43 protein-coding genes and 2 pseudogenes (1 of these 45 running past the window's edge) are annotated in these 57,671 nt (G+C 40.5%); 22 read left to right on the forward strand and 23 right to left on the reverse strand.

Annotation, left to right across the window (positions count from 1 at the left end):
• Positions 1-285: 285 nt before the first annotated feature.
• A complete protein-coding gene (locus QL998_RS05470; protein ID WP_010554604.1) occupies positions 286-870 on the reverse strand; it encodes a VTT domain-containing protein in 585 nt (194 codons plus the stop codon).
• Positions 871-1,065: 195 nt separating this feature from the next.
• Between QL998_RS05470 and QL998_RS05475 the strand changes: the two genes are divergently transcribed.
• Positions 1,066-2,301 (forward strand): TMEM143 family protein, encoded by a 1,236-nt coding sequence (locus tag QL998_RS05475; RefSeq protein WP_010554605.1) that lies wholly within the window; start codon positions 1,066-1,068, stop codon positions 2,299-2,301.
• 86 nt (positions 2,302-2,387) lie between these two features.
• Here QL998_RS05475 and QL998_RS05480 read toward each other — a convergent pair whose 3' ends face one another.
• The 5 genes from QL998_RS05480 to QL998_RS05500 all read right to left on the reverse strand — a co-directional run bounded on the left by QL998_RS05480 (position 2,388) and on the right by QL998_RS05500 (position 9,410).
• Positions 2,388-5,534, reverse strand: coding sequence for a CusA/CzcA family heavy metal efflux RND transporter (locus tag QL998_RS05480; protein ID WP_165743280.1), 3,147 nt, complete (start codon positions 5,532-5,534; stop codon positions 2,388-2,390).
• A gap of 8 nt (positions 5,535-5,542) precedes the next feature.
• The gene (locus QL998_RS05485; protein WP_165743281.1) at positions 5,543-6,790 is read right to left on the reverse strand and encodes an efflux RND transporter periplasmic adaptor subunit; all 1,248 of its coding nucleotides are present in this window, start codon (positions 6,788-6,790) and stop codon (positions 5,543-5,545) included.
• Positions 6,787-8,040 (reverse strand): TolC family protein, encoded by a 1,254-nt coding sequence (locus QL998_RS05490; protein WP_165743282.1) that lies wholly within the window; start codon positions 8,038-8,040, stop codon positions 6,787-6,789. Before QL998_RS05490 ends, QL998_RS05485 begins: the two co-directional genes overlap by 4 nt.
• 150 nt (positions 8,041-8,190) lie before the next feature.
• A complete protein-coding gene (locus QL998_RS05495; RefSeq protein WP_007587197.1) occupies positions 8,191-8,511 on the reverse strand; it encodes a hypothetical protein in 321 nt (106 codons plus the stop codon).
• Positions 8,512-8,591: 80 nt separating this feature from the next.
• On the reverse strand, positions 8,592-9,410 hold the full coding sequence (locus tag QL998_RS05500) for an AraC family transcriptional regulator (protein ID WP_165743348.1): 819 nt from the start codon (positions 9,408-9,410) through the stop codon (positions 8,592-8,594).
• Between the two features lie 112 nt (positions 9,411-9,522).
• On the opposite strand from QL998_RS05500, the gene QL998_RS05505 reads away from it, so the two are divergent.
• Entirely contained in the window at positions 9,523-12,609 is a 3,087-nt protein-coding gene (locus QL998_RS05505; RefSeq protein ID WP_165743283.1) for a beta-galactosidase, read from the forward strand.
• Between the two features lie 61 nt (positions 12,610-12,670).
• Here the strand turns inward: QL998_RS05505 and QL998_RS05510 are convergent, their stop codons facing one another.
• Positions 12,671-13,117 carry a DoxX family protein gene (locus QL998_RS05510; protein ID WP_165743284.1) on the reverse strand — a complete coding sequence of 149 codons (447 nt, stop codon included), beginning with the start codon at positions 13,115-13,117 and terminating at the stop codon, positions 12,671-12,673.
• Between the two features lie 482 nt (positions 13,118-13,599).
• The gene (locus QL998_RS05515; RefSeq protein ID WP_290192276.1) at positions 13,600-14,745 is read right to left on the reverse strand and encodes an iron-containing alcohol dehydrogenase; all 1,146 of its coding nucleotides are present in this window, start codon (positions 14,743-14,745) and stop codon (positions 13,600-13,602) included.
• 184 nt (positions 14,746-14,929) lie between these two features.
• Here QL998_RS05515 and QL998_RS05520 point away from each other — a divergent pair, with 184 nt between their 5' ends.
• On the forward strand, positions 14,930-15,814 hold the full coding sequence (locus tag QL998_RS05520) for an AraC family transcriptional regulator (protein WP_024594102.1): 885 nt from the start codon (positions 14,930-14,932) through the stop codon (positions 15,812-15,814).
• 22 nt (positions 15,815-15,836) lie between these two features.
• Here QL998_RS05520 and QL998_RS05525 read toward each other — a convergent pair whose 3' ends face one another.
• Positions 15,837-16,655 (reverse strand): hypothetical protein, encoded by an 819-nt coding sequence (locus QL998_RS05525; RefSeq protein WP_010554616.1) that lies wholly within the window; start codon positions 16,653-16,655, stop codon positions 15,837-15,839.
• A gap of 193 nt (positions 16,656-16,848) precedes the next feature.
• Positions 16,849-17,268 carry a VOC family protein gene (locus tag QL998_RS05530; protein WP_010554617.1) on the reverse strand — a complete coding sequence of 140 codons (420 nt, stop codon included), beginning with the start codon at positions 17,266-17,268 and terminating at the stop codon, positions 16,849-16,851.
• Positions 17,269-17,541: 273 nt separating this feature from the next.
• Here QL998_RS05530 and QL998_RS05535 point away from each other — a divergent pair, with 273 nt between their 5' ends.
• The 4 genes from QL998_RS05535 (at position 17,542) to QL998_RS05550 (ending at position 20,804) form a co-directional block, all read left to right on the forward strand.
• Complete coding sequence (locus tag QL998_RS05535; RefSeq protein WP_024605802.1) at positions 17,542-17,847, forward strand: hypothetical protein; 306 nt, start codon at positions 17,542-17,544, stop codon at positions 17,845-17,847.
• A complete protein-coding gene (locus QL998_RS05540; RefSeq protein ID WP_024605803.1) occupies positions 17,844-18,233 on the forward strand; it encodes a hypothetical protein in 390 nt (129 codons plus the stop codon). The genes QL998_RS05535 and QL998_RS05540 overlap by 4 nt, the downstream gene beginning before the upstream one ends.
• Before the next feature lie 170 nt (positions 18,234-18,403).
• The gene (locus tag QL998_RS05545) at positions 18,404-18,886 is read left to right on the forward strand and encodes a DUF3015 domain-containing protein (RefSeq protein ID WP_002962856.1); all 483 of its coding nucleotides are present in this window, start codon (positions 18,404-18,406) and stop codon (positions 18,884-18,886) included.
• Between the two features lie 79 nt (positions 18,887-18,965).
• Positions 18,966-20,804 carry a DUF4105 domain-containing protein gene (locus QL998_RS05550; RefSeq protein WP_165743286.1) on the forward strand — a complete coding sequence of 613 codons (1,839 nt, stop codon included), beginning with the start codon at positions 18,966-18,968 and terminating at the stop codon, positions 20,802-20,804.
• Between the two features lie 11 nt (positions 20,805-20,815).
• On the opposite strand, the gene QL998_RS05555 is transcribed toward QL998_RS05550, so the two are convergent.
• Positions 20,816-21,637: a sterol desaturase family protein gene (locus QL998_RS05555; protein WP_165743287.1), complete on the reverse strand. Its 822-nt coding sequence runs from the start codon at positions 21,635-21,637 to the stop codon at positions 20,816-20,818.
• Positions 21,634-22,080, reverse strand: coding sequence for an SRPBCC family protein (locus QL998_RS05560; RefSeq protein WP_101216759.1), 447 nt, complete (start codon positions 22,078-22,080; stop codon positions 21,634-21,636). The genes QL998_RS05555 and QL998_RS05560 overlap by 4 nt, the downstream gene beginning before the upstream one ends.
• 97 nt (positions 22,081-22,177) lie before the next feature.
• Here QL998_RS05560 and QL998_RS05565 point away from each other — a divergent pair, with 97 nt between their 5' ends.
• The 3 genes and pseudogenes from QL998_RS05565 to QL998_RS05575 all read left to right on the forward strand — a co-directional run bounded on the left by QL998_RS05565 (position 22,178) and on the right by QL998_RS05575 (position 25,510).
• The gene (locus QL998_RS05565) at positions 22,178-23,182 is read left to right on the forward strand and encodes an AraC family transcriptional regulator (protein ID WP_165743288.1); all 1,005 of its coding nucleotides are present in this window, start codon (positions 22,178-22,180) and stop codon (positions 23,180-23,182) included.
• Between the two features lie 100 nt (positions 23,183-23,282).
• Positions 23,283-24,056, forward strand: a pseudogene (locus tag QL998_RS05570) (transporter substrate-binding domain-containing protein).
• A 356-nt stretch (positions 24,057-24,412) separates the two neighbouring features.
• Entirely contained in the window at positions 24,413-25,510 is a 1,098-nt protein-coding gene (locus QL998_RS05575; protein WP_024605809.1) for a polysaccharide lyase family 7 protein, read from the forward strand.
• Here QL998_RS05575 and QL998_RS05580 read toward each other — a convergent pair whose 3' ends face one another.
• The gene (locus QL998_RS05580) at positions 25,511-25,912 is read right to left on the reverse strand and encodes an NUDIX hydrolase (protein WP_290192294.1); all 402 of its coding nucleotides are present in this window, start codon (positions 25,910-25,912) and stop codon (positions 25,511-25,513) included. It lies immediately after the preceding gene.
• Between the two features lie 186 nt (positions 25,913-26,098).
• On the opposite strand from QL998_RS05580, the gene QL998_RS05585 reads away from it, so the two are divergent.
• Together QL998_RS05585 and QL998_RS05595 are read left to right on the forward strand one after the other, a co-directional pair.
• Positions 26,099-27,982, forward strand: coding sequence for a propionyl-CoA synthetase (locus QL998_RS05585; RefSeq protein ID WP_197098656.1), 1,884 nt, complete (start codon positions 26,099-26,101; stop codon positions 27,980-27,982).
• A 186-nt stretch (positions 27,983-28,168) separates the two neighbouring features.
• Positions 28,169-29,026, forward strand: a pseudogene (locus QL998_RS05595) (MBL fold metallo-hydrolase).
• 248 nt (positions 29,027-29,274) lie between these two features.
• Here QL998_RS05595 and QL998_RS05600 read toward each other — a convergent pair.
• From QL998_RS05600 to QL998_RS05625, 6 genes are all read right to left on the reverse strand, one after another.
• A complete protein-coding gene (locus QL998_RS05600; protein WP_024605812.1) occupies positions 29,275-29,619 on the reverse strand; it encodes a PDZ domain-containing protein in 345 nt (114 codons plus the stop codon).
• A gap of 153 nt (positions 29,620-29,772) precedes the next feature.
• Complete coding sequence (locus QL998_RS05605; protein WP_290192277.1) at positions 29,773-31,065, reverse strand: HAMP domain-containing sensor histidine kinase; 1,293 nt, start codon at positions 31,063-31,065, stop codon at positions 29,773-29,775.
• On the reverse strand, positions 31,062-31,745 hold the full coding sequence (locus tag QL998_RS05610; RefSeq protein ID WP_290192278.1) for a response regulator transcription factor: 684 nt from the start codon (positions 31,743-31,745) through the stop codon (positions 31,062-31,064). The genes QL998_RS05605 and QL998_RS05610 overlap by 4 nt, the downstream gene beginning before the upstream one ends.
• Positions 31,742-34,933, reverse strand: a complete 3,192-nt coding sequence (locus tag QL998_RS05615; protein ID WP_290192279.1) for an efflux RND transporter permease subunit — start codon at positions 34,931-34,933, stop codon at positions 31,742-31,744. Before QL998_RS05615 ends, QL998_RS05610 begins: the two co-directional genes overlap by 4 nt.
• A 2-nt stretch (positions 34,934-34,935) precedes the next feature.
• A complete protein-coding gene (locus QL998_RS05620) occupies positions 34,936-36,078 on the reverse strand; it encodes an efflux RND transporter periplasmic adaptor subunit (RefSeq protein ID WP_290192280.1) in 1,143 nt (380 codons plus the stop codon).
• Positions 36,075-37,436: a TolC family protein gene (locus tag QL998_RS05625; protein ID WP_024605817.1), complete on the reverse strand. Its 1,362-nt coding sequence runs from the start codon at positions 37,434-37,436 to the stop codon at positions 36,075-36,077. The genes QL998_RS05620 and QL998_RS05625 overlap by 4 nt, the downstream gene beginning before the upstream one ends.
• 153 nt (positions 37,437-37,589) lie before the next feature.
• On the opposite strand from QL998_RS05625, the gene QL998_RS05630 reads away from it, so the two are divergent.
• The 4 genes from QL998_RS05630 to QL998_RS05645 all read left to right on the forward strand — a co-directional run bounded on the left by QL998_RS05630 (position 37,590) and on the right by QL998_RS05645 (position 44,980).
• Complete coding sequence (locus tag QL998_RS05630; RefSeq protein ID WP_241764510.1) at positions 37,590-38,282, forward strand: hypothetical protein; 693 nt, start codon at positions 37,590-37,592, stop codon at positions 38,280-38,282.
• A 198-nt stretch (positions 38,283-38,480) separates the two neighbouring features.
• Entirely contained in the window at positions 38,481-41,225 is a 2,745-nt protein-coding gene (locus QL998_RS05635) for a cadherin-like domain-containing protein (protein ID WP_290192281.1), read from the forward strand.
• A 16-nt stretch (positions 41,226-41,241) separates the two neighbouring features.
• Complete coding sequence (locus QL998_RS05640; RefSeq protein ID WP_290192282.1) at positions 41,242-43,920, forward strand: TonB-dependent receptor plug domain-containing protein; 2,679 nt, start codon at positions 41,242-41,244, stop codon at positions 43,918-43,920.
• Positions 43,913-44,980, forward strand: coding sequence for a cytochrome c peroxidase (locus QL998_RS05645; RefSeq protein WP_024605820.1), 1,068 nt, complete (start codon positions 43,913-43,915; stop codon positions 44,978-44,980). Before QL998_RS05640 ends, QL998_RS05645 begins: the two co-directional genes overlap by 8 nt.
• Here QL998_RS05645 and QL998_RS05650 read toward each other — a convergent pair.
• Positions 44,975-45,892 (reverse strand): LysR family transcriptional regulator, encoded by a 918-nt coding sequence (locus tag QL998_RS05650; protein ID WP_220488585.1) that lies wholly within the window; start codon positions 45,890-45,892, stop codon positions 44,975-44,977. The genes QL998_RS05645 and QL998_RS05650 overlap by 6 nt on opposite strands.
• An 80-nt stretch (positions 45,893-45,972) precedes the next feature.
• On the opposite strand from QL998_RS05650, the gene QL998_RS05655 reads away from it, so the two are divergent.
• The 3 genes from QL998_RS05655 to QL998_RS05665 all read left to right on the forward strand — a co-directional run bounded on the left by QL998_RS05655 (position 45,973) and on the right by QL998_RS05665 (position 48,793).
• A complete protein-coding gene (locus tag QL998_RS05655; protein WP_024605822.1) occupies positions 45,973-47,112 on the forward strand; it encodes an alkene reductase in 1,140 nt (379 codons plus the stop codon).
• A 245-nt stretch (positions 47,113-47,357) separates the two neighbouring features.
• On the forward strand, positions 47,358-48,122 hold the full coding sequence (locus tag QL998_RS05660) for a DUF6515 family protein (protein WP_290192283.1): 765 nt from the start codon (positions 47,358-47,360) through the stop codon (positions 48,120-48,122).
• A 170-nt stretch (positions 48,123-48,292) separates the two neighbouring features.
• On the forward strand, positions 48,293-48,793 hold the full coding sequence (locus QL998_RS05665; RefSeq protein WP_002962012.1) for an RDD family protein: 501 nt from the start codon (positions 48,293-48,295) through the stop codon (positions 48,791-48,793).
• 79 nt (positions 48,794-48,872) lie between these two features.
• Here the strand turns inward: QL998_RS05665 and lptG are convergent, their stop codons facing one another.
• Both lptG and lptF read right to left on the reverse strand, forming a co-directional pair.
• Entirely contained in the window at positions 48,873-49,940 is a 1,068-nt protein-coding gene (gene lptG / locus QL998_RS05670; protein WP_024603537.1) for an LPS export ABC transporter permease LptG, read from the reverse strand.
• Positions 49,937-51,049, reverse strand: a complete 1,113-nt coding sequence (gene lptF, locus QL998_RS05675) for an LPS export ABC transporter permease LptF (RefSeq protein ID WP_002962016.1) — start codon at positions 51,047-51,049, stop codon at positions 49,937-49,939. Before lptF ends, lptG begins: the two co-directional genes overlap by 4 nt.
• A 309-nt stretch (positions 51,050-51,358) precedes the next feature.
• Between lptF and pepA the strand changes: the two genes are divergently transcribed.
• The 3 genes from pepA to QL998_RS05690 all read left to right on the forward strand — a co-directional run bounded on the left by pepA (position 51,359) and on the right by QL998_RS05690 (position 56,384).
• Positions 51,359-52,870: a leucyl aminopeptidase gene (pepA, locus tag QL998_RS05680; RefSeq protein WP_290192284.1), complete on the forward strand. Its 1,512-nt coding sequence runs from the start codon at positions 51,359-51,361 to the stop codon at positions 52,868-52,870.
• A gap of 158 nt (positions 52,871-53,028) precedes the next feature.
• Positions 53,029-53,475: a DNA polymerase III subunit chi gene (locus tag QL998_RS05685; protein ID WP_024600719.1), complete on the forward strand. Its 447-nt coding sequence runs from the start codon at positions 53,029-53,031 to the stop codon at positions 53,473-53,475.
• Positions 53,476-53,528: 53 nt separating this feature from the next.
• Complete coding sequence (locus QL998_RS05690) at positions 53,529-56,384, forward strand: valine--tRNA ligase (protein WP_290192285.1); 2,856 nt, start codon at positions 53,529-53,531, stop codon at positions 56,382-56,384.
• Between the two features lie 117 nt (positions 56,385-56,501).
• Here the strand turns inward: QL998_RS05690 and QL998_RS05695 are convergent, their stop codons facing one another.
• A protein-coding gene (locus tag QL998_RS05695) for an outer membrane protein transport protein (RefSeq protein ID WP_290192286.1) crosses the window boundary here: on the reverse strand, positions 56,502-57,671 show its 3' portion. The gene runs 84 nt beyond the window's last position; 1,170 of the gene's 1,254 nt are visible here — the last part of the coding sequence; its start codon lies off the right edge, out of view; it ends in the stop codon at positions 56,502-56,504.

The raw sequence follows: 57,671 nt of genomic DNA on the forward strand, positions 1-57,671 counted from the left end.
CCCACCCTCAAGCACAGTATTGGTCTGACTAAGTATAGGGCGTTGCGCTATTTTGCACGCTGACCCACCAATACTGCCGAAACAGGTTACGGTTAGTTGTGTACCTCTAACTTCTTATGGCTTCCTTCAGACCCCACCGTTGGCCAGTGACGCCCTTGCCATTCAGATTATCTTCCCCTTAGTCAGGGTGATAAGGCATCTTTCAGCCTATCGGGTTTGCCAGCTTCGCTGGGCAAACAAAAAGGCTTATTAGAATAAGCTGGTTAATAACCTTTAATAATGAGCTTAAATCACCAAACTTAATCCCCAAACTCCTAACACAAGTAACGTTATTAAAACCATTGCCTTAGTTTTATGTTTACTAATGATTCGCTCAGCTTCATTACCTGCATAATAAACAATAATAGCCAGACCAAAGTAACGAATAGAACGCGCAATACCCGAGGCCAACAAAAACAGCCAAATAGAGTACTTAGTCGCGCCAGCTGCAAGCATCGCTATTTGAAACGGAATAGGCACTATGCCTAGTGTTATTACAAACCAAAAACCTTGATCTTGCATTTGCTGTTTAACGTTTTCAAATTGCTCAGGGCTCGAAAACGTATTAATAATCCAATCGCCAACCGCATCAAATAAATAATAACCCAACGCATAACCAAACAATGCGCCCACTATGCAGCCTAAAGTAGCCATTAGCGCAATAAGCCATAGCTTTTCACGACGAGCTTGCATTAGCGGTACTAATACAGCTTCGAGTGGAATAGGAACTATGGTTGACTCTAAAAATGACGCCACTGTAATACCGCTAAGCATATGCTTAGAGTCAATAAAATTACGCGTTTTTTCTTTTAGCTTTTTTTGAATGGCCATAGTAAATCCTTTTCACTTATCAGTAAGAACAAGAGTATTCAATAAGCCAATAATTACACATTTAAGTTAATACACGCTGAAAACAGTGTACTAAATTTATCAGGTCCTAGGGCGTTAACAAATTAGTAATATCCATAATAATATTTTATTATGTGCCCATGCAGTTAGATTCCCTATCACAGTAGTTATTAATTTATGCAAAGTGCGCGTTTTATTCCCTTTAGAAAGCAAGATATTGTTGATATGTGTAGCGAAGAGCTTAAAAGCAGTACACAAAAAACATCGTTTAAACAATTTTGCGATTTACTAGCAAGCCTTATTCATTACGATTACCACTCAACACTTGAGTCACTTAAAAACAACTACGCCCCTTTTGATCCCAACAGTGACACGCGATCGTTAGCGCCAGTATCGGCGGATCAAAAAGCGCAGTGCCAACATGAGTTTGCTAAAGATTTTGCTAAGGTGCTTAATGCCGCTAATTTTGAAGTGATCACCAATGAAGACTTACAAGATGCATTAAATGAAGAGTCATTATTTAAGGTGCGCCTTGAAGTTGAATTTGACGACTTTGAAGAAGTGGTATTTTATCGTCGTGGCGAGTCGCAGCTCACTGAAACGATTACCAGCTTTTGGGGCTTGCGTAAAAAGCCGCTGCACTTTACTAATTACGACCGTGTTGCCGTGTTTATTCGCTTTAAAGATAGCGCTTATTTTGAAGCTAAAAATAAAACGCCAATGGGATTTGAGCCAAGCTCAACCATAGTAAAGCTGTTTCAAAATGTGCCAAAGGCCGATCTCGAAATGCTATTTCCTAATAGCGAAGTACGCATGCGCCCTATTGATAAAGCAATTATTGGCTCATCGGCTTTAGTTGGCGGTGCAGTGGTACTTATAACTAAACTTGGCGCATCAATCGTATTATTGCTTGCTCTGTTTGCTTTTTGGGGTGGTTTTAGAAGTGAAGCTGTAGAAATGACCCAACAACATTTTATTACCTTTGCTATTGGCATGGGAGTATTTGGCAGCTTTATTTTTAAAGAATGGAGTAAGTTTAAAAACCGTAAAATTAAATTTATGAAAGCGCTTAGCGATAACCTCTACTTTAAAAACCTTGATAATAACGCGGGTGTTTTTCACACGCTTATTGACGCTGCCGAAGAAGAAGACATAAAAGAAGCGCTGCTTGCGTATACCTTTTTACTAAAATCAGAAAGCGGCTTAACCGCCCAAACGCTTGATGAACAAATAGAGCATTGGTTTAAAAGCAAATACCAGTGCGATCTTGATTTTGAAATTAGCGACGCACTTGAAAAGCTGGTACGTATGCGTTTGGTAACGTGCACTAGTGATGTGTATAGCGCAATAAATTTAGAACACGCAAAAACGATATTAGATGAGCGTTGGGATAATCTGTTTCAATATAATTAATGTAGTATTTTTGCTAAATAATACCCAAATAAAAAAGCAGCTGTAAGTACAGCTGCTTTTTTTATTACATTATCAATAGCTAGTATTTAAGCTAATTCAGCTTCTACTTTTTTAGTAAATTTAGAATGTACTAACTTATAAAGCGCAGGCAATATTAATAGTGTCAGTAGAGTTGATGAAATAATCCCGCCAACCACTACTGTCGCGAGAGGTTTTTGCATTTCAGAACCCGTTCCCGAATTAAGCGCCATAGGTATAAAGCCTAAACTTGCCACCAGCGCCGTCATCAGTACTGGGCGCAGGCGCTGTAATGCGCCGCTGTGAATTGCTTCAAACAAGCTTAAGCCGTCGCTTCGTAATTGCTTAATAAACGACAGCATAACCACACCGTTTAATACCGCGACACCACTTAGAGCAATAAAGCCGACACCTGCTGATATTGAAAGCGGCATATCGCGCAGCAATAACGCAAGCACACCTCCCGTTAATGCCAATGGCACGCCACTAAATATAATCAATGAATCACGAAGCGATCCAAAGGCGCTATACAGTAAGCCAAATATAAGTAATAAAGTGACCGGCACAACCAACGACAATCGCTTACTTGCTGATTGTAGCTGCTCAAACGTGCCGCCGTATTCAAGCCAATAGCCACTTGGTAAATTAAGTGATTCATTCATGCTCGCTTGCGCATCACTTACAAAGCTTGCTAAATCGCGCCCCTCTACATTGGCAGTTACCACTACGTTACGCTTACCACTTTCGCGGTTTATTTGATTAGGCCCTTTTTCAATGCTAATTGTTGCCACTTCGCCAAGCGGTACAAACGCAAGTTCTGGGTTACTATCTTTAGGTAAAGCAACTGGCAAACGAGCAAGTGCTGATACATCGCTAGACCAACGTTTATCAAGGCGTACTAATAACGAAAAACGTTTATCGCCTTCGTAAATTAGTCCGGTTTGCACACCACCAACAGCGGCGGCAAGTGTTTGTTGAATATCGTTTACGCTTAAACCCAATAACGCCATATGGTCGCGCATTGGTGTTACCGAAAGTGTTGGCAATCCTTCCATTTGCTCCAAACGTACATCGGTAGCACCTGCAATATTACGCATTAGCTCTGTGGCTTTTTCGCCAAACTCTTTAAGTACGCTTAAGTCGTCACCATAAATACGCAGTGCCACATCGGCGCGCACGCCAGCAATTAACTCATTAAAGCGCATTTCTATTGGTTGTGTAAATTCGTAATTATTACCAGGGACATCGTTAACACGGGTACGAATTTGCTGAACCAATTCTGCTTTAGTAAGTGCTGGATTAGGCCACTCATCTTGCGGTTTGAGTATTAAAAAAGTATCGGCAACATTGGGCGGCATAGGATCGCTTGCTACATCGGCAGTACCAATTTTTGAAAATACGTTAGCAACCTCAGGCTGATCTAATATGGCTTGCTCAAGCTCTTTTTGCATTTGCACAGATTGCTCAATACCGGTGCCAGTAATGCGCAGCGCGTGCATGGCAATATCGCCTTCATCAAGTTTCGGTAAAAATTCTGCGCCCATGTTTTTAACTTTAAAACCAAGCACCAATACTAATGCCGTGGCAATACCCACCATCAACCACGGTAATTTAAGCGATATACCAAGTAATGGCTTATACACTTTTTTAACGCCGCGCATGACTGCATTTTCGGTTTCATCAACCTTACCGCGAACAAACACTGCAATAGCAGCAGGTACAAAGGTAACGCCAAATATAAGCGCGCCAATTAACGCCGCAACTACAGTAAATGCCATTGGCTGAAACATTTTGCCTTCAACGCCGCTTAGTGCAAATAAAGGTAAGTAAACCAGCATAATAATAACAATGCCAAACACAGCCGGTGTAAATACTTCTTTGGTGGCTGCGGTCACTACATTTAAACGCTCGTTTAAGGTAAGTAGCCTGCCATGTTTATGCTGAGCTACACCGAGTTGGCGCAGGCAGTTTTCAACAACAATTACAGCGCCATCAACAATTAAACCAAAGTCGATTGCGCCTAGGCTCATTAGATTACCCGATACGCGATTACCCACCATACCTGTAACGGCAAACAACATACTCAACGGAATAACCATTGCCGTAATAAGCGCGCCCGTTACATTACCCAGCAGTAATAGCAAAATTACTATCACTAAAACGGCACCTTCAAATAAGTTGGTTTGCACGGTTGCTATGGTTTTATCAACAAGAGTTGTGCGGTCGTAAACCGCTTCAACAATAACGCCAGCGGGTAAGCTTTTTTGCACATCAACTAACTTATCAGCCATGGCTTTTGCCACTATGCGGCTGTTTTCGCCAATTAGCATCATGGCGGTGCCGAGCACGGTTTCTTCGCCGTTATAAGTGGCCGCGCCGGTTCTAAGCTCTTTGCCTAAAAACACGTTAGCCACATCTTTAATGCGTACAGGTGCATCGTCGCGCTTAGCTATAACGGTATTGGCTATGTCATCAATGGTTTTAAGCTGCCCAGGCGAGCGTACTAAATATTGCCCGTCAAAGCGTTCAATATAGCCTGCGCCTCGGTTACTGTTATTAACCTCAAGTGCACTAATTACATCGCTAATAGTAAGCTTATAGGCAATGAGTTTTTCGGGCACTGGCGCTACTTGGTATTGACGCTCAAAACCACCTTGGCTGTTTATTTCGGTTACGCCTTTTACTTTTAAAAGCTGCGGACGAATAACCCAATCTTGCAAAGTACGTAAGTCTTCGGCGTTGTAGGCAGTGCCATCTTCTTTTAACGCATTAGGCGCGGCGTGCACACTATAAGTAAATATTTCGCCTAAACCACTGGCAATAGGACCCAAGTTTGGCTCTACGTTATTAGGTAAGTCGGAGCGAATACTTTGAATACGCTCACCAATTTGCTGACGTGCCCAATAAATATCGGTGCCTTCATTAAAAATAACCGTTACTTGCGAAAGCCCATAACGCGAAAGCGAACGGGTGTAATCAAGCTTAGGTATGCCCGCCATGGCGGTTTCTACCAAATAAGTAATGCGTTGCTCTACCTCTAATGGCGTAAAACCCTGCGCTTTGGTATTAATTTGCACTTGTACGTTTGTTATATCGGGTACTGCGTCTACTGCTAAATTTTGAATGTTGTATACACCAAATCCAGCAAATAAAAATGTAAGCGCAAGCACCAGCATGCGGCGTTTAACCGCAAAAGAAACTATCCAATTAATCATGGTGCCTCCTAGTGAGCGTGGCTTGCGCCGCTTTTTAAAATATCAGCTTTAATGACATAACTATTGTCTGTTACGTATTCGCTACCTGCGTTTAAGCCTGTAAGTACTTCTACCCACTCGCTATTTTTTGCACCTAAGGTAACGGGGCGCACTTCAAATACATTATTTTTACGAACAAACACACTGGGTTGACCGTTAAGTTCTTGAATTGCTTGTGGCTTTACACGCACGCTGGCATTTATTTTAGCCACACTTACATCGCTATTTATATGCATGCCTGGGCGCCAATGCCCGTCTGGGTTATTAAGCTCTATACGGGCACGCGCTATGTGCCCGCCAGTCATCATTGGAGCTATAAAAAACACTTTGCCTTGCGTATTTAAATGGTGATGTAGGTCGTACACTTTAGCGCTTTGACCAATGGCTAGTTTTTCAATGTTTTCAGGAAAAGCCGATAACTCAACCCATACTTTATCAAGGTTAACTACCTGCATCAGTGCGCTGGTGCTTGCAAGCTCGCCACGCTTTAAGTATTGCTCGGTTACAACACCGCTAATTGGACTTTTAATGGGGTAATTTTGCAGTGTTTCACGGTTGGTTACGCTGGCAAGTACTTCGCCTTTTTTAACGTTTTGACCAATGCTTACAAAAATATCACTGATCAATCCTGTATACGGTGCCATTACTTCTACCGTGCCGTGCTGCGTTGGGGCAATAACGCCAAAAAGCGTATCGGTAATATCCACTTCACCACTTTGCGCTATCTCGGTTTTAATGCCTGCGCGCTCAATAGCTCGCTCTGTTAACGTGGTTTGCCCTTCGTGTTGATCGTACTCATAGCTAATGCTCTCACCGTTATAATTAGCAGTAACGGTAAGTGCAAACGAATGCGGTTCGTTAATTGATTGCGTGCTCACAAGGTAGTCGCCCTCAGCTGTAAACTGTATATTTTGCGGGGCTTCAACTAAGCGTTTTAAACTCATTGTTATGTTTAAGTCGTTTATATTAATTGGCTTATTTTGTTTATAGCCGTATACACGTAGCTCAACATTACCTGCAAATTCTTGCAATTTAAGCTCAAGTGTTAATTTAGGGTCAGTTAATAAAAAGCCGCCGTGTGGACCTTGCTTTTGCTCGTGTTGCTCTGTTTCTTTATGACCTGACTCGCCATGCTCAGCAGAGGCAAATACACCTGTGCTTACAAAGCTGCTGGCAAACGAAAGTGATACTAATAATGCGATTATATTTTTATTCATGATTGATGAGTCTCAATTAAAGATTGGCCTGTTAAACGCTCAAGAGTAAGTAGCACTTGGTACAGCTCTGCGTGAGTGGTAATAAGTGTGCGTTTAGAATCAAAAAGTGCTTGTTGAGCATCAAGCAATTGCAACACCGAAATTTGTCCGCGTTGATAACTTTTTAGGCTTTGCTCAATCAATGTTTGTGCCTGAGGAATAATTTGATCAGATAATAGCTTTGCCTGATTAGCTCTACCTTGATAATAAGCGTACAAAGTACGTACTTGCTGGCGTAGCTGGATGCGCAATTGCCCTTGCTGCTCATTTAAAAGCATGAGCTGACTATTTGCAGCTGCAATATTGCCGCTATTAGAATTGCTTAATTGCAGTGGCATAGAAAACGAAAACACTAACGAGCTGGAGTCATTTTGCTGGTTATAGCGCACGCCTCCCCCTACGTTAATATCGGTTTGTCCGTTTGCTTTTTGTAGTGTTAAGTTGGCTGTTTGCTGTAAATATTGCTGCTGTAATAATGCAAATTCAGGAGCTTGGTTAACCGCATCTAAAAGTGCTTGTGCTGATTTAAGCGCAGTAATTACATTAATATTGCCAGCAAAAGTATCGTAGGGTTGCTCCTCACTCCACAGCTCGTTAAGCGATAAACTTGCTCGCTCAAATTCACTATTAAGCATGGCTTTATCAAGCTCTACTTGGCTAAGTGCATAACGCATGCGCGTTACATCAGCTTGCGACGCAGCACCTGCATTAGCTCTTTGTTCAATCGCTTTAAGTGCTTGGGTAACTACCTGTTTACGCTCGTTGTTCAAACTTAATAATGTTTGAAATTTAAGCCCTTGGTAGTATCGCTCAGCAGTGGTTGCTAATAAGGCTAAACGGGTATTTTGATACTGTATTGCTTGGGCTTTTATATTGGCGGTTGCGTAATTAATACGGCTTTGGCGCTTATCGCCCAGCTCTATTAGTTGGCTAAGCCCGAGTGTTATTTCAGCGCCTTGAATGCCACGCGCCTTGTTAGTGCCCAGTAAGTTTTCGGCTTCAACATTCAATACAGGGTTAGGCGAAAGTGCAGCTTGAGATTTAAGCGCACTCAATATTTTTTGATGATACGGGTAGCGTTTTAATACCGGATTTTGTTGTTCGGTATTACTCAGTGCTTGTTTAAGGGTTAATGTTTTAACATTCGCCAAAGTACTAAAAGCAGGTAACACGCACATTAGCGCCACCAGCATAATTGGTTTTTTATTCATATAGCGTGTCCGTTTTTTAACAAACAGAGTTGACTTAATCACTACGCCTATTTTAAAAACAAGCGCGATCAAGCAACCTAAATATGTACATAACTAGCCTTATAGCGCACAGGCGCAGGCAGTTTTTTACAAAGTGTTTAAAATTAAAAACTAACTAAGTGAATTGGGTGGCGGTACATCTGGCGGGTAATTTAACCCGTTATAGCACGCAGGCGAAGTTGCTTTACTTTGCTCTGGGCTTATTGAATGGCTAGAGGTGCTGTTGTAGCCACAATGGCAATGTTGGTGGGCGTGAATCTCGGTAGTTGATGTTTTATCGCTTTGGTTATCATCGGCTATGGAGTCGCCTTGCGATAACGAACTGGTTACGTGATCAACGTCTTCTTGCAAATGATACGCAGCGCCATCACAGCTAATAAAGCTGTGTACAAGCACTAATAATATCACTATTAAAAAACGGTTTGAGCGCATTACCTACCTAAAACTCTAAAATGCAATTTAAGAAATCGCACAATACCTTAAATTTATTCAAATGTAGAGAGCCGCTAACGTTATTTTCTAAATTCGCTTGGCGACACACCTACCGACTTCTTAAAACGTTTGGAAAAATTAAAAATATTAGAGTACCCCACATAACTTGCCACATGCGAAATTGGCCAAGCCGTGTTTAACAGTAAGTTTTTAGCTCGCTCAATGCGTAAATAAATAAGTTGTTGTATTGGGCTTTTACCAAATTGCGCTTGGCATAAACGATGCAAATGCGGCGATGAGTAATGCACATATTCGCACATTGCCTCTATTGTCCAATCAAACTGCAAGCGCTTGTCTACCTCTTCAAACAAACTAATTAAACGGTTATGCGCCGCACCCTGAGAGTTATTTTGCAGCGTAGCATTTAAGTAATGACTTAAAATAGGCGTTACGCTTTCGCGTAAATTAGCATTGGGCTCGCTGTATAAAAGCTCCATAGCAAGGTGTAACGGTTCAAGTTTTTGCTCGGTTAATACCAATGCTTGCGCTAAGTTTAAATGCTGCCAACGTTTAGTATTTGCAAGGTTTAACCAAATAACATCCCAATGTTCAGCATCAATTTTCACTTCAAAGCTTTGCTTTGCTGGTAGCACAATAAGTGTATTGGCATTAAGTGTGTACTGCTCATTGTGTGTTGTTAATTTACCCTGCCCTGCAAGCGTATAAAAAAGTGTATGTTCTAGCGGTGCTGAGCGTGCTACGCAATAACGACCCGATAGGTTTGAGCAACCCGCAAGTGCTATTTCAAGGTTTGGCATTTGCGCGAGCGTTTGTGAATCAATAAAGCGTTCTATACAGCGCGGACCAATATCGAGTATGTCTTTAATGTTATAGCGCATAATTACAATGATAGTTTTGGATAAATAAAGGAGAGCTTTAAGCATAACCCCTGCGATTATTTTTAGCTATATTTAGCGCATTATAATTGCCCGCTTATGCAATAGGATAAACATGACCTCTTTACAGCACATAATTAATCGCCGAGATTGGGAAAACCCAATTTCAGTACAAGCTAATCAAGTAAAAGCGCACAGCCCACTCAATGGATTTAAAAGCGTTGACCATGCCCGTACTAACACGCAATCGCAAAAACAAAGTTTAAACGGTCAGTGGGACTTTAAATTATTTGATAAACCCGAAGCAGTTGATGAATCGTTGCTAAGTAAAACACTAAATAGCAACTGGCAAAGTATTACAGTGCCTTCTAACTGGCAATTACACGGCTTTGATAAACCTATTTACTGTAATGTTAAGTACCCATTTGCAGTTAACCCGCCTTTTGTACCAAGCGACAACCCTACAGGCTGTTACCGCACTGAATTTAATATAAGCGAAAGTAAGCTAACTCAGCGTAATCATATTATTTTTGAAGGCGTTAACTCGGCGTTTCACCTGTGGTGTAACGGACAATGGGTGGGTTATTCACAAGATAGCCGTTTACCAAGCGAGTTTGATTTAAGCGAACTATTAGTTGCAGGCACTAACCGTATTGCCGTTATGGTTATTCGTTGGAGCGATGGCAGTTATTTAGAAGATCAGGACATGTGGTGGCTAAGCGGTATATTCCGCGATGTTAACTTACTTACCAAACCGCAAAGCCAAATTCGCGATGTATTTATTACTCCTGATTTAGACGCCTGCTACCGCGATGCAACGCTACATATAAAAACGGCGATTAATGCGCCAAATAACTATCAAATAGCAGTGCAAGTTTTTGATGGCGAACAGGCGCTATGTGAGCCGCAAATACAAAGCACTAATAATAAACGTGTTGACGAAAAAGGCGGCTGGAGCGATGTTGTATTTCAAACAATTGATATACAAAACCCTAAAAAATGGACCGCCGAGACCCCATACTTATACCGCTGCGTTGTGAGTCTGCTTGATGATCAAGGCAATACCGTCGACATTGAAGCCTATAACATTGGCTTTAGAAAAGTAGAAATGCTCAACGGGCAGCTTTGCCTAAACGGCAAGCCGCTACTTATACGCGGCGTTAACCGCCACGAACACCATCCTGAAAACGGCCATACAGTTACTACCGCCGATATGATTGAAGATATTAAGCTGATGAAGCAAAATAACTTTAATGCCGTGCGTACTGCTCACTACCCTAACCACCCTCGTTTTTACGAACTATGTGACGAGCTAGGTTTATACGTAGTTGATGAAGCAAATATAGAAACCCATGGCATGTTTCCTATGGGGCGTTTAGCTAGCGATCCGCAGTGGGCTGGTGCATTTATGTCGCGTTATACGCAAATGGTTGAGCGCGATAAAAACCACGCCTCAATTATTATTTGGTCACTAGGAAACGAATGCGGACACGGCGCAAATCATGATGCCATGTACGGCTGGTCAAAAAGCTTTGACCCCTCTCGCCCAGTGCAATACGAAGGCGGCGGCGCAAATACAACGGCTACCGACATTATTTGTCCAATGTACGCCCGTGTAGATACCGATATTAAAGACGATGCGGTACCTAAATACTCTATTAAAAAATGGTTGAGCCTACCGGGTGAAACTCGCCCACTTATTTTATGTGAATACGCCCATGCAATGGGTAACAGCCTAGGTAGCTTTGACGATTACTGGCAAGCATTTAGAGAATACCCACGCCTGCAAGGCGGCTTTATTTGGGATTGGGTAGACCAAGGTTTATCTAAAACAGACGAAAACGGCAAGCATTATTGGGCTTACGGTGGCGATTTTGGTGATGAACTAAATGACCGTCAATTTTGTATAAATGGGTTATTGTTCCCAGACCGCACGCCGCACCCTAGCCTGTTTGAAGCAAAATACAGCCAGCAGCATTTACAATTTACGCTGCGCGAGCAAACTAAAAATCAATACACCATTGATGTATTTAGCGATTACGTATTTAGACACACAGATAACGAAAAGCTCGTTTGGCAGTTAATGCAAAATGGCATCTGTGTTGAACAAAGCGAGCATATACTTAATATTGCTCCGCAAAGTACACACACGTTAACAATTAAAACTAAAACAACGTTTGAGCAAGGTGCGCAATACCACCTTAATTTAGATGTAGCACTAATTAACGATTGTAGCTTTGCAAGTGCCGAGCATGTATTAAACACCGAGCAGTTTAAGCTTATAAATAGTAATAATTTAAACAGTGAATCATTTACATCAACTACAGAGCAAAGCGCTATAAGTGTTAGTGAAACCGACTCTCAACTAAGTATTGAAAACGATAAGTTTAAACTTGTTTTTAGCAAGCAATCAGGGCTTATAGAGCAGTGGTTACAAAACGATACTCAGGTTATTAGTAGCCCACTGGTTGATAACTTTTATCGGGCCCCGCTTGATAACGACATAGGCGTAAGCGAAGTAGATAACCTAGACCCTAATGCATGGGAGGCTCGTTGGTTACGTGCAGGTATAGGGCAATGGCAGCGCACATGCAGCTCAATTCACGCAGTGCAATCAAGTGTTGATGTACGTATTACTTGTGTATTTAATTACGAGTTTAATGGCGTGCTACAGGCTCAAACACAGTGGCTATATACACTAAATGATACCGGCAATATTAGCTTAAATGTTGATGTGCAACTAAACGATACTCTGCCGCCAATGCCGCGTATAGGGCTAAGTACAACACTTAACAAGCAAAGCGATACAAAAGTAAACTGGCGTGGTTTAGGGCCTTTTGAAAACTACCCAGATCGCAAAGCCGCAGCACGTTTAGGTTATTACAGCTTGAGCTTAAATGAGCTACATACCCCGTATATATTCCCAACCGATAACGGCCTGCGTAGCGATTGCCAATTACTGCGTATTAATAATTTAACCGTAACCGGTGCGTTTTTATTTGCAGCCAGTGAGTATTCGCAAAGTATGTTAACGCAAGCTAAGCACACTAACGAACTCATTGCTGATGATTGCGTACATGTACACATTGATCATCAACATATGGGGGTTGGTGGCGATGATTCATGGAGCCCAAGTACCCATAAAGAATATTTACTTGAGCAAAAGCAGTACAGTTATTCTTTAACTTTTTCAGCTAAATAATTTAGTAGTTAACCTACAAAAATAGCGGCCAAATTGGCCGCTATTCTTCAATTAATAAACTCTATTTATTAGCTAGTTTTTTAGCTAATACGTTATCAAGCGAAAAGCTTCCCGCTCCTTGAATTGCTAAAACTACAGTTACTACAAGTAACGTTAATGCGTATTCATAGCCATTGTTTGCCATAAATAAGCCATTACTAATATGTACGCTAAAAATAGCAATCAGCAAAGTAAAGCCGGCAACTACAGCAGCTGGGCGAGTTAACAAACCAATTGCTAATGCAATGCCACCAAAAAACTCAGCGCTACCTGCCATCATTGCTAACCAATAGCCAGGCTCTAAACCAATACTCGCCATCCATTGACCTGTACCTTCAAGCCCGTAACCGCCAAACCAAGCAAATAGTTTTTGTGCACCATGCGCCGCTAAAATAAGGCCAACTGGTACTCGTAAAATTAATGCTGCTACGCCTGCTTTTGAGCTAAGTAATGTGTTTAGTAATTTCATGAGTTTAGTCCTGTTTTAATTTATTTAATCGTTAGATTTTTCCTAACCGTTGAGCACAGTTTACTATCATCATTCAAAAACATTAATACGGAACTTATTGGTTAATTAGCAACACAGTATTTATAATAAACCATAAAAAAACCGCCAACCTAAAGGTTGACGGTTTTTTATTAACGTATTACTTAGGGCGTGTTGATCTTTGTGGATTGAAATTTGTTCAATCTAGGGGCGATTAAATCGCGGCGCGAGGTTTGTAACCTAGTGGGCTAAGTAAAAACCGAGCAACAAAGAGTTAATCGTCCCTAGAAAGAACCCAAAGGGCAGCGCATGTTTGGTATTTATGCTGCGTTATCGCCTATTCATGGGGAATAACCACACTACATAGGCTCCGCCTTGCCTAAAAACCAAACATACTGCTGCAAATTCACCCACCAAAGATCAACACGCCCTAGTATATTTAAGTAAGCGCTTAGCTTTGAAAATTAAGCAACTGCTTGCTCTAAAATTTCGCGGCTTTCTTTTAGCGTAATAGCTTGGTTTTCACCAAGAGCTAGCATGCCGTGCGCTTCAAGTTTATTAATAATATTGTCAATCGCCGCTGCTTTATCATCGCCATGTTCAGTAAGCTGGGTCGCTACGTCAAGGCTGTGGTAAAACGCTTCGATTGCTAAAATTGTTTTCTCAGCTAAGTCGTCAGATTGCTCAAGACCAAATACGTTTTTACCCATCTGCTCAAGTTTTGCTTTTTTAACTGCAAACTGGTTACGTAATAAAGAAGGCTGAACAATAGCAAGTGAACGAGCATGATCAACGCCGTAAGCAGCTGTAAGCTCGTGGCCAATCATGTGTGTTGCCCAATCTTGCGATACACCAGAACCAATTAAACCATTAAGTGCTTGGTTAGCTGCCCACATAAGGTTTGCACGCCATGTATCGTCTTGATTTTCAAAGTTGTCGCCTAATGTTTTAAGCGTTCTTAAAAGTGCCTCTGCGTAACCTTCTTGAACCAATGCCGTTTCAGGGAATGTTAGGTACTGCTCACATGTATGAACCCATGCATCTACTAATCCATTCACAAGTTGGCGCTGTGGTAATGTTTTCATTACATCAGGGTCCATAATCGCAAATTTAGGAAGTACTTCTGGTGATGCAAACGGTAGTTTTTGCTTTGTTGCTTCTTTGCTCACAACTGAGTTTTGGTTAGACTCTGAACCCGTTGCAGGCAATGTTAATATTGCACCAATTGGTAATGCGCTAGTAATAGTGTGCTTACCAGTAGGAATATCCCAACCTTCTCCATCATAAACTGCAGATGCTGCAATGTATTTAACGCCGTCGATTACTGAACCGCCGCCTACACCTAGTACAAAGTCGATGCCTTGTTCTTTACAAATTTTTACTGCTTGGTCTAGTACTTCTATAGTTGGGTTAGCGCCTACACCCGAAAATTCAACCCAGTCAAAGCCTTCAAGTGCTGCTGCAACTTGGTCGTACACGCCGTTCTTTTTAATTGAACCGCCGCCGTACACTACAAGTACTTTTTGATCCTTTGCGATCAAATCAGTTAGTGAGGCAATTTGTTCTTGGCCGAACTGGATAAGTGTTGGGTTTACGTAGCTAAATTTCATTATTTTGCTCCTAGGTGACGGTTAAATACTAAATATAATGCTTAGTTACTAACTAAGCTAAACTTCAATGAGTGCATATTAGTGGCAAAATAAACATAAAAAAAGCCCAATAACTCGCAAAAGCTTGCCTAAAACTGTCAGGATTGATATTTTACGCAAAATTCGTACGATAGTAGAAGTTTTAATGTCCTCAATAGCCAACATGATGCAAAAATTTGCAGAGCACAATAATTTACTTAACTTTGAAGGCAACATGGAAACCATTATTCCAGGTGTGTATTTTCATCGTGCAAGTAAAAGCTCGCCGCGCCAGCCACTTATATATAACTCAGGTATTATTATTGTTGGGCAAGGACATAAGATAATTCATTTTCCTGATCATCAAATAAAATATGGTGAAGGCGACTACCTTGTTTTAGGTGTACCAGTGCCACTTGAATGCGAAGCTTTTACCGATAACAACCAGCCTGTTATGGGTATTGTTATAGATATAAACCCGGTAATGTTACATAAATTAGTAAACCAAATTGGTACACATAAGCCATTCACCACTGGGCAAATGAGTGGCGTTCAATCGGCTAAAATAGATGGCGCAATGGAGCAAGTAACTCACCGTTTACTTAGCGTGCTTAATAACCCCATTGAGGCTGACGTTTTTGGCGAAGATATAGTAAAAGAATTGGTATATCGTGTACTTTGTGGCCCACAAGGACATACTTTAATAGGGCTTGCTATGCATGATGGGCATTATGCGCGTATCGCCCGTACGCTCTCAACTATGCACAGTAGTTATGCCAATCAAATTACAGTTGAGGGGTTGGCTGAAGATGTAAACATGAGCGTATCGTCGTTCCATCGTGCTTTTAGGCAAGTAACGTTTGAGTCACCTTTGCAGTATTTAAAAAAAGTACGCTTAGCTAAGGCTAAAGAGCTTATAACCAGTAGTGGAAGCAAAGCCAACGAAGCTGCATTAAAGGTTGGCTATACCAGCCCATCGCAATTTAGCCGCGAATTTAAACGCCACTTTAATAAAACCCCCAGTGAAATGTTAATTCAACTACATAACTAGGTAATGGCTTTAGATATGTAAGTTAACCGAGCGAGTCAATTTTAAGCACTGCTTTTTTGGTGTTTAGCATAGCTTGCTTGGTAAATTGGCGATTAATAAATTGGCTAAAAATAATAGTAAATAACGTTGAGAAAATGGCAGCTGTTGCGTACACCTGCCAAATCATAAAGTTATGTTTTAACATAAACGCAATCACCGCAAAAAATACACATCCACCTAATGAACCAATAATACCGCCATTAAGAATTTTAAACGTTGAGGCTTGTTTGTCACTAAAATGGGCAACACTGCCCATTACCGCCAAAATAACCGGAAAGGTAGATATTAACCCGCTCCACGCAGACCCTATATGCTGCGATATAAACGTAACAAGCACGATAAAGCTCGTCACTAATATCATTTTTACCGGAAGCTCCCAGCGAGCATTTAATGGTTTTGCATCAACTGATATATTTAGCTTTGTAGAGATAATAGTTAAACCGAGTAAAATACAAAGCGAAACCACACTCGCCACAATAATATTCACTGGTAAAAATAAAGTAATAACGCTAAATACGCACCAAATACTCAACGCTGTAAAAAGCGATTTAAGCATTCCAAACCTTCGTGATACAACCAAGTAACTAAAACAAAATAAGCCTATACCGCTCATACCATAAAGAGAGGCCACCGCTGAGTTAGCTGCAAATAATTTACCTTGCTCTAATGCTATAAAATAAGAAATAGGCCCAGAGGTAATAGGCAAGCCAGGAATTATACCGCTAACAAAACTACCAAAGCGTTTTTGGGCGAATGTTATTAGTAAAATAAGTAAAGGTGCAATTATGAGTTTAAGCAGCATAAATAACAATAAAGTATGAGAGTTGAAATTAAGTCTACGTGTCTATACCTACATTGTAGAGTGAATAAAAATCATGTATGTAGCGTAATTTTTTTTACCTGTAAATATTAACTAATTTATCAAAACACTGATTAATAGTTATAAAAAAACCACTTATTAAAGTGGTTTTTTAGCTTAACTTAAACAACAGCATTTATACTTTTTTAAATAAAACCTCTGGATTTACCATGGTTTTCATTTCAAGCACATTGCCATTTGGATCTTCAATAAAAAACGTTTCTTGCTCAAACTCATCACCAATAAAACGGCGATATGGTTTATCTAGGTATTCAATTCCCGCATCTTCAATACGTGTTTTTAACCCGTTAAATTCATCTTCAGATAAGTGAATCCCAAAGTGAGGTACTGCCACAGCTCCCATGTCTACATCATGGCGAACTGTTGGTAGGCGCTCAACACTTTGGTGCAAGGTAAGTTCATTACCCCAAAAATCTATATCTACCCAGCGACCTTCTTCACTGTTACCCGTTTTACAGCCTAGTACGTCACAATAAAACGCTTTAGCCACTTTTAAATCGCCAGCCGGAATAGCCAGATGCAAACAGTTAGACATAAATAACCCTTGGTTAACACTTTAATACATTAAATTATCGCCATTATACATAACTTGTGATTTATAGAACATTAACAGCGGCACTATTAAGCATATTTAATACCTAAAAGCCGTTTAAAAAACACGCTTTTAACGTTTGTAATTACTTATAACATTTATTTGTTAGAGAGTATTAGAAAGCGCAAAAGGATTAGTTTAAACTGCGCCGCTATGATTAAATTCTTATTTTTAAAATTCATCACTTTCTTTTTAGGCTTTGTAGCTTGCTTTGCTATGCACACTACTTTTGCATTACCTTTAGTGATTTCTGCTGCGCTAACGGGACTTATTGGCTCGTTTATTCCTTTTCCTGCACATTATAAAAACCATCCGTATGCTGCAATTTATGCTGGTAGCTTTGCAGGTATGTGTTCAACTCATTTAATTACCAGTTACTGGGAAATTGCTATTATTTCGCTTATTGGCTCAAGTTTGTATGTGCTTACTATGAATATGTTTACAGGTTTTGGTGGCAAGCTTGGTAGTGTTGCCTTTGCAAGTGTGGCACTTTTTGTATTAGCCAGAGGAATAGTATTATGAGTATTGAATATCCATTACTTGTACTGCTTGGGGCTTTTTTAACATTTTATTTAGCTAAGCATAGTCGCTTTGACGGGGTTAGAGCGTCGTCTTCACTTTCTATTATTGCTTATTTAATTTTTAGCGCTTTAAATTTGAACCCCGATTTATACGCGATTGTATTTTTTGGCGGTACATTTATAGGTATGAGCGCCCCACATCGATTTGGTATTTATACTGTAGCAAGCTCATCTATTTTGTTTTCAATCTTATTTGAGCATCTTGTACCAAAACTTGACGGCTACGGCGGTGCATTGGGTATTAGTGCATTTTTATCTGTATGTATTTGCCATACCTGTATTTTGTTAGGTGCCCCAAGAAGTAAAAAGCCGCCACCAGTTCAATAAAAAATTATTGAACTGGTCTAGTTTCTCCCAGCATTCGCTTTAAAATAGTAGAAAAATTAGAGTGTAAAATATTCATGTTTTAAGCTGTTCTTTTTCTTTGCAAGTCTGTTAGAATCTTTCGCGAACTTTATTTACCCTAAATAAAGACAATCATATATGGATTTATGAAAATGAAAAAACTAATCGCAGTAGCAGCTCTATCTTTACTTCCTTTCTCAAACGCAATGGCTGACCAAGATATTGGTTGTGGTCTTGGTTCTATGTTATTTGCAGGTCAGCAAGGTAAAGGCGTTAAAATTTTAGGCGCTACAACAAACGGTACTTCTGGTAACCAAACTTTTGGTATCACTTTTGGTACTTTAGGTTGTGATGGTACTGGTACAGTAACTTCTTCAGAAAAAATTGCTTTATTCATTGACGGTAACATGGAGCAACTTGCTCGTGATATGTCAAAAGGTGAAGGCGAAACTTTAGCTACTCTAGCTGAAGCTTGGGGTGTTGCAGATCAAGATAAAGCAGCATTCAACGCGCTTGCTCAAGCACAGTTTTCTTCAGTATTTACTTCTGAAAACGTAACTTCGCAAACAGTTTTAGAAAACCTAAACACTGTTCTTGCAAGTAACGCACAACTTGCTTCTTATACTCTTTCTTAATCAGCTAAATTAGCCGGTTTTATACGTATAAATAAAGCCGCTGGAGTATTTCTCTAGCGGCTTTTATTGTTTAGTGATTATGAAAAAAATATTCTTTGTTTTATCAATTGCGCTGTTTAGTACTTACGTAAACGCTCAAAGTTTTAAAAATGACACCTTAGCAACCGACCCTTACTGGCTCAAATTAGGTCATTACCGTGGGGCCACATTAGGTGGTTGGAAAAGTGAAGTAGATAGGGCTGAGTTTTTTTTATCTCCTATAGGTAAAACAAGTCCACTGGACGAACTTGAAGCCACTATAGCCGCATTTAGTGGTAAAAATACTGACCCAAAAACAACACAATCTCGCTGTCGGTTTCCAGCACGCTATAAATGGCTAAAAACAAAAATTAAAAATAACTGGCCCGCGCTTAATTGCCCAGAGCTTCAAACGTGGCAAAAAATAATAAACCCAAAAGGGGTTACGTTAGTTTTTCCTACTGCATTTATGAATAGCCCATCATCAATGTTTGGTCACACCTTACTTCGTATTGATGCAAAAGATCAGACTCGCCATAAAGAGTTGCTCGCATTTGCGGTTAATTTTGCAGCAGAACCAGACGGCTCAGACAATGCAGCTATGTACGCACTAAAAGGCCTGATTGGCAGCTATCCTGGTAAATTTTCGCTTATGCCGTACTATAAAAAAGTACGCGAATATAATGATTTAGAATCTCGTGATATTTGGGAATACAAACTTAATTTATCTGAGCCACAAGTAGAGCTTATTTTATTGCACTTATGGGAGCTACAATCAGCTACATTTGATTACTTTTTTATTGATGAAAACTGCTCTTATCAATTACTTGCATTATTACAACTCGCACAAGAGGACCTTGATTTAACATCGTCATTTAATATGCAAGCTATTCCATCAGATACCGTTGCAGTACTAAGAAATAACAACTTACTACAATCACCTAATTACCGCCCTGCTTTTGGCACTAAGCTTTACCATTACTCTACTCAAATGACTAACGAACAACTTGATGATGCAAGAGAGTTAATACAAGGTGGCTCCCTCAATACTCGTAATTACTCACAGTCGCAATTAGTCGCAATATTAGAAATGGCGTATGAATGGTTAAATTTTGAATTTTACGATAAAGCATTAAAGCGTGAAGAAATTGCCCCGCGACTAACTAAGCTACTACTAATGCGCAGCAAATATAAAGTAGCTTCGCCATTTACTAAGCCAAGTCGTCCTATTGCTTCTCCAGAGCAAGGTCATGGCTCTTCTAAAGTAACGCTAGGTAGGGTACAAAATAATAACCAAGCAAACCTTACAAATTTTGGTTATAGGCTTGCGTATCATGACTTACTAGATAGGCCTGAAGGTTTTATAGCGGGTGCACAAATTAGTTTTTTTGATTTGGAAGCCGCTATTACTGACGAAGGAAATGCAGATATTGAACATTTTTACTTATTAGATGCTATGTCGCTTGCACCCGATAACCGCGTATTTGATAGCTGGTCGTGGAACTTTAAAATGGGCTTTGACCGACAACCAAGTGACAATAAACGTTTAGGCCGCTTTTTTACAAAAGGAGGTTATGGTAAATCTTATGGCGATCCTAATAATCTACACGGCTATATTCTTGGTCAATTTGAGCTAAATACAGGCGATATAACCGACCGACTTAGTACTGGAATAGGCAGCGAAGCCGGTGTAATTTGGCAAATAAACAATAACCATAAACTCGCTTTAACTGGCAATATATTATGGCTAACTGATAACGCAGCAAGTAAGCACAGCGAAATAGCTATAACATGGAATTACGCTGTTTCTCGCAATGTATCGCTGCGCAGCAAAGTACAGCATGCTCAATGGCATAGCCATAATTCATCAATGAGTTTAGCTATGCAGTTTTACTTTTAACTTTTTCAATATTATTTATATTTAATGCTACTTGTAGGGTAGCCAAATAGCACTCTACATTTAGCTTTTATTCCCGATGCCTTATAAACACTTTTCAATAAGTGCTCCCACTGATGAAACGTAATAACGACTGGGTTATTGCTATTAAGCTGCCCTATAATGCCGTATTTACAAGGCTTTGATTTATCTTCTTCTACAAAGGTGCCAAATAACTTATCCCAAATAATAAGTACACCTGCAAAGTTTTTATCAAGGTAGCCTGTATTTATTGCGTGATGAACTCGGTGATGCGAAGGCGTATTAAATACTTTTTCAAGCCAGCCTAACTTACCCACTATTTGAGTATGTACAAAAAATTGATACGCCAAATTTAATGCAACCACGCTAAATACTGTTAGCGGTTCAAATCCGATTAAAATCATAGGTAGCCAAAACACCCACATACCGGCTACGGGGTACATTAAGCTTTGCCTAAATGCGGTGGTGAAATTCATTTTAGTTGAGCTGTGGTGCACCACATGTGCAGCCCACAACCAATGAATATGATGCGATGCTTTATGAAACCAATAATACAAAAAATCTTGCAGTAAAAATGCAAATGCAATACTTAATACACTCACTTCAATATCAAACAATCTATAGTCATACAACCAATTAAATAAAGGCATTAACAGCAGTAACGCAATAGCATCTGCGCCTTGGTGTAATAGCGCTAACACTGTATTTGCTAGGCTATCTTTTATGTCGTAATAGCGCTTAAACTTAATAAACTCACAGCAAACAAATATCAAAAATAACGGGCTAAGAGCGAGCAAAATAATTTCTGAGTTCATACTTTACCCGCCAAAAAATAATTATTTAAATTGTTTAACGCTTGGGTTATATCTTTTGTAATAACATATTTAAGTAATGCATTTGGCATCCACCATGGAGCTGAGCAGCTTATGCAATAGTTAAGTTCGGTAACTAAAGTATTGATGTCTTTATTTGCAGTGAGGTATATATCGCCTCGATGATTAGCTACTGGTTTATCGCCTACTATTTGGTAACTGATCTGATTTTGATCGGCACTGATTATTTGCTCTGAAAACGTTATTTTACCTATTTTCACTTGCCTAACAGATCCTTTTCCGCCTTCTATTTGCCCTTCGTCTTGTGCTTGTAGCAGCGTAAATTTGGCATTAAAAAATCGATGCAACTGTTGATGATCCAATAGTGTGCTTATTATTTGCTTTGGCTGTGCATTAAGCGTTTGTTTAATTGTTATAAGTATCATTTTTACAGCAAGAGGTTATTAGGCATTCAACTAGCATATAAAAATTTAACGTGGCAAACTTGCTAATACACGACTATTTTTTAGCTTTAGATGACAAATGCACACATTAGCTGATCATTACTTTTCAAGTATTCTTGATTACTTACAAGCGCAAGGCATTAATACTAAAACGGCTTTGCACGCTATTAGCTTTGACGAATTTAGTAATCAGCATACCCATCAATTAGCGCCGCGTATTAGTTTAAATAGTTACAATGCTTTATTAGTTTATGGCAAGAAAACACTTAACGACCCTCTTTTTGGTTTTACCCTAGGTCAACAAATTCGCACTGCTGACTACGGCGTTTTAGGTTACTTAATTGAATCAAGCGATAACTTAAGCAGTGCCATTAAAGCATTGTTAAGCTACGACAGCTTGGTGGCTGATATTGGTAAGGCCAAGTTTGAACTAAATATTGATACAGCAATTATTCGTTGGATTGCTCATCAAAGTTGTAATGAGCATGTTGTTTTACGAAACATGACCGCGTGGGTAAGTGTAATTCGCCAGTTAATAAACTTAACGCTTTCGCCAAGTAGTATTAGTTTCACTTATAATTGGTTGCCATTGCAAAGACGCGCCCTTGAATCATGGTTTAAATGCCCTGTAAAAAGCAGTGCTGAATATAATCAAATTAGCTTTCCGAGCCATTATTTAACGCTGCCCTTTAAAACCGATAACGCCATTATTAATTCTACTTTTAAGCAATTGTCAGAGCAGCAACTCTCTAACTTTAAAAGCCAGCAGCGTATTGACGATAAAGTTAATCAGTTACTTACAGCTAAAACCACCTTGCAAAACTGCAACCTAATAGGCATAGCTGATGCGCTCAATTTAACACCTCGAACGCTACAACGACGCTTAAAACAACAAAACTTAACCTTTGCTCAGTTACTTGAAAAAGAACGTAAAAAACGTGCAGATGCATTAATAGCCAGCATGCCACTTGCTGATTTATCTAATATTTTAGGATTTAAAGATCAAAGCTCTTTTAATCGCGCATTTTTACGCTGGCATAAGTGCTCGCCATTAAAATTTACAAAAAGCGCTAAATCAAAGTAAGGTGCTAATGCTGTTTATTTACATTAAATAAACATAAAATGTATACCTTTTAAGCTGCACTCTTTACACTAGTGATAATATTATTTAAAAAGATTTGTTTATGTTAGTGCGTGTTGTATTTAGTGCCTGTGTATTTATGTTTTATAGCGCCATATGTAACGCAGACCCCGTCACATTTATAGCTGAAGACCTTCCTCCTTATCACTTTAAAAATCAGCAAGGTGAAGTAAGCGGCGCTTTAGTCGACATTGCCAAAGCAGTTGTGAAGCAAACAAACTTAACCGCTAATTTTGAAATAATGCCTATGGCCCGCGTTTTTAAGGAGCATAAAACAAATACCAACGCCATAATGTTGTCTTTGTTAAAAACCCCAGAGCGGATTAATAAATATACGTGGTTAGGGGAAGTGTATTTTGCAGATGCTTATTTAATTAGCTTAAAAAGCCATATAGATGAAGTTGTTCACTTAAATTTTGCTAAAGAGTATAAAGTAGCAACCATTCGTGGCTACCTGAGCGAAGCCTACTTAAAGCAAAAAGGCTTTACCGAAAATAACAACTTAATACTGGTCAGTTACTATAATCAACTTTGGCAAATGCTTTATAAAAACCGAATCGACTTTGTAGTAACTAATACACTTACACTTAATAACGAGCTAAAAAGCCTAGGACTCGATCCTAGCCTAATAACAAAACGAATTCATTTAAGCGATCTTCCCTCCTCACTTAATTTTGCAGCAAGTAATCAACTTAATCCTAAAACAGCTAAAGCACTCTCTGACGCATTAAGTAGTATTAAATAAAATGGTGAATACCATGCCATTTTAAACAAGTGGCAACTTTTATTACCAAACACGACTAACTTGCAGCACTAACCATAGTTAAAGCCCGACATTAGTTATTGGCAGTGGTTATTTAGTTATTTGCTAAACGCGGCAAAGCAAACTACAAAATTAAAAATCTCCTCCCCCCCAAAATAGACTACACCTTAGCGCCAAAATCTACGTTAAACATCACTAAATGAATAGCCAAGCACATATAAAATACATACCGCAAACACTTCCATAAAAGCCGTTAAAAAACACCTAAACCAAATTGGTATAACAAAAAATCATTTAAAAAATATTTAATTTTACTAATTGGTAAGTTTTAATTTTTAAATTGGTATGCTAGATTGAGATTAAGCGATGCCTGTACCGCACAATTTTTACTTCATCACACAGAGACAATAATGATAAAAAATACATCCACATTTAAACTTACGGCTTTAGCCGTTATCACCCCTTTACTTTTTACCGCTTGTTCAAGTACCCAAAGCACTAATCAGCAAAGCGATGCGCCGGTACCTGCAACAAAGTTTGATTTATCTCACTGGAAAATAAATGTACCAGTGGATTTAAACAACGACGGTAAAATTGATGAAATAGATGTAGAAGAAATTCAGACTTACGCACACCCTGATTTTTTCTACCTTGATGAAAAAGGCTACATGGTATTTACCTCCCCTAATAAAGCGCTTACAAGTGCTAACTCTACTAATACCCGTAGTGAACTTAGACAAATGATCCGTGGATCAAATACTAAAATTAAAACTAAACACTCTAAAAACAACTTTGCTTTAGCTGTTCACCCGCTATCTGACAGATTTGGTTCTGTTGGTGGAAAAATGGAAGCAACATTAAAAGTAGATCACGTTGCGCTACGTGCTACCGACCCTGATAAAAAAGCAGCTTACTCGGTTGTTATAGGGCAAATTCACGCAGGTAAAGATCAGGCACTTATTGATACCAAGCTTGGTTATGGCTGGGGCAATGAGCCACTTAAAATATATTACAAAAAATGGCCAGGACATAAAACAGGCTCAGTTTTTTGGAACTACGAACGTAACTTAGCTAAAACGAATCCTGATCGTACAGACATTACTTACCCAGTTTGGGGTAATACATGGGAAAACCCTAACGAGCCAGGCGGTGCAGGTATTGCACTAGGTGAAGAATTTAGCTACACGGTAAATGTGTATAAAAATGTTATGCACCTTACATTTAGCGCACAAGGCAAAGAAGACGTTAATTACTCTATTAACTTAGGTAATAACGTAGATGCTTATGGCAAAGTGGACGAAAAAGACCATCCACATGGCTACGCTGCAGATTGGCATTACTTTAAAGCCGGCGCTTATAACCAATGTAGTACTAAAAGCGCGAAAGGTATTTGGTACCCAGGTTGTTTAGGTACTGGCGATTGGTCTACAGATAAACAAAATGGCGATTACGCTCAAGTAAGCTTTAGTAAACTAGCGTTAAGCCCAGCGACACCGCCAACAAAATAACTAGGCTAGTACAGTCTCAGATAAGTAATTTTTTAGTGATGTAAACAGTGGCGTTGGTAGATTATTAATATCGTACCAGCGCCACTTTAAACATTTATTAGGCTCTTTAAGCTCAGGCTCTCCGCCTTCAAAATCAGCTTTTACATACAGCGTAATATAGTGTTTGTTCTCTGCTGTAAAAATATCATTGGTAAAATCAAGCTTAGTAATTTTACTTACCTTTAAACCTGTTTCTTCAAACACTTCTCGTATTGCACATTGCTCAACACTTTCACCAAACTCTAAATGTCCACCAGGTGTTGCCCATGTATTAGCACCATGCGCGCCAATGCGCTCACCTAGTAAAATTGTGTTTTGGTGCTTTATGATAACCGCCACACCAACTCTTACTACGTTACTCATATCGTATTTTCTCTTATTTTTACTGCCCGCCATGCTGAACCACACGCTTTGTGTTGTCAATTTGGTATTTTTAAAACCAGTGTGTTGATTAACTTTTAGCCGACCAAGGTCGAATAGCTTGCTTACTAAAAAAAGCCTACATTTTGTAAGGTCTCTCACACACAAATTTAGCTTTAGGAGCCTTACATGTCAGGCGAATATAAACAGCAATATAATGCCTTTAAACAAAACCCAGCCGAGTTTTGGCTCGAACAAAGTAAAAATATTCCATGGTATAAAACCCCCACAAAAGTATACACACAAGACGACGACGGGCTTTACCATTGGTTTAGTGACGGGCAATTAAACACCAGTGTTTTAGCGCTAGACCAGCACGTTATTGCCGGATTTGGCGAGCAAACTGCACTGATTTACGACTCTCCAGTCACTAATACAAAGCAAACTTATAGCTACTCACAACTACAACAAGAAGTTGCTAAATTTGCAGGCGTAATACAATCGTTAGGTGTTATAAAAGGCGACCGCGTTGTTATTTATATGCCAATGATCCCACAAGCTGTTATTGGTATGTTGGCGTGCGCGCGCCTTGGTGCTATTCATTCGGTGGTATTTGGTGGATTTGCTGCACACGAACTGGCTGTACGCATTGATGATGCCAAGCCCAAGCTTATACTTAGCGCCTCATGCGGTGTTGAAGTAAACAGCGTTATTGAATACAAACCACTCATTGATAACGCAATAGACTTAGCTGCGCATAAAGTAGAACACTGCGTTATTTATCAGCGTCCACAAGTAACCGCCACTCTTAAGCCTAAACGAGACATAGATTGGACTCAGGCAATGCAAACGGCTGCAAGCGCAGATCCGGTGCCGGTAAATGGAGATGACCCGCTTTATATTTTATATACCTCAGGCACGACAGGCACACCCAAAGGCGTAGTACGCGAAAATGGCGGTCACGCAGTGGCAATGCAATACAGCATGGCAACCGTTTATGGTATGAAGCCCGGCGACGTATTTTGGGCAGCGTCTGACATTGGCTGGGTAGTTGGGCACTCTTATATAGTTTACGCACCGCTAATGTATCGCTGCGCGACCGTATTATATGAAGGTAAACCCGTTAAAACGCCCGATGCTAGTGCATTTTGGCGCGTGGTAGAAGAATATAAAGTAAATGCATTATTTAGTGCCCCCACCGCATTTAGAGCAATTAAAAAAGAAGACCCAAATGCCGATGGTTTTAATCAATACGATACCTCAAGCTTAAAACGTTTATTTTTAGCTGGCGAGCGGTTAGATCCTCCCACTTACGAGTGGCTTAAAGAAAAAACCAAACTGCCAGTGCTCGATCATTGGTGGCAAACAGAAACCGGCTGGGCTATTGCTTGTAACCCTGTAGGGCTTGAGTACTTAGCAACAAAACCTGGCAGCTCTACCGTGCCAACTCCAGGTTTTGACGTGCGAATATTAGATATGGATGGCAATGAATGCAAAGCTAACGAGCAAGGCGCCGTGGTAATTAAACTGCCACTTCCACCGGGTTGCCTACCAACAATTTGGCAAGATACTCCGCGCTTTAAAGCAAGCTACCTAAATGAATACGAGGGGTATTATTTATCTGGCGATGGCGGTTATATTGATGAAGACGGCTACCTATTTATTATGGGCAGAACCGACGACGTTATAAATGTAGCAGGGCATAGGCTTTCTACCGGCGAAATGGAAGAGATAGTAGCCGCGCACCCTGCTGTTGCTGAATGCGCTGTTTTTGGTGTAAACGATCCCCTAAAAGGGCAACTCTCTATGGGAATGATCGTGCTTAAAAATGATTTTATGGGCTCAAGTATCGACGTGGAAGAAGCACTTGTTTTAAGTGTTCGTAATCAAATTGGCGCTATTGCGTGCCTTAAAAATATAGTTAGCGTAGATAGGCTGCCCAAAACACGCTCGGGTAAAATACTGCGTAAAAATTTACGTCAACTAGTTGATGGCGAAGAACTACAAATACCTTCAACCATAGATGATGCCAGTATCTTTGAAGAAATAAACCAACAACTAACACAAAGATAAACCCAACCAACCTATCTAAAGCCATTTTTATAATGGCTTTTTATTTCATCCTTATATTTGATCCTTTGACTTAAGTTTAGGTTTAGTTTTAGTTTTAATTTAACCAATAACTGAAATTTTTTACGGCTTAATGCTTTCTTCTTTTAATAGCGTTATTAATTTAATCAATTTTAAAAGGAATGGTGTATGCCCCGCTTGCTACAAAAACTATTAACTACAGCCCTATTATTTATAGGCTTTGCCACACAAGCCTATGAAATAGAAGACTTAGGGGACGGCTTACACCGCTTTATAGACGACAGACACCGCTCAGTATTTTTAATCACTTCTTAAGGTGCAATTGTTACCGACCCGCTTAATAAAAAAGCCGCCACCAGGTTAAACGAGCAAATTAAAACTCGCTTTAACGTACCGGTAAAATATGTAATTTATAGCCATAATCACAGCGATCATATTTACGGCGCCGAGGTATTTAAAAGCCCGCACACCACGTTTGTAGCGCATAAACTCGCTGCGCAAGATATTAAAAACACACAAATGAAAACAGTAACGCCCAGCCTTACTTTTGATGATGAGCTACTACTTACCCTTGGTGATTCCTCAGTAAAACTTAACTACCATGGTCCAAACGATGGTCGTGGTTCGGTTAGTATATTATTCGAAAAGCAAAAAACGTTATTTGTAGTTGATTGGATTGTTATTGGCAGAATGCCGTGGCAAAAGCTGTGGAGTTACGATATTCAAGGCATGATTAACTCAACCCAAGCGCAACTCAAATATAACTTTGATACCTTTGTAGGCGGACATGCCGATATTGGCAGCAAGGCTGATGTAGCGCGCTATTTAAGTTATTTAGAGCTTTTATACAGCCAAGTAACAGCAGGCGTTTTAGCCGGTAATACGCTTGATGAAATTAAACAAAATGTAAAATTAGACCAATTTAGTGACTTTAAACAGTTTGATGCATGGTTACCGCTTAACATAGAAGGCGTGTACGAGCGTTTAATGGAAGAGTCTGGTATGGGTTGGCGCAGCGATTTATAAGCTTTAGTCTAATAATTATTGGTATTGCCGTATTTAACGCAATACCAATGTATTCATTAATTAGTTAAATAAAGTTATTACTGATCAAACCTTTTTAATCTACCTCAATTACTTTAAGCAGTAACCTACATACAAACCGAGTAAGTAATACTCCAATTGCATCTAGTTCATTTACACAAACCCACGCTTTGGGAATAAACATACTTTATAGGCTGGATATATTTAGGTATTTTAAAAACGTCTTAGGTTTACCAAGCATTCATAGGGATTTTTAAAGGTACTTGGCTACCATCTTCATTCTCTAAAAGTAATTGTAAAATCTCTCCAGACTCCTTGCGCATTAATTCTTTTGCTTCACTGGCAGGGCAGCCTGGAATTTTACAGCCTTCTATAGAAATGATTTCCTGTCCTGCAACAATCCCTGCTTTTTCAGCGGGTGAATTAGGCTCTACTTTTTCAATAATAAATGATGTTACCGTCGGGCTAAAAAAACCATCAGCGCCAACGTTCCCCACAACTCCAAGTTTAACCTTCTCTGCAGCCAAGGCATTGAAAGAAGTAATTGAGATTAAAATAATTATGAATTTGAACATATGAATTAACACTCCATGTAAGTCTATCGTTAATATTCTTTACTATTCATAGTTTTAACAAATTACTTAACACATTACTATCACTAAGTTTTTATATTCTCAGCGTTAAATTAAATATTTTTGAATGTAACAACCTAAGTATAAAAAAGTCTATTAACTAAAATCGACCACCACTTCATAACGCCCAGGCATGTCGTTTACTTCGTATACCCAACCGTGTCGTTTTATTATTTTTTCGCTTAACTCTAATCCTAAACCGTAGCCAATATTAGCGGGCTTGCTTGTGTTATTAGTCGCGTGTGGTGTATCAGTTTTTGCGCTGCTATTTACTATAATCACACGGCTGCCCTGCTGAGTAATTTTCACTTGCCCTTGTTGCGTATGCTGATACGCATTACGTATTAAGTTAGTAAGCACAATGTGGCATGCGGTGGCTTCGGTATTAATAGTTGTACTTTGGTTATCGGTATTTATAAGTACATCAACTTGTTTTGAATTGAGTAAATAATCAAGTTCGTTACTCAAGGTAGTTATTATTTCGGCTAGGTTTACAGGCTCTGTTGCACTTTGCTGGTCGTCATTTCGGCTAAGCCACAATAACGTCTCGGTTAAATCGCTCATGGTTAGACCGGCGCGCTCTATTCGCTGCAATGTAAGGTGTTGTTTATCGCTTAAAGGCGCTTTTTCGCTTAAACGGTTAAGTAACTCAACGTTGCTGCGAATAACCGAAATTGGCGTACGTAACTCGTGGCTCGCATAACTTAAAAAGCGCTGTTCTCGTTCAAGGCTGTCGTGAGCAGAAAGCAAGCTACTGCGAATTAGCGTTGCCAAGGTATTTAGTTCGTTATAGGTAAAATCGGGTGGCGTGTTTTGTAAGTTCTTTTGATTTAACGACTTAGCCCAACCACGTAGCGATTCAACTGGCTTGGCTATTTTTTTCATTACCATAAACAAAAAGAAGGTAAATAAAGCAATTGCTGTAACCCCCGTTAATGCTATCCATACCAACTTTTTTATAGGTTTATCGGGGGAGGCTTGTTTTTTAAGGCGCTCTTTTTCAAGCATAATGCGTGATACGTAGCGGGGCTCCCCTGCAGGGTTTTGGAAATACGCTACAAAATACAGGTCTTCGGGCATTGAAAAAAACGATGATTTTACTTTACTTTTTTGCAGCACGCCTATATCAGTAGGCTTTGTAAAGCGTTGCTGTATTTCGTTTGGCATGTCTTCCCAGCGACTCGCTATTTTAAAGCCAATCATTTCTGTAGGTTGCCCGTTTTTAACCTCAGTAGATTGCGAAAGCGCATGCATTACGCCATTTAACCCTCGGTCTAAGCCATCAATAAAATAATTAACACTTAAAAACGAAAAACCAATTGCCATTAATGAACTTAAAAGCACCATGGTGGCAAAAAAATACAACCTCAGGCTGGGTCTAATTTTCATGCTTGTGTCCCATTTTTTAATTTTAGCGCAAACCCTACACTGGGTATTGTTTCTAGTATGGCTTGGCAATGCGCCTGCTCTAGCTGTTTACGCAAATGATGAATATGCACTTTTAAGCTATTGCTGCCTGGCTGATCGTCTCCCCAAATTGCTTGCATAATTACCTGTCGGGTTACCGGTTTTTGCTGCTCTCGTACAAGCACTTCTAATAACTTAAAAGTGATGGGTGATAACTTTAAACTGTGCTCTTCCACTGTTGCTGTATGCGCGGTTAAATTAAGTGTTAAATTAGCAAATGTAAGTCGCTTAACCTCTCCACTTTTACGCTTTGCTAATACTTGAACCCGCGCTACTAGCTCTTTCATCGCAAATGGTTTTACTAAATAGTCGTCACTACCGGCTGCAAACCCCTCAAGCTTATTGTCGAGGCTATCGCGCGCTGTCAGCATTAATACTGGTATATCAATGCCTTGCTCACGCAATGATTTACACATGGTTAAACCGTCGATTTTGGGCATGTTTACATCTAATATAATCATTTGATATTGATTACGTTCTATTAAATTTAAACCCATTACGCCATTGCTTGCATGGTCACACTCTATTGACTCAATTTCGAGATAATCAACAATGGTGGTTGCCAAATCTATGTCGTCTTCAACCAGTAGTACGTTTATCATTTAGAGGCTACTTCCTGCGTTTTATTTTTAGCACCTAGCGATATTAGCACAGCATCAATACCGCGTTTAGCATCGGTTTGAATCATCAATAATGCAGGTATAAGTATTAAGGTAATAACCGTGGCAAACAAAATACCGTAGCCAAGTGATGCCGCAGCAGGAATTAAAAACTGTGCCTGCATTGAGGTTTCGCTAAGTAGCGGCACTAAGCCTGCGTACGTCGTAATTGAGGTAAGTAATACCGCACGTAATCGGCTCGTACACGACTCAACTATGGCATCGTGCGTGCTCATGCTCTCTTCTTTTACTAGTTCGTTAAAGCGTGAAACAAGTAATAAGCTGTCGTTTACAACTACCCCACTGAGCGCCAAAATACCATTTAACGACAATATACTAATGGTTAAGTCGTTCCACCAATGTCCTAAAATAGCGCCCACAATGCCAAACGGAATTGCTACCATAATCAACATAGGTTGAATGTACGATTTAAGCGGAATAGCCAGCAACACGTAAATAACTAATAAAGCCGCTACAAACATAGTGCTCATTGAGCTGGTGGTTTCGCTTTGTTGCTCTGCCTCTCCTGCAAAATACACACTTAAGTTAGGAAATTGCTGTGTTAACTCTGGAATTAAGTCGCGCTTTAAGTTAGCAACTAACTCGTTTGGAGCAATCACGTTTTTATCTACTTGGGCGCTTAAATAAATTGCACGAAGTCCATCAATGCGGGTTATTTCATCTTGCTGATATTCACTGCTTACTGTGGCTACGTTAACTAAAGGGACAACGGTGCCATCAGGCAGGCGAATACGCGACTGCATTATATCGGCAGGTGTTTTACGAGCATCTTCTGGGTAGCGTACACGTACTTTAACTTCGTCTTTATTACGTTGGTAGCGCTGTACAACTGCACCACCAAAGGCTTGCAGTACTTGCTTTGATAAACTGGCTGTATCCATGCCAAGCGCGCGCCCTTGTGCATTTAGGGTAAATTTAAGCTGTGGCTGACCTGGGTTTAAGTTGTCGTCTATTCCGTTAACGCCTGCGGTATTTTGTAAGCGCTCCTTAAATAGTGCACCCGCCGCCATTACGGTTTCGTCGTCCCACGCTTTAAGTTCAACTTTAAAGTTATCGACCATTTTACGCATGGCTAATATTTGTAATTTTTTACTGCCCTCAAGGCTACCTGCTACGCGCTGCCATTCTTGAGCAAATTCGCTTGCTGTAAAAGCGCCTTCGTTTAATAGCTCAACGCTTACTTCACCGCTGGTGTCGCTGCTACTAATGACTTGTAGGCTGGTTATTTCGCTTTTGTCAGAGCTCAACTTAGTCATTAAGTTTTGCTCAGCTTGTAATGCACTTTGCTCAAGCGTTAGTAAATTTGTATTTGTTTGCCCATAAGCGGCGTCGTTTTGCATAACCAAATCGGCTGTTACGGTATCGCCTGCAATACTTGGGAAAAAACCAACTTTAACTGTGCCTGTCATCGGCATGCCAATAACTAATATAAAAAAGGCGATAAACGCAGCCACTACGGCGTATCTAAAGCGCAGTGAAAATTCAATAACCTTGCAGTAAATGTTTTTACTAAACCAGTTTAAGCCGCTATCGGCGCCATGTTGTATTTTTGACCACAGACCTCCTAAGCCTTTTTTAACTTGGCGTTTAGTACTTATGTGGGCTAAATGCGAGGGTAAAATAAGTTTTGATTCAACAACTGAAAGCAGTAAACAAATAGTCACTACAGTGGCAAATTGAGAGTAAATTTTACCTAAGTTACCTGACACATTCGAAAGCGCCACAAACGCAGCCACCGTGGTTAACACCCCAAATATTGTTGGCACAGCAACCTTCATGGTGCCTAAAACTGTATTATTTAATGTATCGCCATGCTTTTTACGTGTGGTGTAAATACTCTCGCCTACAACAACGGCATCGTCTACCACTATGCCCAGCGCCATAATAAAGCCAAAGGTGGTCATTTCGTTTATGGTCAGTGCGGTGTAGCCATCGGTCATAAAATAAAGCGTGCCAAAAAATACAAACGGCAAGCCACCAGCCACCCACAGTGCTACACGTACATTTAAAAATATGGCAAGTATTACAAACACCATAATAATACCGGTCACCGCATTTTTAGTAAGTAGCGATAAACGCTCGGTGATCATGGTGCTTTTGTCGTGCCAGCTTTCAAGCTCTACATTTTGGGGTAATAAACCGCTTTCGTGCCATTTATCTATTACGCTATTAGCTTGTTCAACAATGGTAGTTATATCGCTGTTATCGCCCATTAAAATTTCAACGCCTACGGCATTTTGTTGGTTATAACGGCTTAATGAGTTGCTATCTTCGGCAAATGAGTCGGTAACGGTTGCTACATCGCCTAACTTAATTTGTGTGCCTGATGCGGTTCTTAACAATACAATATTGGCAAAGTCGCGCTGCCAGTAAGCTTGGTCGGCGGCTTTTAAGCGTATAATTTTACTGCTATCGCGCAAACTAGTCGAAAGCGGGCTTGATGACTCATTGTTAATGACCTCACTTACATCACTAATAGTTAAGCCATACGCTTGTAATTTACCTTCGTCGATTTCTATGGACATCATCGGGTCGAGCACACCCGATTGCTCTACGTCGCTAATGCCTGATTGCGCTAATAAATCGGCTTTAAGTTTTTCACCCAGGTTTTGTAATGTATGGCGATCTGCATCCCCAAAAAGTTGCAGCGTTAATGCATGATCTTGCCTACGGGCTTTATCAATAACAGGTTGCTCAGCATCTGCCGGAAAGTTATTAATAGCGTCAACTTGGTTTTTAACGTCAACAAGTAACTCATCGAGTGAGTAATCAGTACTTTTTTCAATGCTTACATGGCTGCCGCTAGCATCGGATGTAGAGGTAATACGTTTAATACCCGATACGGTTTCGAGCGCTTCTTCTATTTTTAACGCTATTCCTTCTTCGGCTTGCAATGCATCGCCACTGTCGTAAACCACCGATACCGAAATAGTATCTGGCTCTAAACTCGGAAAAGCCTCTTTACGTAAAGTCGTAAGCGACATAATACCCATTACAATCACACTAACTAACAATAAGTTAGCGGCAACAGAGTTATTTGCAAACCAATTAATAATACCGTGCAGCGGGTTATTATTACTGGGTATTTGAGGTGGTTGATGAGGGCTCATTATTATATCTCCTCAACTATTGGATTTACTTTCATGTCGTTTAAGTAACTAACAAGTGGGCGCGCCACCACTTTTAGATTTTTAGCACCATCTACTGGCGTAATATATACGTAATTCCCACGCTCAAATACTTTATTAGCGTGTGTGCTTACTAAGCTATTTTGATCATTTACGTACCAAATTAAGCCATCTTGAGATACCGCCGAAGCAGGCAGTTTTATTACGTTAGTTAACTGCTTACCGGCAATTTCTACCGCTAAAAATGTGCCTGGTAACAATGGTGTTGCTTGCTCAAAAGGTTTATCTAGCGCAACCACTACACTGCGCTGGCGAGAGCTTTCGTCTAGGTGTTGTTCAAAACGCTCAATGTAGCCGTTCCATTTAGTATTAGTGGTTACATCAGTTAAAATAACCTCGCCTGATTTATTATTTGCTAGGTTTTGCCACTGACTTAATGAAAGCGGTACCGTTATTTCTACTTTGTCAGTGCTGTTTAGCGTGGCAAGCGTATCGCCAATACTCACATAAGTACCTAAATCTATATCGCGCGATAAAATAACAGCGTCAAATGGTGCACTTAACTGGGTGTTATTTACATCACGCTGTGCGGTTTTAAGTGCATATTGTGCTTTATCGAGCGTAGCTTGCGCGGCTTCTAACTGCAGCGTTCTAAATACAAGCGGCGAGCTTGGCGCTTGCGTAACGCCTGAGCGATCCCATTCACGTTTTGCTTGATTACCTAAATCTTGTTCTTCTTGCAGTGCTAGTTTTGCATCAGCCAATGTTGCTTTTGCGCTAGCTAGAGCTTGTAAGTATTCGGTGTCATCAATTTGTGCAAACACCTGCCCTTTAGTTATTAAGTTACCGGTCGAAAATTGCTCGCTCATACTGGTTACTTCGCCTTTAACTTGTGCTTTTAAGCTAAATGACCAATGCGCTTTAGCTTCACCGTGGCCGCTAACATAAGCCTGATAAGTGCTCGGAGCTGCATTAATTACCGATACATTTGGGGCAATAGCTTTAATAGCGGCTGGTTGTGGACTATTTGCTTTTTCAACCATTTTTTGACCGTTATACATAATAGCAAGCCCTATACAAACAATAGCAACAAGCGTTACAACAACCGGTGTTGGCGAAATTTTCATGACGATACTCCAAGGCCCAAAGCGAGGCCTAAATCTATGCGGTTAGTTAAAAGGGTGTAGTTTATTTGGCTAAGCTGGGCTTGCAGGTCGTATACTTTTTGTTGCACTGTTAGCAAATCTAAAATATCAACCAAACCTTGTTGATACTTACTTTGATAGTTACTAAAGCTGCGTTTAGCGCTAGCAAGTGCATTGCTAATTTGCAGTTGCTGCTCGGTTAATGATTGCTCCTGCCCGAGTGCATTTTCAACTTCGTTTACAGCACTTAGCAGCGTATCTTGGTACTGCCAAAACGCTTGCTCGGCATTTAATTTTGCAATATCAACTTGCGCACGCAGTGCTCCACCTTCAAATAAAGGGGCACTTAAACTGCCTAATAAACTCCACACTGGGCTGGTTAATAATGATTGGCTTGGCGTGCTTGCAAAATCACTCAGTGATGCCGAAAGCGAAATACTCGGTAGTAGCTCTTTGTACGATACATCAACCAAGTAATGCTTTGCCTGAATGTTGTAATAGGCACTTTGTAAGTCAGGTCGGCGCGCTAAATCTTGCTCTGGTAATGTACTTAATGGCTCAATAACGCTTGGTAGTGTTAATGTATTTGGCAGGTTTTGAAGTTTATCAGTGCCTACAATTAGCATTAAAGCACGCTTTGCTTTTGCTATTTGTTCTTGGTAATCGGCAATGGTTGCGCGAGTAGATGCCGTGCTAGTACGGGCGGTATCAAGCGCTTCTAAATCACCTAATCCATATTGGTAGCGCTCTACAATACTTTGCTCATTATTTTGTAAAACAACTAAACGTTGTTGCTCTATATCGAGCAAATTTTGCTGCAAAATAATGTTTAAATACGTGCGTATCACGCTGGCTACTAAGGTGTCTTTAGCGCCTTGATAAGTAGCTTGATTACTGGCAATAGTCATATCTTGCGCGGCTACATTGTCAGCAATTTTTTGCCATATATCAGCTTCCCAACTTATACCTACTGATGAGCTATATTGCGTGCCTTCGGTTTCACTGCGCTGCGCGTCAAATCCCGCATCTACACTAAACCACTGACTTGCAGCGGTTACATCACGCTGCGCATAAGCTAGTTTTAATGCAACATGCACTTGATTAAACGATGGATTATTAGTAACAGCTTGCTCAATAAGCGAATCAAGCCCTTCTATATTCACCAAATCGGTAATGTAATTTACGTGCTGTGCGTTACTTTGCGTGTACTGCCAGTTTGTATGTTGCTTTAGCGGCTGCTCAGTACTATTACCTTGATAGCTTGGCTGACTACTACATGCAGCAAGTGTACAACTAAGTGCAAGTAAAAAACCAGTTGAGTGCTTTTTAAAATAAACCATTTAACTATGCCTAATTCGTACTATTACACATAGCTTATTAGGTCGAGGGTTAAGAAGGGGTTAAAAGGAGTTAACTTACTTTAGACAAATTAGTATTTGCCTCGCTTAGCCAAATTACGTAGCCTTTGGCAAAAATACTCATTCAAAACCCACATGCAAAAATTAATTTTTACTCTTTTTTTAATATTCCCAGCTTTATTACAGGCTAAAGTCACTTTAAGCGATAAAACGCTTATTTATAGTGGTCAAATCAACAAACAAAATAACAATACAGCAGCTGAGCTGTTAAAAAACAATCCCACAATTAATACCTTTACTATTACCAGCGGCGGCGGAAACATAGCTTTAGGAATGGATTTAGCCGAGCTAATTTTGGCGCATAAATTAACCGTAAATATAAAGCAGTTTTGTTTTTCATCGTGTGCTAATTATGTGTTGCTTGCTGGGCACCCTACTACAATAGAACCTAATGCAATTATCGGTTGGCATGGAGATGCAGCCTCAGCAAAATGGTTAGACAGTGATATTGATGCCATGGTAAAGCATTTAGAAGAGCCGCAAAAAAGCCAAAAGTGGGAAGAATTACGTGCTCATTACGATGAGGTAATTAATAAAGCAAGCCTGCGCGAAAAAGCCCTATACAAAAAATTAAACGTAAATCATGATTTACTCACTGTAGGGTTAAAACCCAATTTACGCAGCGCAGCTATAAAGCAACGTGCCCGTGGCTGGACGTATTCACCTAAAGTGCTTAACTATTTTGGAATTAGCAATATTAGCTATAATAATTGGCAACCTCGCTCAGCTAAAAACTTCCCCCTTCTTATTATTAACGATCTTAAATAATTAATTGGTTCCCCTCCATTTAGTAACACTCTCTTATTTGCAATATAAACCCTGTTAAGCGCAGGGTTTTGCTTTTTAGGGACATTTTGAACCTCAATTGAATACTCACTATTTATAATACAAATACAGATTAAACTTTTAAATCTAATTGATATCAGTTATCATTCGCAACATCATTAACTTTTTATATTAACAATAATGAACAAGCTAATTAAGTTTACCCCAATATTATGCGCCCTTGCTTTAGCTGGCTGTGGTGGTGGCTCTGGCAACACAGCCCCGCAGTTTGCACAACCTAATTTAAGCTTTACTGTAAACGAAGACACTCCATTTACTGCTCAAGTAACAGCCACCGACGACGATACCCTTAGCTACACACTTGCTAATGCACCAAGTAACGGCACTATAGCAGTAGAAGCAAATGGTCAATTTACGTATACGCCTTTTAGTAATTATTATGGCGAAGATACCGCGACCATTAGCGCAAGCGATGGCAACTTAACAGCAAATGTTGTGGTACGTTTTAGCGTAGAAAATGTTAATGATGCACCACAGTTACTAACCACTAACGTGTTTGTTACCTCTTCAACCACCACACAAGGGATTATTACTACGCAAGATTTAGATGGTGACACCGTAACTATTAGCTTAATTACACCACCTAGTAATGGCGTAATGAGCATAAATAGCACCACGGGTGAATTTACCTATGAGGCACAAACTCTAAGCAGCATTGATGAGCAATTTGAAATTAGTTACACAGATGGCCTAATTAGCGAGCCATTAACTGCAATTATTTCGTTAAGCCCTTCTTATGTAACTAACGAAGACAAACTTAATTATTACTACAGTTCTAGACTATCTCATCTAAAACAAGCTGATGAACTAAGCGCAAATATTGCTGACGAACTGTCTCGTTACGATATATACGCAACCCAAGCTGCGGCCTATGCGCGTGCAGGATTTTTAGATACTGCTAACGACTATTTAGCACTTATAAACGAGCAAACGGCGCGTTCTTCGGCACTAAAAGATGTGGCGCAAGCACTTGATGAAATAGGCCAAACAGAGCAAGCAAACGATTACCGCGTCCAAGCGGTAGCGGCCTACAACCAATACTTAGCTGATAAAGGTTTCGATAACATTGCCTCATCAGACGCATCAGCACTTTACTCTTTAGTAAAAAGCTACCTAGACGCCGATCAAGTCTCGCAAGCAAGTAATTTGTTGAATACAATTTCGTTATACGCTGAGCAAGTACGCGAAGACGAATACACATCAAGCTATGGCTACTTTTTAAATAGCGTACGCTTATCAATAGATGATGCCCTACAAAGCTATGTACAAAGCCTAGATGAAAGCGATTTAACTCAAGCCAAATTACTTGCCAATAACTACGCGCAACTTGCGGTAAAAACGGGTTACAGACTTGTACGTAGCGGCGAATACGAAGGCCAACCATACGAGCAATACAAAACGTTGCACGGGGCTTGGGCTGCGCAATACCTTTATAGAGCTGGCGAATTTGAAGCAGCAAAAGATTACACTAACCAAGTCCTTGCTATGTATGGCTCTACCGGTTTTGATAGTAACTACACCTACTCAGCGTCGCCATACAGCGCCGCTACATTAGATAACTACACTTACCCTATTCAATTTTTAGCGGGCTTAATTGAAGGCTTATACCAAAGCGACGAAAACCCAGCAATAACGCTGTCAGACAGCGAAACCGATATAAACAACGCTCAAGAGCAAGTATATGGCTTTAATATAGCTAACCGCCTACTTGCCGGTGAAGATATAACAAGTGCCGCAGCACAAGCTCGCAGCTTTTTTACTGAAAATGGCGATTATAACGAATTCTTTAGAGCACTTACCGAACTTGATAACGTCCCAGGCACAGGCCTAATTTTAAGTGAGGCCGGCAGAAACGACTTAGCACAGCAAGTATTTACCTATGCGGGCGACTTTTTAGCCTCTGATGAATACATTAGCAAAGAGTCATCAACCACGTTTTTAACGGGTTTTAAAGGCTGTAAGTCATTAGTAAGCTTAACAGCGCGAGTTGGTGGTGATACAGCAAGTGCGGCTAATAAATGTTTAACCATACTTAATACGCTTAATGATGGCGACATACGCACGCTAAGTAATAGCTCATCAATTACGGCGCATAATCAAGTAATAGTATCGCTAATTGAAGGCGGCTTAGCGGAGCAAGTAGCCGGTGTACACAATCAACTACTTAGTTATATTGCACTAGATGAAGATACCGAAGACAGATTTGAAGCCCGCCTAGAAACCTTAGGTTACTTAGTTAATGCAAACCAAACATCGCTTGCAAGCACCACTTTAAATGATGCAATTACAGAAATAACACCTGCGTTAAATGAGTTAACAAGCGATCAGCTAGAAACTATTTTAGCCGCTGTTAAAGCCGAAGTAATTGGTTTAGAAGAAGCTCAAACAGGTGAATTTTTACGTTATTCTATGCTTTCAAGTATGGGTTCAAACGCAGCGAACATTAGCGACTTTTCAGCAAATTATAGTAATGCAAAAACACAAGCTAGCACGCTTTTAAATACGCTTGAGCCTCTTATTTTGGGCTTTGCCGATACAATTATTGCCGACAACATGGCAGACTTAGTTAACAGCTTTACGTTAATTAACGATATTACTAAATCACAAAGCCTAATAACTAATGGCGTTAATGGCGAGGCTGATCAGCTTGAGCTTTACATAGGCATGACCAACTTAGTTGCCTCACGCGATGACTTTAGAGGCATAGCTATTGCGAGCGTAGACACCGACCACGACGGCTTACCTAACTTCTTTTTACCTAATAGCAGCGATGAAGACATAGCCTTAGCAGGATTAATTGCCGACCAAGATGCCGATAACGATGGCGTCATTGATAGCGAAGACACTACCCCACTAGGTATTTAAATAAGAGCCGTAATATATGCAGACACCGACTACCCTCGCGTGTCTGCTTTTGCTTTCTCAGGGTGTATACGCCGCAGAGCAGCAACAGCAGACCGAACCAAAGCCACAGCCATGTAACGAACTTAAAGATGAGCAAAAAGAGCGCTGTGAAGCACTTGAGCATATTGAAGTAAAAGGCCAGTACATAGGCATAGAAGTACCCGAAGTTATTGGGCGTTCTTATTTAAACCGTGATTTTATAAACGCCACACCTAAAGGCAATGGCGATATAAATGAGCTAATTGCATTGCTCCCTGGCGTGCAGCTAAGTAACGAAGCGTACTCTATTGGTAGCTTAGCTGAGATCAGCGCGCCAGAAATATCAATCTCAGGGGCGCAGCCTTGGCAAACAGGGTTTTCGTTAGATGGGTTAAATTACAATAACCGCATAGACCCAGCAAGCAGCAGCCGATTAAGCTCTTCATCAGACGATGTGTCGGGTGGCGTACAAAGTATGAACGTGAACTCCGATATAGTTGAATCAATCACAGTTTACGACCATAACATACCGGCTGAATTTGGTGGTTTTTCGGGTGGTATTGTTGATAGTAAAACCAAAAGCGTATTTGCAAACAACAGCTTTAGTTTTGGCGTGCGGGGGAATCAAAGTAGCTGGGGGAGTTATCATTTTATTGAGGCTGATCAAGACAGTTCACAGCAAAATGTTGACCAAAGTACTCTTGAAGAGCCTAAATACGAAAAAATTAGCTATAACCTGCGTGCTAATAAACAAATTAATGAGCGCCATGGATTAATGATGAGCGTTAATTACTTAGCCAGCGACATCAGCGATTTATCGCTAGGGGAAGTAAAAACCCAAAGCAGAACAAACATAAATGCGATTGTGAAGTATGGCTACCGAAATGGCTGGGTAGATGCACTAGATTTAACACTAATGTACTCCCCCTACGAAGTTGATAACTTTATAACGGATGCCAAAGACAGTAACTTTCATTTAAAAGGCGGTGCTATTGGCGCCGTTGCGGCATTAACTGAGCATTTTGACTTTGCATCGTGGCACAGTAATCTTAATTTTAGTATGAGTGACAGCAGCCGAGAAGGCCCAGCTCACTTTTATAGCTGGCTACAAGCCAAAGGGAAAGATTGGGGGCAATATGCCGACCAAGGCGATGCGCAAACTCGTTACTCTCGCCAAGGGGGATATGGCGCCCTAGATAATACCCAATACACCACCAGCTGGAAAAACACCCTTGATTTTAAAACGCTGGAGTTTGCAGGCACTGAGCACCGCATTAAAGCCGGTATTGAACTTATTCGCCAAGAAGTAGAACGCGAACGCATACAAAATAGCTACAGCTACGACTCCCCTATTATATGGTCTAGCGCGAGTACGCCACTTAATTGCAGCGGTTACACACTTGATTGCCAAGCACTTCACACCACTATTTCTATTGATGAGTTAGCAGCACAACTTGGTGGCGAAATTGATTTTAATAATCAATCGCACATTACTGCCTATACAAATAATGTAACAGCTACAGCGCAGTATTTTAATGGCCGTTTAGTCACCCCTGCCGAATACATTAACGTAACACTTAATCGTGCCTCGTTTTATGTAACCGATAGCATCACATTAGGGCAGCTAAACCTAAACTTAGGTATGCGCTACGAATATGATGACTTTTTAGCAAATCATAATATCGCGCCACGTATATCGCTGGGTTACGACGTATTTAACGACAACCGCACTATTATTAGTGCAGGCGTTAACCGCTATTACGACTCTGCCATTATTGGTTATAAAGTCAAAGAACAGCAGCGTTTTTCATATCGAGAATACCGCCCAATTGAAAACGGTTACCTGCAAGGGTGGCTACCTTCTAACTATACTGGCGCGTTTAAGTACCGCTTTGATGATGTAAACACCCCGTACGATGACGAACTCGCATTAGGTATTGCACATTCATTTGAAAAAGCAGGTAATGTATCGCTTAAATATGTAAAACGTAAAAAGCATCAGCAATTTTCTCAGGTTACCGATGAAGAAGCAGGTAGCGATGGCTATAAATATATTCGTATGACCAACGAAGGTGATGGTAGCTCAGAGCGCTATTCTATTTCGTGGAGCGCGCAGTTTGGTAGCCATTCATTATGGGCTAACGCCTCATACGCTGAAAACAAAGTCTCTAACGACGACTACAATGCCACTGCTGAAAATACCCCCCTTGACGAACTCGTTTACTACGTAAATGCAAGTGGCAGCGGCGAGCTTGTAACGCTTGGACAACTTGATCAAATTCGTACAAACTTTGGCACTCCGATTACCGGTGCGCTAGGTTGGAATGTTGATTGGAGCAATTCATTAAGCACAGGGCTTAACGTAACCTTCAGTGATAGCTACACCAGCGCAGTGAGTACCGGCGCAAGCGAAAGCATAGGCCTTGAACAGAGCTGTGCAAATTGTCCTGCAGAATCAACACTTGTTGATGTATACGAAGAACAAGAAATTCGTGCCAGAACCATGTTAGGCCTTAGCCTGCGCTATAGCCACAACCTAACAAAAACCCAGTCAGTTGAAATAAGAGCAGATATTTCTAACTTGTTGAATGCACGTACTTACACAGTAAACGAAGGCGCATCTGGTATTGAGCCTGGGCGTATGTTCTGGCTAGGAGTTAGCTATAACTATGATTAGGTTATTAAGCATTTTTTTTCTGTGCTCATTTAGCTTAAACGCCACACCAACAAGTAGCCACGATTTACGCTCACTGTATAGCAAAGGCCAAGCACACTGGCCTGCTATTCAAACCAGTGATGGCAGAAGCGTTGAGCCCATGTCGCTTTTGCCTGTAGCCTCGCCAAAACCTGAGCATGTTGCTTTAGGTGACAAGCTCTTTCATGATGTGCAGCTCTCGCGTAATAATACCGTTAGCTGCGCAACCTGCCATGAGCGCGACAAAGGCTTTCATGATGGCCGCACAACCGCAGTGGGTATTGATGGGAAAATAGGCACACGCAATACCCCTGCAATTTTTGGTATAGATCAGTGGCAAAGTTTTTTTTGGGATGGTCGCGCTAAAACAGCTGAGCAACAAGCACTTATGCCCATTAGCAACCCAATTGAAATGGACTTAGATCCACAAAAAGCTTTAATGCGGGTCAATAAAGATAAAAGCTATACGGCATTTAATAAAAGTGCTTTTAATTCAAATACGCTCTCTATGGCACAAATGGCAGAAGCCCTCGTAGCTTTTGAGCGAACACTCATTGCACCTAATACTCGCTTTAAATCATTTATTAATGAGGTTCAGAGTAATCCAAAAAAAGCGCTTAGACGTTTATCCGATAATGAATTAAACGGATTACATTTATTTAGAACCAAAGCAAAATGTATGACTTGCCACAATGGCGCACTATTAAGTGACAACCAATTTCATGGCACTGGCCTTCATTATTACGGCCGTAGTTTTGAAGATAAAGGGCGGTTTAATTTTACAAATAATCCAAGTGATATAGGGTTATTTAGAACCCCTTCTCTACTTGGTTTAACTGAAACATTTCCTTGGATGCACAATGGGCTTTTTGATGACCTACTAGGCATAGTAAACATGTACAACCATGGTGGAGCAAGACCTAAGCCTAGGAAAAGCCAATTAAACGATCCACACTTTCCTAAAACGACGAAACTGTTAAAACCATTAAAACTCACCAAGCAGGAGCGTTTAGATCTTGTTGCATTTTTACGGATTTTATAAGTTTTGTAATTGCTCTATCAACCATTTATGAATAGGGCTGTTATTAGTACGCGGATGCCATGCGGCTATTACTTTAAATGTAGGGGGCAGAGCTTCTATTTTTAGCTGTTTAACTTTGCTGTTTGGTAATAATCTTGATGGGTAAAACGCGAGCATATCGGTTGTATGTAAAATGTCGGGCACCGCAGAAAAACTTGGTACCGACATTACAATATTACGTTTTAGCCCTTGGCTTTCAAACCACTGATCGTGCGATCCGCGCAAATTTGCACGAGATGGCGATACCACTAGCTGTGGATGCTTTGCAAATTGCGCCAAACTCAAAGGTTCAGTGTAAGTCGTGTTACCTATACCGGTAATACACAAATGTTGTTCTTCAAACAAAGTGATATAAGAAAGGTTGTCGGGTATAAATTCTGGAAAGCTTATCAGCAAATCAAGCTCGCCTGCCGTTATAAGTTGATTAACGTTATCTGATGCAAAGTCGCGCACAATCAACTTTAAACCTGGCGCTTCGCGGCGGGTAATATTAAATAATTGTGGCAATAAGGCCTGCGTGGCGTAGTCGGTTGCGCTTATGGTAAACACACCTTTATAAGTTTGCGGGCTAAACTGCTCGGGCTCTAGTAACGACTCTAATTGCTTTAAAATATGATTAACAGGCGCCTTGAGTCCTTGCGCTTTAGGAGTAGCAACCATGTTATTGCCTTGGCGTATAAACAAGCGATCGTCAAATAAATCTCGTAGCTTTCGTAGTTGCTCACTAATGGCTTGTTGCGTTAACCCCATTTTTTTGGCTACTTGCGAAAGATTTTGCAGTTCTAATAAGCTACTGAGTACTCTTAACTGTTTTATATCGAGCCGACTAATACCATTCATAATTGTATGCTGCACAAAAAAGTGTTGTTTCAAATTGTATCCTTAAATCTCTATGCTGCCAATGTTGCTTAACCACTATTTAAGCCTTTGTTTGCTTTATAAGAGAATTTAAAATGAAATCAGAATTAGTTAATACCGCCCCTTTATTCTCATCAATTGAGCTTGGCCCTTTTACACTTAAAAACCGTATTGTGATGCCTCCTCTTACTCGCTCTCGCAGCACTCAGCCTGGCAATATTCCTAATGAATTAATGGCTGAGTATTACTCGCAGCGTGCATCGGCTGGTTTTATGGTTACCGAAGGCACACAAATAGAACCTCGTGGGCAAGGTTACGCTTGGACCCCAGGTATTCACTCGCAAGCACAAATTGAAGGCTGGAAAAAAGTAACACAAGCAGTACACGCTAAAGGCGGTGTTATTTTTGCTCAGCTTTGGCATGTAGGGCGCGTATCGCACACCACGCTTCAACCAAATTCAGGTAAACCGGTTGGCCCTTCAGATATTATTGCTGAAAACGTAAAAGTATTTATTGAAACCGCACCTGGTGAAGGCGTATTGGCTGACCCAAGTGAGCCCCGAGCATTAAGTACTACTGAGGTTGGCGAGCTAGTAAATATGTATGCTCAAGCTGCACGCAATGCTCTAGAAGCAGGCTTTGATGGTGTGGAGCTTCATTGTGCTAACGGGTATTTAGTTAATCAGTTTATTTCTGAGCATACCAATAACCGTGACGATCAATACGGTGGAACACTTACTAATCGCCTGCGATTTTTAAAAGAAATAGTTGAAGCGGTAAGTGACGTTGTAGGCTCTGATCGTTTAGGTGTTCGCTTTGCTCCTTTATTTGAAAGCACAGATGAAACACGAGTGTATTTAGGACTTGTTGAATCAAACCCTCATCACACTTATATCCAGGCCGTTAAAGTGCTTGAGCAAGCAGGTATTGCTTACTTATCGATTGCGGAAGCTGATTGGGATAACGCTCCCGATTTACCACAAGAATTTTATAAAGCAGTACGAGCTGAATTTTCAGGTCGCATTATTTATGCTGGTAAATACACAGTAGAAAAAGCGGTACGTATTTTAGGTGAAGGTTACGGTGACTTATTTGCATTTGGTCGCCCATTTATAGCTAACCCTGATTTACCAGAGCGTATAGAGAATAATTGGACGTTTAACGAAGCCGATGCAGCCACTATGTATGGCGGTACTGAAGTAGGTTATAGCGATTATCCTTTTTATCAAAAGTAATTAACCTGCAAAGCCAAGGAAGGCTTAATTACTAATTTCGTATCTATTTTTTGTGATACCACTAATCATTTTGGTGTATTAAAACGTTCCTAAAATCGTCAAAAACTAGAGATTATGTCAAGAACCGTCAGTAAAATGTAAAAAGCTGTAAGCATAACTCCGTTTGCTGTTGTATGTCAGTTAACATTCAGTTTGAGCCGCTAGTATTGAACCCAGTTATGTAAAAACATAAACGAGGCAATATTATGAAACTTACTTTTTTACTACCTGCCCTGCTCGCCATTGGCGCAGTATCAGGCTCTGCGCTTGGAGCACAAAACGAGCGAGAGAATGATAAAAGCTTTAAACGCGATCACGACAAACGTGTTGAATATAAACGCGATGAACGCCGCCATGAAAAAAAGCAGCGTATTGAGCATAAAAAAGAAAAACGAGAAGACCGTAAGCAAGAAAAACGTAAACTTGCTAAGTACAAACAGGAAAAGCGTGAACTACACCGCTACAACCAGCGAAAATATAACTACTTAACAAGCCATCATAATTCAGTCCCTTACAGACAAAATCGATTTATAAACCATTTACCACGCAATAGCGCATCAATCAGATTTAATGGTATTTCGTTTACGTTTAACGACGGCCTTTATTACCGTAAAGCTAAAAGAGGCTACCATGTTGTTAAACCACCTAGAGGCCTGCGTATAAATACGCTACCAAGAAATTACAGGCATTTTAAACACCATAATACGACTTACTACACTTATCAAAATGTGTACTACATTGCAGATAATAATGGTTATACGGTTGTTGATGAGCCATCAACTCGCCTTAATCAGGCAATAAAAGTGGGTAATGTGAATGACTATAGCTTGGGCCAAACTTACGACTCACTGCCTCAGGCTGCACAGGCCGTAATCATTAACTCACAGCAGTATTTTAAATACGGCGATATTTATTTTTTACCGCAAATAAGTGGTGACGACATAAAATACCTTGCCATTAAGCTAGGTTAAACTCGCTATAAATTAAAAGGCCTTACTGTAAATAGTAGGGTCTTTTTCATTCCCCTCCGTAGGTAGTAATTTACAGCAATAAAATCAATTCTCTCTAAACATTAACATGTCTTAGTATTTGTAAGCTTTTTTGTTAAACTAGCTCGCATATTAATAGTGAGAGTGTATTTATGTCGGGTGAGTTTCCACGTGCTGGTTTTTGGCGCCGTTTTGCGTCGTTGGTCTACGATACGTTAGCCATTATTGCGTTTGCGATGTTAACTGTAGTGCTGTATTTATTTGCAGTACAGGGGCTTATTTCTCTCGATGTAATTAGTTTAAATGGCGCAGAGGATGTATCTGCATTTATTCAAAATTCAAATCTTCTTTCGGGTATTCGTACCGCTCTTTTAATTATTGTTAGCTTAGTATTTTTTGGCTACTTTTGGACTAAAAGCGGGCAAACCATTGGCATGCGTGCATGGCGTTTAAAAGTACAAACTCTTGAAGGTAATTTAATTAGCTGGCCACAATCAATTATCCGCAGCGTTAGCGCTTTACTCGGTCTAGGTAATTTGGTGGTGTTAGTCGATTTTAAAAACAAAAAAGCACTGCAAGATTACATCTCTAAAACAGAAGTTATTGCACTTACTAAAGAAGAAAACAGACGTATTTATAGTGAGCTTGATTAATACCAGCTTTCCAAAACTGGTAATTAAAAAGCAAAAAGGGTGACTACTGGTCACCTTTTTAATGCTTTGAATAGGTACTCTATACCCGTTTATTCATCAAATATGTCGCAAAGCCTATAAATATAATACTGGGCAATACCGCACCTATAATGGCAGGTATTTGGTAAACCATAACTACAGGGCCAAATATTTCATTAGTTAAATGAAACACGATCCCCGTTACAACACCCATAATAATACGTGCGCCCATAGTAACGGTACGCAGCGGGCCAAATATAAACGAGAGCGCCACCAGCAGCATTACCGCTACAGATACAGGCTGCATAAGCTTACGCCACAGAGCGAGCTCGTAGGTACTGGTGTCTTGTTCGTTTTGCTCTAAGTAAGTTAAATACGACCAAAGCCCAGTAAATGAAAGTGACTCTGGTTTTACCGAAACAACCCCTAACTTTTCAGCGGTCAATTGTGAAGGGTAAAACTCTTCTGGTAGTTGCTCTGTTGTGGTTTTTTCGCTCGTAATAATAACCTTATTTACATCACGAAGTAGCCAGCCTTCTTTTCGGCTCAGTGCATCTTTTGCTTTAGTGATTTGGGTAAGCTCTAACGATTTGTCAAAGTGGTACATGTGTACCCCGTTGAGCCTGCCGTTTTCGTCAACATCTTCAATATTAATAAAATTGCTGCCGTCTTTAGCCCATACACCTTTTTGTGTGTTAAATACATCGCCGCCATGTATTGCTTGGTTACGCATTTCTTTGGCGTGTAATTGCGCTTCAGGTGCACCCCATTCGCCAAGTGCCATCATGCATACAGCCATAAATATAGCCGTTTTCATTACAGAGCCAATTATTTGTAAGCGCGACATACCAGCCGCTTGCATCACTACCAGCTCACTGTTTGAGGCAAGTGCCCCCAACCCCGTTAAGCCACCAATTAGCGCAGCCATCGGAAAAAACACCACTAAATCGCCAGGTATTGTGTAAAGCGTGTAAAGCATTGCGGTCATTAAATCGTAACTGCCACGCCCTACCGACTTTAGCTGGTCGATAAACTTAATTAAGGTGCTAATACCAACAAGTACCAACAATGCAAAGCCGGTAGTTTGTAAAATACTGCGGCCTAAATACCAATCAAGCGTTTTCATCATGAGCCTAACTCCCGCTTAGTTACAACGGCTTTAAGCCAAGCGCCCAGCGGCCGCCCTTTTATAATTAATAATCCACCTATAAACAAGGCACTTAGGTGAATCCACCACAAGCCAATTGAAGGCGGAATTTTGCCATCTTCAACTGCAAATTTAGCGGCATTTAGTAAAATAAAATAGCCTAAGTACAAGCTTATAGCAGGCACTAGTTTTGCAAATTTACCTTGGCGAGGATTAACCACACTTAGCGGTACTGCCAGTAAGGTAAGTAACGGAATTGATAATGGAATAGCGAGTCGCCACTGCCATTGAGCAATAGATTCAGGAGTATTAATGGCGAGTAATTGATTAGTAGGCACAGCCTCTAATTTACGGCGTTGGTGCTCTATTTCTTGTTCTCGTATTTGTACGCTGTAACCATCAAATTCTGTTAAGTTAAGTGCAGGCGTTGTGCCATCTGTTTCGTAACGTTTACCGTCTGTTAGCACGAGCTGTTGCTCACCATTTACTGCTTCAACCACAACACCTTGCTCTGCATATACTAAGCGCGCTAGGTTGCCTTTTTCGCTATCGGGTAACTGTGCAACAAATACCTTATTGAGCTCTTTGCCACCCTTTTCAATATTATGAATAAACACCACGGCTTTTTCGTTACCGGTTTCTTGGAACCGCCCAGCTCTGAGTGCGGATAGCCCCGCATCAGCTTTGGCTTGTTCTTTTAATTGATACTCTTGCTCGCTTGCCCACGGCGCTATATACATAGTCAGTGCTGCGGCTAATATAGCAAGCCCTACACTTGATATAAGTGTTACGCGCACAACATACCATTCACTTACGCCACAGGCTTTAAGTACGGTCATTTCGCTATCGGCGTAAATACGGCTGTAGGCTAAAATAATGCCTAAAAATATACTCAGCGGAAGTATTAGCGAGGCTAGTTGTGGAAGTTTTAGTGCAATCATCGATAGCACTAATTTAGCAGGAATGCTGCCCTCAGAGGCATCACCTAAAATACCAACTAACTTTTGTGACAAAAATATTGTCATCAAAGTTAAAAATACGGCGACCTGCGATTTTAAAACCTCAGCGGTCAAATAACGGAAAATTAGCAATGCTCGCCCCTGTTAAACATGGAATTTCACTACGATAGTGAGAATTGAATAGTTAAATAGCTATTTTACCCAATTAATACCGGCAAATAGGCTATTATTATAAGCCATCAAAATTAATTATCCTACCTAAGTGCACGATATAATGTTGCATTAGTAGCCCTTAAGCATATAAAGTTCAATTACACAGTAAGAGTCTAGCAAAATCAGCTAAAATAAGAATTATCCTTACATAAGTTACGTAGATAAGACTAGAAAATACTTTTTTAGCCCCAACTTAGTAACTTAAACGACTCAAAACCAGGAGTAACAATGGAATTTAACGTAAAAAGTGGTAGCCCAGAAAAACAGCGCAGCGCATGTATTGTGGTTGGCGTTTACGAGCCACGTAGGTTATCCCCCATTGGTGAACAACTCGATAAAATTAGTGATGGTTATATCTCTAATTTACTTCGCCGTGGCGATTTAGAAGGTAAGCCAGGCCAAGTTTTATTATTGCATCATGTACCTAATGTATTAAGCGAGCGCATATTGCTTGTTGGTTGTGGTAAAGAGCGTGAGCTTGATGATAAGCAATATAAACAAATCATTTCTAAAACTATAAATACCTTAAACGAAACGGGCTCTATGGAAGCAGTCTGCTTTTTAACAGAGCAACACGTTAAAGGTCGCGACACCTACTGGAAAGTACGTCAGGCAGTTGAGACAACGCAAGACTGCCTATATACGTTTAACCAACTGAAAAGTAAAAAAGTAGACCCTCGTCGTCCACTTCGTAAAATGGTGTTTAACGTACCAACACGACGCGAACTAACTATTGGCGAAAGCGCTATTGAGCATGGTTTAGCCATTGCAGCAGGTAGTAAGCTATGTAAAGACGTAGCTAATATGCCACCAAATATTTGTAACCCTGTGTACTTAGGTGAACAAGCACAAGAGCTGGCAACTGATTTTGACAACATCACTGTTGATCTTATTGGCGAAAAGCAAATGGCAGAACTTGGTATGAATTCTTACCTAGCTGTTGGTCGAGGTAGTGATAACGAATCGATTATGTCGATTATTAACTACAAAGGCGCCGCTGACGACCAAGCCCCTATTGTACTTGTTGGTAAAGGTCTAACGTTTGATTCAGGCGGTATTTCATTAAAACCAGGCGAAGGCATGGACGAAATGAAATACGACATGGGCGGAGCAGCAGGCGTTATTGGCGCAATGCGTGCACTTGCACAAATGCAATTGCCGATTAACGTTATTGGTGTTTTAGCTGGCTGTGAAAACATGCCTGGCTCAAACGCATATCGCCCGGGTGATATTTTAACAACAATGTCGGGCCAAACAGTTGAAGTGTTAAACACCGACGCTGAAGGTCGTTTAGTATTGTGCGACGCACTAACGTACGTTGAGCGCTTTAACCCAGATACTGTTATTGACGTGGCAACACTGACAGGCGCTTGTATTGTAGCCCTTGGCGCGCATGCAACTGGTTTGCTATCAAACCATAACCCACTTGCACACGATTTGTTAAAAGCGTCAGAGCAAAGTGGCGACCGTGCATGGCAGTTACCGTTATGGGATGACTATCAAGATCAACTAGATAGCCCATTTGCTGACTTTACAAACTTAGGTGGACGCTCTGCAGGAACAATTACTGCGGCATGTTTCTTGTCTAAATTTACTAAAAAGTATAATTGGGCGCATTTAGATGTTGCTGGTACAGCGTGGCGCAGTGGCGCTAAAAAAGGCGCAACGGGTCGCCCTGTTCCAATGCTTACTCAGTATTTACTAAATAGAGCTGGTGTAAGTGAAGCAGCTCAAGATTAAACGTTTAGTTTAAATTAATATCTGTTTATAAGGCGCCGTTTGGCGCCTTATTTATTTGTGTATTAATTGAAGCAAACCCCGTTATATGGCAAAATCTGCCTCTTAATTTATGTATATCAATTTGGTATACATTCAATGTCATGGGAAACCCCGATACAATGAACATGAACGCTAAATTTTTCGTTCTAAAGCAACAAGATGAGTTAACAGCTAAGGCTGACGATCATTTTGCTTTGGCTGCTCAAATTGCGGCCGATCAGTATCGAAATGGGCAGCGTGTGTTTATTTGTGTTAACGATAATGAAGCAGCCTGTGCCATTGATGAAATAATTTGGGCATTCGATCCAGATAGTTTTGTGCCACATAATTTACAAGGTGAAGGCCCTAAAGGCGGCGCACCTGTAGAAATTGGTATTACGCCACCTGTTGGCAATCGTAAAGTTTTAATTAACTTGGCTACTCAGTTACCGGATTACATTCGTCGGTTTAACCAAGTTTTTGATTTTGTACCCGTAGAAGCAGCTGCTAAACAGGCAGCCCGCGAGCGTTTTAAAAAGCTACGCCAACTCGGTGCCAATCTCACCACGCAAGATATTAATAGCTAGCCAATCAGGCAAACTAACCAACTAATTTAAGTACTTATTTAAGGTTCTGTGTAATGGATAAAACCTACAATCCGCAAGATATTGAACAGTCTCTATATCAAGACTGGGAACAAAAAGGCTACTTTAAGCCATCTGGCAAAGGCGTACCATATTCAATTATGATTCCGCCGCCAAATGTTACTGGTAGCTTACACATGGGCCACGCCTTCCAAGACACAATAATGGATACCCTAACGCGTTTTAAACGTATGCAAGGTAACAACACATTATGGCAAGTAGGTACTGACCACGCAGGTATTGCAACGCAAATGTTGGTTGAGCGTAAGCTTCATGCAGAAGAAGGTAAAACACGCCACGATTTAGGCCGCGAAGATTTTATTAATAAAATCTGGGAATGGAAAAAAGAATCTGGCGGCACTATCACCAAACAACTTCGTCGCCTTGGCGCATCGGTTGATTGGGATCGTGAACGCTTTACCATGGATGATGGTTTATCTGAAGCTGTTAAAGAAGTGTTTGTACGCCTTCATAAAGAAAACCTAATTTACCGTGGTAAGCGCCTAGTAAACTGGGATCCTAAATTACACACCGCTATATCTGATCTTGAAGTTGAAAACAAAGACAAAAAAGGCCACATGTGGAACTTATGTTACCCACTGGCTGATGGCGTTACAACACAAGACGGTAAAGACTACATAGTAGTAGCAACAACTCGCCCTGAAACCATGCTTGGCGACTCGGGTGTTGCAGTAAACCCTGATGACGAACGCTACACAGATTTAATCGGTAAAGAGATTTTATTACCAATCGTTAATCGTCGTATTAAAATTGTTGCTGACGAACATGCCGATAAAGATAAAGGCACGGGTTGTGTAAAAATCACCCCAGCGCACGACTTTAACGATAACGAAGTGGGCAAGCGTCATCAAATGCCGATGATCAACATTTTCGATAAAGACGCCGCTATTCTTACCCAAGGTGAAACATACACCTTTGACGGTAAAGAGCTTGAGTTTGATGCGCCAATTCCTGAGCGCCTACATGGACTAGATCGTTTTGCTGCGCGTAAAGCGATTGTGGAAGAATTTGAAGAACTAGGCCTACTTGAAAAAATTGAAGACCATGGTTTAACGGTTCCTTACGGCGATCGCTCTGGCGTTGTAATTGAGCCACTACTTACCGACCAATGGTATGTGCGTGTTGCACCACTTGCAGAACCTGCAAAAGACGCTGTTAAAAACGGCGATATTCAATTTGTACCTAAGCAATACGAAAACATGTACTTCTCGTGGATGAACGACGTACAAGATTGGTGTATTTCACGCCAGCTTTGGTGGGGTCACCGCATCCCAGCTTGGTACGACAATGAAGGCAACGTATTTGTTGGTCGCGACGAAGCTGAAGTACGCCGTGAAAACAACATTGCAGATGATGTTGCGCTTAGCCAAGACGAAGACGTACTTGATACGTGGTTCTCATCAGCGCTTTGGACATTTTCTACACAAGGTTGGCCTGAAAATACCGATGATTTAAAAACCTTCCACCCGTCTGACGTATTGGTAACTGGTTTTGATATTATATTTTTCTGGGTTGCGCGCATGATTATGATGACGCTGCACTTTGTGAAAGACGAAAATGGCAAACCACAAGTTCCATTTAAAACCGTGTATGTAACTGGCTTAATACGTGACGACAATGGCGATAAAATGTCTAAGTCAAAAGGTAACGTACTTGACCCACTAGATATGATTGACGGCATTGAACTTGAAGACCTAGTACAAAAACGTACTGGTAACATGATGCAGCCAAAACTTGCCGCCAAAATCGAAAAAGATACGCGTAAAGTATTTGCCGGCGGTATTGAAGCACACGGCACCGACGCACTTCGTTTTACCCTTGCTGCAATGGCGTCTACCGGTCGTGATATTAACTGGGATATGAACCGCCTTGAAGGTTACCGTAACTTCTGCAACAAATTATGGAACGCAAGCCGTTACGTGCTAATGAACACAGAAGAGCTCGATTGTGGTTTTGCAAACGATGCTGATAAAGAGTTCTCATTAGCTGACCGTTGGATTTTAGGTCAATACGAAGCTACCGTTAAAACCTACACTGAGCACTTAGATAACTACCGTTTTGATCTAGCTGCTAACACGCTTTACGAATTCACTTGGAATCAATTTTGTGATTGGTATTTAGAGCTAACTAAACCAGTATTGTTTAAAGGCAATGAAGCGCAGCAACGTGGTACACGTAATACTCTTATTACCGTGCTTGAAAGCTTACTGCGTTTAATGCACCCAATGATGCCATACATCACTGAAACTATTTGGCAGCGTGTTGCACCACTTGCAGGCCTTGAAACAGCAAACACCAGCATTATGGTCCAGCCGTTCCCTGTATATAATGAAGCAAGCGTTGATGCTAAAGCTATGGATGACTTAGAGTGGGTTAAACAATTCATTTTAGCTATTCGTAATATTCGTGGTGAAATGGATATTAGCCCAAGTAAACCGCTTAGCGTATTACTTGCTAATGCATCAAGCGACGACGTGCGCCGCATTGAAGAAAACAAATCATTTTTGGCATCACTTGCAAAAATTGAAGAGTTTACAATGCTTGAAAACAAAGACGGGGCACCTGCATGTGCAACGTCTTATGTTGGCAACCTTGAGATCATGATCCCAATGGCGGGCTTAATTGATGTAGAAGCCGAGCTTTCGCGTATTAATAAGCAACTCGAAAAAGCAGAAAAAGGCCTAGCACAAGTGCAAAACAAACTCGCTAACGAAAAGTTTGTAAACAACGCACCTGAAGCTGTACTTGCTAAAGAAAATGCAAAACTGGCTGAGTTTAGCGATGCTAAAACTAAGCTACTTGAGCAAAAAACTAAAATAGAAAGCTTATAAGCTTTCATAAAATGCCTATTAACACTATTTAATAGGCATTAAAAAAGCCGCTCACTTTAATTAAAGTGAGCGGCTTTTTTGTGCCCAGAGCCTAAGCTCTAAGCATTTATACAAATATTAGAATTTGTAGTTGTACTGAGCACCAATAAGTACTGCATTACCTTCTGACTCAAACTCAAATCCATCTTCTTTAAAGTTTTGAGTTTTACCGCGAATAATACTTACACCTAAATCAACATTTGATTGCTGGTCAATTGCGTAATTACCGCCAAATGAGAACCAAAAACGATCTGTATCTGGAATAGAGATAGATAAGTGATCTTGTGATACAGGTGATTCGTCGTAAGCAACACCTGCGCGTAACAATAAGTTTTCACTGTATTGATAATCAGAACCTATTGCGTAGCGCATAGAATCAGAAAAACTCTCATCTTTACTAAATCCAATAAATTTATCACCCGTCGGCGCAGTTACTTGCGCTTCTAATGATTCAAAACTGCTCCATCCTGTCCATAATACACTGTAATGTAGGCCTAGCTTATCATCTAACTGATGAGAACCAGAAAACTCTGCTATTGCAGGAAGCGTAATATCAACAGCTCCAGGATATTTCACCCCATTAGTACCACCAAAATTTGTTGGTAGAGCACTAGAGAAATCGCCATCAAATGTAATATCTGTTTCAGTACGGTAATTAAAACCAAAACGACTATTATCATCTATCTGGTACATCAATCCCACATTTAAGCCGAAACCAGTATCATCACCTTTTAAATTTCTTGCTTCTGTTTGAGCTGGAAGAGGTAATGGAGTCTCACCTAAATGTCGAACAATTTCAGCTTCTGCATAAATCACATTCAAGCCAATACCATAGCTAAACTTTTCAGTAACTTTATAAGCAACGCTTGCATTTAAGTTAACAGTAAATATTTCTGTTTTACCCGCAATTTGACCTGCTGAGTAATCATCATCAAAGTCTGTTGATAAACCAAAGTTAGAAAATGCACCAAAACCAAGTGAGATTTTATCGCTGTAAGGCATAGTAAAGTAAGCTGCTGGTACCACTGCACTTGGTGCAATGCTATCGTCATCTAATGATGACTCATCAATACCTGCTGGGGCACTTTCACCTTCTAAGCTTACATCTGGAATTACGCCAATTGCTACAACGCTTAGTTGCTTCTCTTTAAATAAAGTCATTAGTGCTGGGTTACGTGCAACTACAGACGCATCGTCTGCGATAGAAGCTTCACCAGCGTATGCACGGCCTAAACCCGATGCATTTTG

Origin of the sequence: Pseudoalteromonas sp. APC 3691 (assembly GCF_030408135.1) — a bacterium.
Taxonomy (GTDB): domain Bacteria; phylum Pseudomonadota; class Gammaproteobacteria; order Enterobacterales; family Alteromonadaceae; genus Pseudoalteromonas.

What these genes read in the sequence shown, in the direction of transcription:
- QL998_RS05470 (WP_010554604.1), bottom strand. Translation starts at nt 870, where the DNA reads ATGGCCATTCAAAAAAAGCTAAAAGAAAAAACGCGTAATTTTATTGAC.
- QL998_RS05475 (WP_010554605.1), top strand. Translation starts at nt 1,066, where the DNA reads ATGCAAAGTGCGCGTTTTATTCCCTTTAGAAAGCAAGATATTGTTGAT.
- QL998_RS05480 (WP_165743280.1), bottom strand. Translation starts at nt 5,534, where the DNA reads ATGATTAATTGGATAGTTTCTTTTGCGGTTAAACGCCGCATGCTGGTG.
- QL998_RS05485 (WP_165743281.1), bottom strand. Translation starts at nt 6,790, where the DNA reads ATGAATAAAAATATAATCGCATTATTAGTATCACTTTCGTTTGCCAGC.
- QL998_RS05490 (WP_165743282.1), bottom strand. Translation starts at nt 8,040, where the DNA reads ATGAATAAAAAACCAATTATGCTGGTGGCGCTAATGTGCGTGTTACCT.
- QL998_RS05495 (WP_007587197.1), bottom strand. Translation starts at nt 8,511, where the DNA reads ATGCGCTCAAACCGTTTTTTAATAGTGATATTATTAGTGCTTGTACAC.
- QL998_RS05500 (WP_165743348.1), bottom strand. Translation starts at nt 9,410, where the DNA reads ATGCGCTATAACATTAAAGACATACTCGATATTGGTCCGCGCTGTATA.
- QL998_RS05505 (WP_165743283.1), top strand. Translation starts at nt 9,523, where the DNA reads ATGACCTCTTTACAGCACATAATTAATCGCCGAGATTGGGAAAACCCA.
- QL998_RS05510 (WP_165743284.1), bottom strand. Translation starts at nt 13,117, where the DNA reads ATGAAATTACTAAACACATTACTTAGCTCAAAAGCAGGCGTAGCAGCA.
- QL998_RS05515 (WP_290192276.1), bottom strand. Translation starts at nt 14,745, where the DNA reads ATGAAATTTAGCTACGTAAACCCAACACTTATCCAGTTCGGCCAAGAA.
- QL998_RS05520 (WP_024594102.1), top strand. Translation starts at nt 14,930, where the DNA reads ATGTCCTCAATAGCCAACATGATGCAAAAATTTGCAGAGCACAATAAT.
- QL998_RS05525 (WP_010554616.1), bottom strand. Translation starts at nt 16,655, where the DNA reads ATGCTGCTTAAACTCATAATTGCACCTTTACTTATTTTACTAATAACA.
- QL998_RS05530 (WP_010554617.1), bottom strand. Translation starts at nt 17,268, where the DNA reads ATGTCTAACTGTTTGCATCTGGCTATTCCGGCTGGCGATTTAAAAGTG.
- QL998_RS05535 (WP_024605802.1), top strand. Translation starts at nt 17,542, where the DNA reads ATGCACACTACTTTTGCATTACCTTTAGTGATTTCTGCTGCGCTAACG.
- QL998_RS05540 (WP_024605803.1), top strand. Translation starts at nt 17,844, where the DNA reads ATGAGTATTGAATATCCATTACTTGTACTGCTTGGGGCTTTTTTAACA.
- QL998_RS05545 (WP_002962856.1), top strand. Translation starts at nt 18,404, where the DNA reads ATGAAAAAACTAATCGCAGTAGCAGCTCTATCTTTACTTCCTTTCTCA.
- QL998_RS05550 (WP_165743286.1), top strand. Translation starts at nt 18,966, where the DNA reads ATGAAAAAAATATTCTTTGTTTTATCAATTGCGCTGTTTAGTACTTAC.
- QL998_RS05555 (WP_165743287.1), bottom strand. Translation starts at nt 21,637, where the DNA reads ATGAACTCAGAAATTATTTTGCTCGCTCTTAGCCCGTTATTTTTGATA.
- QL998_RS05560 (WP_101216759.1), bottom strand. Translation starts at nt 22,080, where the DNA reads ATGATACTTATAACAATTAAACAAACGCTTAATGCACAGCCAAAGCAA.
- QL998_RS05565 (WP_165743288.1), top strand. Translation starts at nt 22,178, where the DNA reads ATGCACACATTAGCTGATCATTACTTTTCAAGTATTCTTGATTACTTA.
- QL998_RS05575 (WP_024605809.1), top strand. Translation starts at nt 24,413, where the DNA reads ATGATAAAAAATACATCCACATTTAAACTTACGGCTTTAGCCGTTATC.
- QL998_RS05580 (WP_290192294.1), bottom strand. Translation starts at nt 25,912, where the DNA reads ATGAGTAACGTAGTAAGAGTTGGTGTGGCGGTTATCATAAAGCACCAA.
- QL998_RS05585 (WP_197098656.1), top strand. Translation starts at nt 26,099, where the DNA reads ATGTCAGGCGAATATAAACAGCAATATAATGCCTTTAAACAAAACCCA.
- QL998_RS05600 (WP_024605812.1), bottom strand. Translation starts at nt 29,619, where the DNA reads ATGTTCAAATTCATAATTATTTTAATCTCAATTACTTCTTTCAATGCC.
- QL998_RS05605 (WP_290192277.1), bottom strand. Translation starts at nt 31,065, where the DNA reads ATGAAAATTAGACCCAGCCTGAGGTTGTATTTTTTTGCCACCATGGTG.
- QL998_RS05610 (WP_290192278.1), bottom strand. Translation starts at nt 31,745, where the DNA reads ATGATAAACGTACTACTGGTTGAAGACGACATAGATTTGGCAACCACC.
- QL998_RS05615 (WP_290192279.1), bottom strand. Translation starts at nt 34,933, where the DNA reads ATGAGCCCTCATCAACCACCTCAAATACCCAGTAATAATAACCCGCTG.
- QL998_RS05620 (WP_290192280.1), bottom strand. Translation starts at nt 36,078, where the DNA reads ATGAAAATTTCGCCAACACCGGTTGTTGTAACGCTTGTTGCTATTGTT.
- QL998_RS05625 (WP_024605817.1), bottom strand. Translation starts at nt 37,436, where the DNA reads ATGGTTTATTTTAAAAAGCACTCAACTGGTTTTTTACTTGCACTTAGT.
- QL998_RS05630 (WP_241764510.1), top strand. Translation starts at nt 37,590, where the DNA reads ATGCAAAAATTAATTTTTACTCTTTTTTTAATATTCCCAGCTTTATTA.
- QL998_RS05635 (WP_290192281.1), top strand. Translation starts at nt 38,481, where the DNA reads ATGAACAAGCTAATTAAGTTTACCCCAATATTATGCGCCCTTGCTTTA.
- QL998_RS05640 (WP_290192282.1), top strand. Translation starts at nt 41,242, where the DNA reads ATGCAGACACCGACTACCCTCGCGTGTCTGCTTTTGCTTTCTCAGGGT.
- QL998_RS05645 (WP_024605820.1), top strand. Translation starts at nt 43,913, where the DNA reads ATGATTAGGTTATTAAGCATTTTTTTTCTGTGCTCATTTAGCTTAAAC.
- QL998_RS05655 (WP_024605822.1), top strand. Translation starts at nt 45,973, where the DNA reads ATGAAATCAGAATTAGTTAATACCGCCCCTTTATTCTCATCAATTGAG.
- QL998_RS05660 (WP_290192283.1), top strand. Translation starts at nt 47,358, where the DNA reads ATGAAACTTACTTTTTTACTACCTGCCCTGCTCGCCATTGGCGCAGTA.
- QL998_RS05665 (WP_002962012.1), top strand. Translation starts at nt 48,293, where the DNA reads ATGTCGGGTGAGTTTCCACGTGCTGGTTTTTGGCGCCGTTTTGCGTCG.
- lptG (WP_024603537.1), bottom strand. Translation starts at nt 49,940, where the DNA reads ATGATGAAAACGCTTGATTGGTATTTAGGCCGCAGTATTTTACAAACT.
- pepA (WP_290192284.1), top strand. Translation starts at nt 51,359, where the DNA reads ATGGAATTTAACGTAAAAAGTGGTAGCCCAGAAAAACAGCGCAGCGCA.
- QL998_RS05685 (WP_024600719.1), top strand. Translation starts at nt 53,029, where the DNA reads ATGAACATGAACGCTAAATTTTTCGTTCTAAAGCAACAAGATGAGTTA.
- QL998_RS05690 (WP_290192285.1), top strand. Translation starts at nt 53,529, where the DNA reads ATGGATAAAACCTACAATCCGCAAGATATTGAACAGTCTCTATATCAA.